At 59.9% G+C, this 57,331-nt stretch carries 54 protein-coding genes and 1 riboswitch (2 of these 55 only partly in view); of the genes, 22 read left to right on the top strand and 32 right to left on the bottom strand.

Annotated elements, in window-relative coordinates; translation table 11 throughout:
• From thrH to KJS28_RS05080, 5 genes are all read left to right on the top strand, one after another.
• Positions 1-596 carry the 3' portion of a bifunctional phosphoserine phosphatase/homoserine phosphotransferase ThrH gene (thrH, locus tag KJS28_RS05100; protein ID WP_213541998.1) on the top strand. The gene continues 4 nt to the left of window position 1, outside the view, so 596 of the gene's 600 nt are visible here — the last part of the coding sequence; its start codon lies off the left edge, out of view; the stop codon is at positions 594-596.
• Positions 597-653: 57 nt separating this feature from the next.
• A complete protein-coding gene (locus tag KJS28_RS05095) occupies positions 654-908 on the top strand; it encodes a hypothetical protein (protein WP_213541997.1) in 255 nt (84 codons plus the stop codon).
• A 49-nt stretch (positions 909-957) separates the two neighbouring features.
• Positions 958-1,521 (top strand): hypothetical protein, encoded by a 564-nt coding sequence (locus KJS28_RS05090; RefSeq protein ID WP_213541996.1) that lies wholly within the window; start codon positions 958-960, stop codon positions 1,519-1,521.
• A 104-nt stretch (positions 1,522-1,625) separates the two neighbouring features.
• On the top strand, positions 1,626-2,786 hold the full coding sequence (locus KJS28_RS05085) for a DEAD/DEAH box helicase (protein ID WP_213541995.1): 1,161 nt from the start codon (positions 1,626-1,628) through the stop codon (positions 2,784-2,786).
• A gap of 11 nt (positions 2,787-2,797) precedes the next feature.
• A complete protein-coding gene (locus KJS28_RS05080; RefSeq protein WP_213541994.1) occupies positions 2,798-4,423 on the top strand; it encodes a peptide ABC transporter substrate-binding protein in 1,626 nt (541 codons plus the stop codon).
• Positions 4,424-4,543: 120 nt separating this feature from the next.
• Here the strand turns inward: KJS28_RS05080 and KJS28_RS05075 are convergent, their stop codons facing one another.
• The 7 genes from KJS28_RS05075 to KJS28_RS05045 form a co-directional block, all read right to left on the bottom strand.
• Entirely contained in the window at positions 4,544-7,060 is a 2,517-nt protein-coding gene (locus tag KJS28_RS05075; RefSeq protein WP_213541993.1) for a heavy metal translocating P-type ATPase, read from the bottom strand.
• A 10-nt stretch (positions 7,061-7,070) separates the two neighbouring features.
• Positions 7,071-7,364, bottom strand: a complete 294-nt coding sequence (locus tag KJS28_RS05070) for a metal-sensing transcriptional repressor (protein WP_021858203.1) — start codon at positions 7,362-7,364, stop codon at positions 7,071-7,073.
• A 60-nt stretch (positions 7,365-7,424) separates the two neighbouring features.
• On the bottom strand, positions 7,425-7,781 hold the full coding sequence (gene spoVAE, locus KJS28_RS05065) for a stage V sporulation protein AE (RefSeq protein ID WP_213541992.1): 357 nt from the start codon (positions 7,779-7,781) through the stop codon (positions 7,425-7,427).
• A gap of 3 nt (positions 7,782-7,784) precedes the next feature.
• Positions 7,785-8,810, bottom strand: a complete 1,026-nt coding sequence (spoVAD, locus tag KJS28_RS05060) for a stage V sporulation protein AD (RefSeq protein ID WP_213541991.1) — start codon at positions 8,808-8,810, stop codon at positions 7,785-7,787.
• Positions 8,811-8,991: 181 nt separating this feature from the next.
• Positions 8,992-11,109 carry a heavy metal translocating P-type ATPase gene (locus KJS28_RS05055; RefSeq protein ID WP_213541990.1) on the bottom strand — a complete coding sequence of 706 codons (2,118 nt, stop codon included), beginning with the start codon at positions 11,107-11,109 and terminating at the stop codon, positions 8,992-8,994.
• A 70-nt stretch (positions 11,110-11,179) separates the two neighbouring features.
• A complete protein-coding gene (locus KJS28_RS05050) occupies positions 11,180-11,440 on the bottom strand; it encodes a DUF6110 family protein (RefSeq protein ID WP_213541989.1) in 261 nt (86 codons plus the stop codon).
• Between the two features lie 152 nt (positions 11,441-11,592).
• Positions 11,593-11,952, bottom strand: coding sequence for a YccF domain-containing protein (locus tag KJS28_RS05045; RefSeq protein WP_213541988.1), 360 nt, complete (start codon positions 11,950-11,952; stop codon positions 11,593-11,595).
• Between the two features lie 236 nt (positions 11,953-12,188).
• Between KJS28_RS05045 and KJS28_RS05040 the strand changes: the two genes are divergently transcribed.
• Positions 12,189-12,350 carry a hypothetical protein gene (locus KJS28_RS05040; protein WP_213541987.1) on the top strand — a complete coding sequence of 54 codons (162 nt, stop codon included), beginning with the start codon at positions 12,189-12,191 and terminating at the stop codon, positions 12,348-12,350.
• A gap of 23 nt (positions 12,351-12,373) precedes the next feature.
• Positions 12,374-12,473, top strand: a riboswitch (purine riboswitch).
• 41 nt (positions 12,474-12,514) lie between these two features.
• Positions 12,515-13,789: an amidohydrolase family protein gene (locus KJS28_RS05035; protein WP_213541986.1), complete on the top strand. Its 1,275-nt coding sequence runs from the start codon at positions 12,515-12,517 to the stop codon at positions 13,787-13,789.
• A 50-nt stretch (positions 13,790-13,839) separates the two neighbouring features.
• Here KJS28_RS05035 and KJS28_RS05030 read toward each other — a convergent pair whose 3' ends face one another.
• Both KJS28_RS05030 and KJS28_RS05025 read right to left on the bottom strand, forming a co-directional pair.
• Positions 13,840-14,328, bottom strand: coding sequence for a GNAT family N-acetyltransferase (locus tag KJS28_RS05030; RefSeq protein ID WP_213541985.1), 489 nt, complete (start codon positions 14,326-14,328; stop codon positions 13,840-13,842).
• On the bottom strand, positions 14,321-14,923 hold the full coding sequence (locus KJS28_RS05025; RefSeq protein ID WP_213541984.1) for a DUF1836 domain-containing protein: 603 nt from the start codon (positions 14,921-14,923) through the stop codon (positions 14,321-14,323). The genes KJS28_RS05030 and KJS28_RS05025 overlap by 8 nt, the downstream gene beginning before the upstream one ends.
• 195 nt (positions 14,924-15,118) lie before the next feature.
• Between KJS28_RS05025 and KJS28_RS05020 the strand changes: the two genes are divergently transcribed.
• The 3 genes from KJS28_RS05020 (at position 15,119) to KJS28_RS05010 (ending at position 18,248) form a co-directional block, all read left to right on the top strand.
• A complete protein-coding gene (locus KJS28_RS05020) occupies positions 15,119-15,799 on the top strand; it encodes an SGNH/GDSL hydrolase family protein (protein ID WP_213541983.1) in 681 nt (226 codons plus the stop codon).
• Between the two features lie 16 nt (positions 15,800-15,815).
• Positions 15,816-16,661: a DegV family protein gene (locus KJS28_RS05015; RefSeq protein WP_213541982.1), complete on the top strand. Its 846-nt coding sequence runs from the start codon at positions 15,816-15,818 to the stop codon at positions 16,659-16,661.
• Between the two features lie 111 nt (positions 16,662-16,772).
• The gene (locus KJS28_RS05010) at positions 16,773-18,248 is read left to right on the top strand and encodes a UDP-N-acetylmuramoyl-L-alanyl-D-glutamate--2,6-diaminopimelate ligase (protein WP_213541981.1); all 1,476 of its coding nucleotides are present in this window, start codon (positions 16,773-16,775) and stop codon (positions 18,246-18,248) included.
• Between the two features lie 281 nt (positions 18,249-18,529).
• On the opposite strand, the gene KJS28_RS05005 is transcribed toward KJS28_RS05010, so the two are convergent.
• From KJS28_RS05005 to KJS28_RS04965, 9 genes are all read right to left on the bottom strand, one after another.
• A complete protein-coding gene (locus KJS28_RS05005; protein WP_228298447.1) occupies positions 18,530-19,747 on the bottom strand; it encodes a dipeptidase in 1,218 nt (405 codons plus the stop codon).
• Positions 19,748-19,772: 25 nt separating this feature from the next.
• The gene (locus tag KJS28_RS05000) at positions 19,773-20,990 is read right to left on the bottom strand and encodes a dipeptidase (protein ID WP_228298446.1); all 1,218 of its coding nucleotides are present in this window, start codon (positions 20,988-20,990) and stop codon (positions 19,773-19,775) included.
• A 27-nt stretch (positions 20,991-21,017) separates the two neighbouring features.
• Positions 21,018-22,229 (bottom strand): dipeptidase, encoded by a 1,212-nt coding sequence (locus KJS28_RS04995; protein ID WP_213541980.1) that lies wholly within the window; start codon positions 22,227-22,229, stop codon positions 21,018-21,020.
• Positions 22,230-22,333: 104 nt separating this feature from the next.
• Complete coding sequence (locus KJS28_RS04990) at positions 22,334-23,950, bottom strand: ABC transporter substrate-binding protein (protein WP_213541979.1); 1,617 nt, start codon at positions 23,948-23,950, stop codon at positions 22,334-22,336.
• Positions 23,951-24,016: 66 nt separating this feature from the next.
• Positions 24,017-25,636 (bottom strand): N-acyl-D-amino-acid deacylase family protein, encoded by a 1,620-nt coding sequence (locus KJS28_RS04985; RefSeq protein ID WP_213541978.1) that lies wholly within the window; start codon positions 25,634-25,636, stop codon positions 24,017-24,019.
• A 20-nt stretch (positions 25,637-25,656) separates the two neighbouring features.
• Positions 25,657-26,502: an ABC transporter permease gene (locus tag KJS28_RS04980; RefSeq protein WP_021859362.1), complete on the bottom strand. Its 846-nt coding sequence runs from the start codon at positions 26,500-26,502 to the stop codon at positions 25,657-25,659.
• Between the two features lie 2 nt (positions 26,503-26,504).
• Positions 26,505-27,467 (bottom strand): ABC transporter permease, encoded by a 963-nt coding sequence (locus tag KJS28_RS04975; RefSeq protein ID WP_213541977.1) that lies wholly within the window; start codon positions 27,465-27,467, stop codon positions 26,505-26,507.
• 3 nt (positions 27,468-27,470) lie between these two features.
• Positions 27,471-28,466 (bottom strand): ABC transporter ATP-binding protein, encoded by a 996-nt coding sequence (locus tag KJS28_RS04970; protein ID WP_213541976.1) that lies wholly within the window; start codon positions 28,464-28,466, stop codon positions 27,471-27,473.
• On the bottom strand, positions 28,459-29,448 hold the full coding sequence (locus KJS28_RS04965; protein WP_213541975.1) for an ABC transporter ATP-binding protein: 990 nt from the start codon (positions 29,446-29,448) through the stop codon (positions 28,459-28,461). Before KJS28_RS04965 ends, KJS28_RS04970 begins: the two co-directional genes overlap by 8 nt.
• Before the next feature lie 417 nt (positions 29,449-29,865).
• Between KJS28_RS04965 and KJS28_RS04960 the strand changes: the two genes are divergently transcribed.
• Together KJS28_RS04960 and KJS28_RS04955 are read left to right on the top strand one after the other, a co-directional pair.
• Positions 29,866-30,507, top strand: coding sequence for a helix-turn-helix domain-containing protein (locus tag KJS28_RS04960; protein WP_213541974.1), 642 nt, complete (start codon positions 29,866-29,868; stop codon positions 30,505-30,507).
• A 1,034-nt stretch (positions 30,508-31,541) separates the two neighbouring features.
• The gene (locus KJS28_RS04955) at positions 31,542-31,973 is read left to right on the top strand and encodes a DUF4368 domain-containing protein (protein ID WP_213541973.1); all 432 of its coding nucleotides are present in this window, start codon (positions 31,542-31,544) and stop codon (positions 31,971-31,973) included.
• Positions 31,974-32,063: 90 nt separating this feature from the next.
• Here KJS28_RS04955 and KJS28_RS04950 read toward each other — a convergent pair whose 3' ends face one another.
• The 7 genes from KJS28_RS04950 to KJS28_RS04920 form a co-directional block, all read right to left on the bottom strand.
• Complete coding sequence (locus KJS28_RS04950; protein WP_213541972.1) at positions 32,064-33,791, bottom strand: phospho-sugar mutase; 1,728 nt, start codon at positions 33,789-33,791, stop codon at positions 32,064-32,066.
• A gap of 19 nt (positions 33,792-33,810) precedes the next feature.
• Complete coding sequence (locus KJS28_RS04945; protein WP_213541971.1) at positions 33,811-34,119, bottom strand: hypothetical protein; 309 nt, start codon at positions 34,117-34,119, stop codon at positions 33,811-33,813.
• A gap of 63 nt (positions 34,120-34,182) precedes the next feature.
• On the bottom strand, positions 34,183-34,665 hold the full coding sequence (rlmH, locus tag KJS28_RS04940) for a 23S rRNA (pseudouridine(1915)-N(3))-methyltransferase RlmH (protein WP_213541970.1): 483 nt from the start codon (positions 34,663-34,665) through the stop codon (positions 34,183-34,185).
• Positions 34,653-35,444, bottom strand: a complete 792-nt coding sequence (locus KJS28_RS04935; protein ID WP_228298445.1) for an MBL fold metallo-hydrolase — start codon at positions 35,442-35,444, stop codon at positions 34,653-34,655. Before KJS28_RS04935 ends, rlmH begins: the two co-directional genes overlap by 13 nt.
• A gap of 76 nt (positions 35,445-35,520) precedes the next feature.
• Entirely contained in the window at positions 35,521-36,813 is a 1,293-nt protein-coding gene (locus KJS28_RS04930) for a UDP-N-acetylglucosamine 1-carboxyvinyltransferase (protein WP_213541968.1), read from the bottom strand.
• A 247-nt stretch (positions 36,814-37,060) separates the two neighbouring features.
• The gene (locus tag KJS28_RS04925; RefSeq protein WP_213541967.1) at positions 37,061-37,738 is read right to left on the bottom strand and encodes a DUF1287 domain-containing protein; all 678 of its coding nucleotides are present in this window, start codon (positions 37,736-37,738) and stop codon (positions 37,061-37,063) included.
• 54 nt (positions 37,739-37,792) lie between these two features.
• Positions 37,793-38,482: a Crp/Fnr family transcriptional regulator gene (locus KJS28_RS04920; protein ID WP_213541966.1), complete on the bottom strand. Its 690-nt coding sequence runs from the start codon at positions 38,480-38,482 to the stop codon at positions 37,793-37,795.
• An 83-nt stretch (positions 38,483-38,565) separates the two neighbouring features.
• On the opposite strand from KJS28_RS04920, the gene KJS28_RS04915 reads away from it, so the two are divergent.
• Positions 38,566-39,090, top strand: coding sequence for an ECF transporter S component (locus tag KJS28_RS04915; RefSeq protein ID WP_213541965.1), 525 nt, complete (start codon positions 38,566-38,568; stop codon positions 39,088-39,090).
• A 112-nt stretch (positions 39,091-39,202) separates the two neighbouring features.
• Here the strand turns inward: KJS28_RS04915 and KJS28_RS04910 are convergent, their stop codons facing one another.
• Positions 39,203-40,648 carry a TrkH family potassium uptake protein gene (locus KJS28_RS04910; RefSeq protein ID WP_213541964.1) on the bottom strand — a complete coding sequence of 482 codons (1,446 nt, stop codon included), beginning with the start codon at positions 40,646-40,648 and terminating at the stop codon, positions 39,203-39,205.
• Between the two features lie 425 nt (positions 40,649-41,073).
• Here KJS28_RS04910 and KJS28_RS04905 point away from each other — a divergent pair, with 425 nt between their 5' ends.
• Together KJS28_RS04905 and KJS28_RS04900 are read left to right on the top strand one after the other, a co-directional pair.
• The gene (locus KJS28_RS04905; RefSeq protein ID WP_213541963.1) at positions 41,074-42,909 is read left to right on the top strand and encodes an NAD(P)-binding protein; all 1,836 of its coding nucleotides are present in this window, start codon (positions 41,074-41,076) and stop codon (positions 42,907-42,909) included.
• Entirely contained in the window at positions 42,903-44,639 is a 1,737-nt protein-coding gene (locus tag KJS28_RS04900; protein ID WP_213541962.1) for a [FeFe] hydrogenase, group A, read from the top strand. Before KJS28_RS04905 ends, KJS28_RS04900 begins: the two co-directional genes overlap by 7 nt.
• Positions 44,640-44,707: 68 nt before the next feature.
• On the opposite strand, the gene yfcE is transcribed toward KJS28_RS04900, so the two are convergent.
• The 3 genes from yfcE to KJS28_RS04885 form a co-directional block, all read right to left on the bottom strand.
• Positions 44,708-45,250, bottom strand: a complete 543-nt coding sequence (yfcE, locus tag KJS28_RS04895) for a phosphodiesterase (protein WP_213541961.1) — start codon at positions 45,248-45,250, stop codon at positions 44,708-44,710.
• A 76-nt stretch (positions 45,251-45,326) separates the two neighbouring features.
• Positions 45,327-46,637, bottom strand: a complete 1,311-nt coding sequence (gene brnQ / locus KJS28_RS04890; RefSeq protein ID WP_213541960.1) for a branched-chain amino acid transport system II carrier protein — start codon at positions 46,635-46,637, stop codon at positions 45,327-45,329.
• 362 nt (positions 46,638-46,999) lie between these two features.
• Positions 47,000-47,473 (bottom strand): MerR family transcriptional regulator, encoded by a 474-nt coding sequence (locus tag KJS28_RS04885; protein WP_213541959.1) that lies wholly within the window; start codon positions 47,471-47,473, stop codon positions 47,000-47,002.
• A 177-nt stretch (positions 47,474-47,650) separates the two neighbouring features.
• Between KJS28_RS04885 and KJS28_RS04880 the strand changes: the two genes are divergently transcribed.
• The 5 genes from KJS28_RS04880 (at position 47,651) to KJS28_RS04860 (ending at position 51,506) form a co-directional block, all read left to right on the top strand.
• Positions 47,651-47,986, top strand: a complete 336-nt coding sequence (locus KJS28_RS04880) for a carboxymuconolactone decarboxylase family protein (RefSeq protein ID WP_213541958.1) — start codon at positions 47,651-47,653, stop codon at positions 47,984-47,986.
• Complete coding sequence (locus tag KJS28_RS04875) at positions 47,983-48,852, top strand: aldo/keto reductase (protein ID WP_213541957.1); 870 nt, start codon at positions 47,983-47,985, stop codon at positions 48,850-48,852. Before KJS28_RS04880 ends, KJS28_RS04875 begins: the two co-directional genes overlap by 4 nt.
• Positions 48,853-48,865: 13 nt before the next feature.
• On the top strand, positions 48,866-49,516 hold the full coding sequence (locus KJS28_RS04870) for a flavodoxin (protein WP_228298444.1): 651 nt from the start codon (positions 48,866-48,868) through the stop codon (positions 49,514-49,516).
• 118 nt (positions 49,517-49,634) lie between these two features.
• Positions 49,635-50,120 carry a flavodoxin gene (locus KJS28_RS04865; protein WP_213541955.1) on the top strand — a complete coding sequence of 162 codons (486 nt, stop codon included), beginning with the start codon at positions 49,635-49,637 and terminating at the stop codon, positions 50,118-50,120.
• A gap of 117 nt (positions 50,121-50,237) precedes the next feature.
• Entirely contained in the window at positions 50,238-51,506 is a 1,269-nt protein-coding gene (locus KJS28_RS04860) for a GNAT family N-acetyltransferase (RefSeq protein WP_213541954.1), read from the top strand.
• A gap of 102 nt (positions 51,507-51,608) precedes the next feature.
• Here the strand turns inward: KJS28_RS04860 and KJS28_RS04855 are convergent, their stop codons facing one another.
• The 3 genes from KJS28_RS04855 to gltX are packed head-to-tail and all read right to left on the bottom strand — an operon-like array spanning position 51,609 to position 55,861.
• Positions 51,609-53,714 carry a glutamine synthetase III family protein gene (locus tag KJS28_RS04855; RefSeq protein ID WP_213541953.1) on the bottom strand — a complete coding sequence of 702 codons (2,106 nt, stop codon included), beginning with the start codon at positions 53,712-53,714 and terminating at the stop codon, positions 51,609-51,611.
• A 39-nt stretch (positions 53,715-53,753) separates the two neighbouring features.
• Positions 53,754-54,374 carry a stage II sporulation protein M gene (locus KJS28_RS04850; protein WP_213541952.1) on the bottom strand — a complete coding sequence of 207 codons (621 nt, stop codon included), beginning with the start codon at positions 54,372-54,374 and terminating at the stop codon, positions 53,754-53,756.
• Positions 54,374-55,861, bottom strand: a complete 1,488-nt coding sequence (gltX, locus tag KJS28_RS04845; protein WP_213541951.1) for a glutamate--tRNA ligase — start codon at positions 55,859-55,861, stop codon at positions 54,374-54,376. The genes KJS28_RS04850 and gltX overlap by 1 nt, the downstream gene beginning before the upstream one ends.
• A gap of 241 nt (positions 55,862-56,102) precedes the next feature.
• Between gltX and KJS28_RS04840 the strand changes: the two genes are divergently transcribed.
• Entirely contained in the window at positions 56,103-56,603 is a 501-nt protein-coding gene (locus KJS28_RS04840) for a pyridoxamine 5'-phosphate oxidase family protein (protein ID WP_213541950.1), read from the top strand.
• Between the two features lie 257 nt (positions 56,604-56,860).
• Positions 56,861-57,331, top strand: partial view of a phosphatase PAP2 family protein gene (locus KJS28_RS04835; RefSeq protein WP_213541949.1) — the 5' portion only. Its footprint extends 453 nt past the window's final position; only the first 471 of its 924 coding nucleotides appear in the window; the start codon lies at positions 56,861-56,863; its stop codon lies beyond the right edge, outside the window.

Raw genomic sequence — 57,331 nt, 5'->3', positions numbered from 1 at the left:
ACATCGTTTGTTTGGATATGGAGGGGGTGCTGGTGCCGGAGATCTGGATCGCCTTCGCAGAGGAGAGCGGTATCCCGGAGCTGCGGCGCACCACCCGTGACGAGCCGGACTATGACAAGCTGATGCGCTGGCGCATTGACATTCTGCGCCAGCATGGACTGGGGCTGACGGACATTCAGAACACCATCCGCCGCATTGACCCGCTGCCGGGAGCCAGAGAGTTTCTGGACCGGCTGCGGACTAAAGCGCAGGTGGTGATCCTCAGCGACACCTTCGAGCAGTTCGGCCTGCCGCTGATGGAGAAGCTCAACTGGCCCACCCTGCTGTGCAACACGCTGGAGGTAGGGGAGGACGGCATGATCTCCGGCTTCCGGATGCGGTGCAGTCACTCCAAGCTCACCACCGTCCGGGCCTTCCAGTCCATGGGCTACGATACCATCGCCTCCGGCGACAGCTACAACGATCTGGAGATGATCCGGGCCAGCAAGGCGGGCTTCCTGTTCCGCACCACGGAGCAGATCAGGGCGGACTATCCCCAGTATCCGGCCTTCGAGGAGTATGACGACCTGCTGGCGGCCATTGAACAGGCGCTGTAAAGGGGAAACGCATGACAGAGAGAGCCTCCGCAGGAGGGCGGTTCCGCCGGTGCAGATGTGGTATGGGGCATCGGCGGAGACGCCGGTGTCGTGGGTATCTCCCGTGCGGAGGTTTGTCACCCAGAGGGTTCCGTTCTGCCGGTAGGTGGCATAGGCGGCACCGGCATAGAATTGCAGGCCGTCCTCCTGCCGCTGGGGGATGTAGGCGGCGGCACGGGACACGGTCGGCCGGGCCAGTGGCGAAACGAAAAATATGCACTTTGCACAAAAATGAGGGACGAATCTATTGACTTTGCCGTGGAGGTATGGTAAAAGTAAGGAGAAAGACAGTGGTTGGATGGGCGATAAAGGAGGCTCTATCATGAAAGCGGGAAGGAACATAGCGGTGCTTGCGGTATCCTTGCTGGCAGGGCTTGTGCTGGTGCTGCTCTGGATAGGTCGGGGCGGCAGAGAACCGGAGAAGACGGAGGTATCCGTGACGGAAAAGCAGGCCATGACCTTCGCAGAGGGTGAAATCCGCCGCATCGCCGGGGAGGGCGGGCCGGACTGCACATGGGACGATACCACGGCGATCCTCCAAGGCAGGCCCCTTTACGGCCCCGACGACCGGTGCAACGGATATGTGTGCAGGCTGACCACCGGCGGCATGGAGACAGGGTATCTTCAAGTGGATGCGCTGGGCGGGGAGCTTTGCACCGGCGCTTACTCCTTCGACGGTATCCCGGCCTATGAGGGACTGGCCGAGGAGGGCGGAGGGACGGTCTCGGAGGAGCGGCTGTACTTTTTCGGCGGCATCTCCTACGGCGTAAGGCTGGAGGACGGGAGCTTCCGGCTGATGGGCTCTCCGGAAAGGGTGAGCGCCGAGACGGCGGCGGAGCAGTACCGGCACACGGTGGAGCAGGTGCAGCGCCAACGAGCGGAGTAAGAGATGATGAGCGGCGTATTCTCCGGCGGGAGGGTGCGCCGCTCTATTGACAGCGGTGGTATAATCTATTATGGCTGAAAATATACGAAAACGAGGACAACACTATGGACATTACACAGGGCGCACCCTTCGAGAGCTTTGGGCTGTCGGAGGCGACCATGCGTGCCATACACAACAAAGGATATGAAGTGAGCACCCCCGTACAGGCCGGGTGCATCCCCCCCATGCTGGCGGGGAAGGACGTGATCGCCAAGGCCCCTACCGGCACCGGTAAGACCATGGCCTTCGGCATCCCCATCATCGAGCGCATCGACCCGGAGAGCGAGGCGGTGCAGGCGGTGATCCTGGCCCCCACCCGTGAGCTGGCCATGCAGATCACCGAGGAGATGCGGGAGGTGGCGGTGTGCCACGAGGGGGTGCGGCTGGTGTGCCTGTACGGCGGCCAGCCTATCGGTAAGCAGATCAACGCCCTGAAGCGGCGGCCCCAGATCGTGGTGGCCACGCCGGGGCGGCTCTCCGACCACATGAAGCGGCGGACGGTGGTGCTGAACGAGGTGTCCACCGTGGTGCTGGATGAGGCGGACCGGATGCTGGATATGGGCTTTATCCACGATGTGCGGCGGATATTGGACAAGATCCCCAACCGGAAGAATCTGGGGATGTTCTCCGCCACCATCTCCCGTGAGGTGATGGATATCTCGTGGATCTATCAGCGGGATCCGGAGGAGATCACGGTGCAGGCCACGCAGGAGAATAAGCCCGATATCTTGCAGTACCGCCTCGATGTGGACTCCGACGCCAAGGTGGACGCCATTGCCGCCATCATCAAGAAGCAGGGGCTGGAGCGGGTCATCTGCTTCTGCAACACCAAGGGCTCCACGGAGCGGCTGACGAAGTTTTTGCAGATGCGTGGGCTGGACGCCCAGTGCATCCACGGAGATATCCCCCAGAAGAAGCGGGAGGAGGTCATGGCCCAGTTCCGGGAGGGCAAGCTCCATGTGTTCGTGGCCACGGACGTGGCCAGCCGGGGCATCGACGTGGACGATGTGGACGCCGTCTTCAACTTCGACGTGCCGGAGGAGAATGAGTACTACGTACACCGCATCGGCCGGACGGGGCGGGCCAAGCGCCACGGTGTGGCCTACACGCTGCTGTCGGATTTCCCCAGCCGGATGCGGCTGGACGATATCGCCCGCAACACCCGCAGCCAGATCGTCTCCGCCAAGCTGGAGGAGGACGGCACGGTGGTTCCGCTGGAGAAGTAAGAGGTGGGGCTATGAATATTTGGAAACGGGGCGTTTGCCTGCTGCTGACGCTGGTGATGGCGGCGGCGCTGGCGGGCTGCGGCACCCGGCGGGAGCCGCAGACGCTGCGGGTATGCCTGCCGGAGCTGCCGGGGACGCTGGACCCGGCTATGGTCACCACAGACTCCGAGCGCATCGTGGTGAGCCATCTGTATGAGAATCTCATGAAGCTGTCCTCTGACGGGCAGGGCGGCAGCCGGGTGGAGGCCGGGGCTGCCCGGAAATATACCTGCACCGACAACAACGACGGAACCCAGACCTATACCTTTACCCTGCGGGACATGAAGTGGTCCGACGGGCAGAAAGTGACGGCGGCGGATTTTGTCTACGCCTGGCAGCGGCTGGCGGACCCGGCCACGGCCTCCCCTAATGCGGCGCTGCTGGAGATGGTGGCGGGGTATCGGCAGGTTCGCAGCAGCGGCGATGTCAGCAAGCTGCAGGTGTCGGCCCCGGAAGAGAACACCTTTGTGGTGACCCTCAGCAATCGGTGCGCCTACTTTTTAAGCGCCGTGTGTACGGCAGCGGCCACCATGCCGGTACGCAGCGATCAGCCGAAGAACTGGCAGGCGGATCCCACGGCCCTGTGTACCAACGGGGCCTACCGCATCAGCGAATGGAAGAACGGTCTGCTGACCGCCACGGTACCGGAGAGCTACTACGACCGACGACGGCTGCAAATGAGCACGCTGGTGTTCCGGTTCGAGACGGATGCGGCGATGAGGACGGAACTGCTGAAAAAGAACGAGGTGGATTTCGTACTGGGACTGTCCCAAGAGGAGCTGGCGGATGAGCCGGAGACATGGACACCGGACAGCTATCCTCAGGTGATGACGCTGCTGGTGAACCAGATGGCACAGAGCCTGGCCAGCGAGGAGCTGCGGCAGGCCATGTCGCTGGTCATCGACCGGAACGCCTTGGCGGCGCTGACAGAGAGCCGTCTGGTGACTCTGGCGACCGGACTGATTCCCGGAGGGATACGGAACACCATGGGCGGAGACTTCCGCACGGAGAGCGGCGACCTCATTAACAACGACCCAGAGGCGCTGACGGCTGCCCGTGAGAAGGCGGCGGAGCTGATGCAGCAGGCCGGTCTGACGGACCCCAGCAGTCTGGCGGGATTGGGGCAGGTGACGCTGCTGTACGAGGAGAACGACATCAACGCCAAGCTCGCCCAGCTGCTGCGGGATACGTGGCGGGATCAGCTGGGCCTTGTGGTGACGCTGAAGGGCGTTACCGGCGAGGAGGTACAGCGGGATGTGGCCAGCGGCGAGTTTACCATCGCCATGGTGACGCTGAAAAGCGACCGCAACGACGCCATGGGCCTGCTGCGGCAGTGGGCCAGCGGCAGCAAGGAGGGGGAGTTCTTCTACTCCCACGCCTACGATATGCTGATGGGTGTGGCAGCGGACTGCGGCGAGGTAGAGGTACGGGACGCCTATTTGGAGGATGCCGAGCGTCTGCTGCTGGAGACGGGGTATGTATGCCCCTTGTATTTTACCGGCCAGAGCAGCCGGCTCAGCAGCGCCTACACGGGACTGCTGACGGATGGTATCGGCGGGTACTACTTCTCCTATGTGGTTCAGCAGAACAACGGATAACAGAATTAAAAAGAGCATCCTGTGAAGGAAATAGCCCTCACAGGATGCTCTTTTTCTTGGGAAAATGCCATGGGATGGGGCGTCCTCCCGGGAGGAAAGCCCCGTGGTGGGAGGCGGCAATTACCGGATGCCGGTAACGTGGTAGCCGGCGTCCTCCACGGCCTGACGCAGGGTGTCATCGGACACGTCGGGGGTGCAGGTGACGGCGGCGGACTTGGAGTCCAGATCCACGGTGGCCTCTACGCCGGGCAGGTCATTGAGGGCCTTTTCCACACGGCCGGTGCAGTGGGTGCACATCATGCCGTCAATATGGATGGTCTTGTTCACGGTATTCTCCTCCTTTCCTTGAGACTGGAACACGGCGCTCTCCGGCAGGGGAGCGGTGGGTGCAGGCTGATCGGGAAAGGCCGGGGGCTTCCAGCCCCGCAGACGCAGGGCATTGGACACCACGCACACGGAGCTGAGGCTCATGGCGGCGGCGGCCAGCATGGGATTCAGGGTCAGGTGCAGGGCCGGATACAGGACACCGGCGGCCACAGGGATGCCGATGGAGTTATAGAAGAAGGCCCAGAACAGGTTCTGCTTAATGTTCCGCAGCACGGCACGGGAGAGGTCCATGGCGGCGGGGATGTCCAGCAGACTGCTCTTCATCAGCACCACATCCGCCGACTCGATGGCGATGTCCGTACCGGCGCCGATGGCAAGGCCCACATCGGCCTGCGCCAGCGCCGGGGCATCGTTGACGCCGTCGCCCACCATGGCCACCCGCTGACCTTGCTGCTGGAGCTGGGCCACGCACTTGGCCTTATCCTGCGGCAGCACCTGTGCGATGACCTGATCTACGCCGATCTGACGGGCGATGGCGTTGGCGGTGCGCTGGTTGTCGCCGGTGAGCAGCACCACTCGGCGGCCCATGCGCCGCAGGGCTGCAATGGCCTTGGCACTGTCGGGCTTCACCACGTCCGCCACGGCTATACAGCCCAGCAGATGGCCGCTCTCGGCGAAGAACAGGGGCGTTTTGCCGTCCTCGGCCAGCCGGTGAGCGTCGGCCTCCATGGCCGCCAGCGAGACACCGTTCTGCGCCAGATAACCGGCATTGCCGGCCAGCACCGCTTCGCCGGAGAGGGTGGCCTGGATCCCGCCGCCGGGGACGGAGCGGAAGCCGGACACGGGGCAGAGGGGGATGTGGCGGGCTTGAGACTCCTCCACGATGGCGTGGGCCAGCGGGTGCTCCGAGGGCTTCTCCGCCGAGGCGGCCACGCAGAGCAGCTCCTCCTCCGTGACGCCGGGGGCGCAGAGGGTATCCGTGACACGGGGCTGGCCCATGGTGACGGTGCCGGTTTTATCCAGCACCACCGTCTGCACCTTGTGCAGCAGCTCCAGACTTTCTGCGGACTTGATGAGGATGCCCTGCTGGGCGGCCTGTCCCGTACCTACCATGATGGCCACGGGGGTAGCAAGACCCAGAGCGCAGGGGCAGGAGATCACCAGCACGGCGATGGCGATGGAGAGGCAGAAGCGGACATCCATGCCCCCCACGAAGGCCCACAGCAGGGCCGCCGTCAGGGAGATGGCCATGACCGCCGGCGCGAAGATGCCGCTGATGCGGTCTGCCAGCCGGGAGATGGGGGCCTTGGAGGAGGCGGCCTCCTCCATGAGCCGGATGATCTGGGAGAGGGTGGTGTCTCCGCCCACACGGGTGGCACGCAGCTCCAGATAACCGGAGCTGGTGACAGTGGCAGAGGTGACGGCGTCGCCGGGGACCTTCTCCACCGGCAGGCTCTCACCGGTGATGGCGGACTCGTCTACGGCGGCGTGGCCGTCGGTGATGACGCCGTCCACGGGGATACGGCCGCCCTGACGGACGATGACGGTGTCACCGGCCACGATCTCCTCCGTGGGGATGGTGAGCTCCTGTCCCTGACGGCGCACCATGGCGCTCTCCGGGGCCAGAGCCAGCAGGGCGGAGATGGCGCCGGTGGTCTTGCCACGGGAGCGCTCCTCCAGATACTTGCCCACCGTCACCAGCGTCAGGATCATGCCGGCGGACTCGAAGTACAGGTCCGGCATACCGGATACCTGTCCGGCGGCCAGCAGGCCCATTTCAATGAGGCTGTATACAAGGCCAGCCGCAGCGCCGACGGCCACCAGCGAGTCCATATTGGGGCTGAGCTTCACCAGACGGGAGAAGCCTACGGTAAAGTAATTGCGGTTGAGAATGAGAATGGGGATCACCAGCGCCAGCTGCAGGCAGGCCAGCAGCAGAGGGTGCATATGCAGCACCTGCGGCAGGGGCAGGCCCATCATGTGGCCCATGCTCAGGTAGAACAGCGGCACCAGAAATACCACCGACCAGATGAGGTGCTTCTTCCGGCGGCGGAGGGCGGCGTCCTGATCCCGGCGCAGCTGGCCCTGATCCGTCTGAGAGGCGGGAGAGGCTCCGTAGCCCGCCGCCTTTACGGCGGCGATGATGTCACTTTCGGTGACCGCCTTCTCGTCGTAGGTGACGGTCATGCTGCCCAGCATCAGGTTCACCGGGGCGCTCTGCACGCCGCTGAGCCTGGAGACCGCCTTTTCCACATGAGCCGAGCAGGCGGCGCAGGTCATGCCGGTCACGGCGAATTGCTCTGTCATCATCGGCACCCCCTTACTTCATGAGCTTTTGCAGGGTGGTGACCAGCTCGTCAATGACGGCGTCATCCCCCTGACGGATGCCATCGGCCACGCAGGTACGGATGTGGGTGGCCAGCAGCTCCTTGCTGAAGCTGTTGAGGGCGGCGCTGACGGCGGAGACCTGGATCAGGATATCCGGGCAGTAGGCGTCCTTTTGCAGCATCTCCCGCAGGCCACGGACCTGTCCCTCGATGCGGTTGAGGCGATGGGTGAGTTTCTTTTGCTCCTCGTCGGAGCGGTGCTTTGTCTTATGGCAGCAGCAGTCCATGCAAATACCTCCCTGGGGTATAATTTCATGGTGGCATTATATACCCCCTGTGGGTATTTGTCAACGTTTTTCCTTGGGCTTGAAGAAAATGGCTGCCAGCACGGAAAAGACCACCGCTGCGGCGATGCCGCCGGAGGTGGCGGTAAGGCCACCGGTGAGGATGCCCAGCGGCCCCTTTTCCGCCACGGCCTTGGCCACGCCCTTGGCGAGACTGTATCCGAAGCCGGTGAGGGGGACAGTGGCGCCGGCGCCGCCCCAGTCCACCAGATACTGGTAGACGCCCACCGCCTGCAAAAGTACCCCGGCCACCACATAGCCGGTGAGGATGCGGGCAGGGGTCAGTTGGGTGCGGTCGATGAGAAACTGGCCGATGGCACAGAGGACGCCGCCGCAGAGAAATGCGTTCAGGTAATCCAAGGCTTACACTCCTTCCTTTGCGGCGGAAAGCGCCACCGCATGACAGATGCCGGGGATGGACTCCCCCTGAAAGGAGGAGGTGGGGCTCAGCAGCGCCCCGGTGGGGGCGAAGAGCAGGCGCTTCCAGCGTCCCTCCCGCAGGCCACGGAGCAGGTAGCCGTTGAACACGGCGGCGGAGCAGCCGCAGCCGGAGCCTCCGGCGTGCATATCCTGCTTCTCCAGATGGTACAGCAGCAGCCCGCAGTCGGTGTAGTTTTTCGTCATGTCCACGCCGTCCTGCCGGAAGAGGTCAGTGACGATCTGGTGGCCCAGCAACCCCAGATCGCCGGTGACGATGAGGTCATAATCCTCCGGGCCGGTGGCGGTAGCAGTGAAGTGCGCCCGCAGGGTGTCGTAGGCGGCGGGGGCCATGGCGGCCCCCATGTTGTTGGCATCGGTGATGCCCCAGTCCACGATGCGGCCGCAGGTGACGTGGGTGATATAGGGGCCGTCCCCCTGAGCACCCAGAATACAGCAGCCGGAGGCGGTGGCCGTCCACTGGGCGGTGGGGGTGCGCTGGCTGCCGTAGGGAACCGGCATCCGGTACTGGCGCTCGGCGGTGCAGTAGTGGGAGGAGGTCATGGCAGCGGCCAGCCGGGCGAAGCCCCCGTCAATGAGCAGCGCCGCCAGGGACAGGCTCTCTCCCATGGTGGAGCAGGCGCCGTACAGCCCGTAGAAGGGGATATGGAAGCTCCGCAGGCCGAAGGAGGTGCCGATGCACTGGTTCAGCAGGTCCCCAGCCAGCACGTAGTCCAGTTCACCGGCGGTGAGGCCACCCTTTTCCAGCGCCCGGCGCAGGACCCGCTCCTGCATGGCGGATTCTCCCTGTTCCCATGTCTTTTTCCCAAAGAAGGCATCGGGGGATAGCTCGTCGAAATAGTCGGAGAGGGGGCCTTGCCCCTCCATGCGGCCGCCGATGTTGGCGAAGGACACCACGCTGGGAGGATGGGAGAGCTGCACCGTCTGGCGGCCCGCTCGTTTGGTCTGCATAGACTTCACCTCGTGTTTCGTATTTGAGGTAGTTTGCCCCGGTGAGGGAAAAATAAACAAGGAAGGAAACCCTGCGGCTTTGCCGCAGGGCTTCCTTCCTTTTCAGATGTTCCATCGGAACAGCAGCAGATATGTCGCTGCAAAATCACCGGCCGCCAGATTACGATTACCGGCTGCGGGGTCACTCGCCGGATCTCTCCGGGACGGTTGCCGCCGCTTCAGGCTCCGGCAGCAGATCCGTCATGCTCTTGAGGCTGATGCCCAGCGTGGAGGCATTGTGCAGCAGCGCAGAGGTGGTGGGGGGCAGGATGCCCGCCACGCCCAGAAGAATCAGGCCCAGATTGAAGCCCACAATGAAGCGGTAGTTCCGATGGATGCGATCCATAAGGCTCTGACTGATGCGCCGCAGCGTCACCAGCTGGAACAGATCCTCGGAGGTGATGGTGATATCGGAGATCTCCCGTGCGATGGCGGCGCCGGTGGAGATGGCGATACCGGCATCGGCCTCCGACAGGGCAGGGGAGTCGTTGACGCCGTCACCGATCATGATGACCGTGTGTCCGGCGGAACGCTCCCGGCGGATGAAGTCTGCCTTATCCTCCGGCAGGACCTCGGCGTGGAACTCGTCCACCCCTACCTCCTCCGCCACACAGGCGGCGGTACGGCGGTTGTCGCCGGTCATCATGACCACCTTGCGGATGCCGCAGTCGTGGAGCGCACGGATGGCGTCCTTGGCCTCGGCCCGCAGGGGATCGTGGATACAGATCACCGCCGCTAGCTGCCCGGCCAGACACAAATAGAGGTGGGAGTACTGGGTGGGCAGGGCATCGAACCTCTCCTGCTCCCCGGCGGGGATGGTGCAGCCCTCGTCCTCGAAAACGAAGTGGGCGCTGCCGATGAGGGTCTTTTCGCCGTTTACCATGCTGGAGATGCCGTGGGCCACGATGTACTGCACCTGAGAGTGGTACTCCTCGTGGGACAGGCCCCGGCGCTTGGCCTCCTCCACCACGGCGGTGGCCATGGAGTGGGGATAGTGCTCCTCCAGACACGCCGCCAGACGCAGCATCTCTTGAGCGTCGTGACCCCCGAAGGGGACCACGTCCTGCACCGTGGGGACGGCGTAGGTGAGGGTACCGGTCTTGTCGAACACCACGGTATCCGCCTGGGCCACGGCCTCCAGGAAGCGGCCACCCTTGACGGAGATGTGATAGCTGCTGCACTCCCGCATGGCGGAGAGCACGGCGATGGGCATGGAGAGCTTCAGAGCGCAGGAGAAGTCCACCATCAGCACCGCCAGCATTTTGGTGACGTTCCGGGTCAGCAGGTACGTCAGCACCGTACCGCCCAGCGTATACGGTACCAGCCGGTCCGCCAGACGGGCGGCCTTGTCCTCGGTGGTGGATTTCAGCTTCTCGGACTCCTCGATCATCCGGACGATGCGGTCGTAGCGGCCGCTGCCCTGCACCTTCTGAACCTCCACCACGCATTGGCCCTCCTCGGCCACTGTTCCGGCGTATACCGGACTGCCGGGGCGCTTGACCACGGGCATGGACTCCCCGGTGATGGAGGCCTGATTCACCATGGCCTCGCCGCTGACCACCTGACCGTCCAGCGGGATAAGGCTGCCGGTGCGGACCAGCATCCGGTCGCCCAGCTGCACGTCACCGATGGGAACCAGTACCTCCGTATCGCCCCTTTGCAGCCATACCTTGTCCACATTCAGGGACATGGCCCCGGCCAGATCGGCCACAGACTTCTTGTGGGTCCACTCCTCCAGAATTTCGCCCAGCCGCAGCATGAACATGACGGAGCCGGCGGTGGAGAAGTCGCCCCGAACCATAGAGACGGTGACGGCGGTGGCGTCCAGCACCGCCACGGAGAGCTCGCCGTGCCACAGGGCCGTCAGCCCCTCCCGGATGTACTTCACGGAGCGGTACAGGGCCATGGCCGTGGTGATGGGGGCGGGGAGGAACAGCTTGGAGAAGATACGGCGCATCACCGTCATGGCCAGCTTGTCCTCGAACTCCCGGTTCAGAGCACGGGAGGTGTGCTCCGGCACCAGTTCCATGGCCTCGGCCTTGGCGAAGGAGAAGGAAGCCAGTGCGCCGATCACGGCGCTGCGCTGGCCGGTGTAGCGCACCACGGCATCCTGTGTGCGGTCATAGACCGTGACCTCCGTGACACCGTCTACGCTGCGAAGATAGTATTCCAGCAGATCCGCCTCATGCAACGACATCCGGGCGCAGTGCAGATGTACCCGCAGGCGGTTGGGGGACTCGTGGAGAATGTTGCATTTCATAGATCAGTTTGAACCTCCAAACGAAAGAAGAACCGCAGAATGCGGCTCTTCCTATAACGCAGTGCTGAACTTAAGCCTCTTGTGCGGAAGTGTCCTCAATGGTCTCGGCCTCGGCCTCAGCGGCCCGGTGGTCATTGATGGCCTTGGCGTCGGCGTAGATGTCGTCGGCGCCCTCGCGGACAGAGGTGACGGTGTGCATGATGCAGTCCTTGGCACGCAGAGCGGCGGCGGTGGTGTGGGCATAGACCTTCTTAGCGTCCTCGCTGGTGAGGATCTTCAGGCCGGCCGTGCCGAACAGCAGACCGGCGGCGAACAAACCAATGTGTTTCATGATAAATTTCCTCCTGTTGATTGCGATTGCTGCGCTGAAACAGGCGCAACTCCTAAGATCGAAGTGCTCCGATCCGTGGCAGAATCATAGCACAACGAGTGGTACAATGCAAGTGTTTTTCATAAAAAAGTGGGGATCATGGGAACAAAAAGCTACACAACCGACGCCCCAAAGGGCATCAGGGCCAGACGGGCCATTTTGAAGCACTGGAGGCCCACAGGGACCCCGACAATGGTGACGCACCACAGGCATCCCAGAATGACATAGCCCAAGGCCATCTCCATTCCGGAGAGCAGCAGCCAGAGAATATTCACCAGCAGTGAGAAGCCCCCGCCGCCGTAGACTACCTCCTTGCCGAAGGGGAAAAAGGCCAGAGAGGCGAATTTGAAGCACTGAAGGCCCACAGGGATGCCCACAATGGTGATGCACCACAGGCAGCCCGCCAGCACCCAACTCAGTCCGCCGATGAGTCCGCCGAAGAGAAACCAGAGGATGTTGCCGATCGTTTTCATAGAAATACCTCGCTTGTAGCTGTCTCCGAGGGAGACTGGTTCTATCTTAAACGGAAATTGTGAAGTTTTCAACCACGGCGGGAAATATTTTCCCGGTGAGAGTCAGGCACCGGCGGAAATATAAACAAATCTACCCTTGCAAAGAGGAGAAATATATGGTAAAATCACCATAGAGTGCAGGCCCGTTGCTGCCCGGTGTGAAAAACCGGAGGAGAAAGGGTAGGCGCTCCCCGGCCTTGGAGCAGCTGATGGAGAACGATGTGGACAGCTATGAGATCGTGGAAGTGGGCGATATACAGGTAGACGACCTGCTCCTGTCAGCCGAAGAGCATCAGGCTATGCTGGCACAGAGAGAGGCACCGTATAACTGGGAGAGTGAGAGCGGTCAGGTGTCCTGAACGGCTGAACAGAAAAACGGGCTGCGGCCCGTGATAGGAAAGCTCATATAGCCTTGCGGAAATGGTGCAAGGCGTTTCTACGGAGCCGCCGAAGGCTCTACTATGGGTGCTCTGCCGGAAAAGCGGCGGGGTGCCTATTTTTTGCGGAAAGGAAGGAAACGGATATGGTGCAGGTTTTGAAGGGAAACATCGTGCAGGCCCCGGCGCTGGGGGAGCTGCAGATCACGGAGCAGGGCTATCTGGTGATGGAGGACGGCGTCATCCGGGGCGTCTATGACCGGCTGCCACTGGAATATGCTACGGCGCCGCTGGTGGATTACGGTCAGGCACTGGTGATGCAGTCCTTTGCGGATATGCACCTCCACGCCCCCCAATACCCCATGCTGGGCATGGGCATGGATCTGCCGCTGCTGGAGTGGCTGGACACCTACACCTTCCCCACGGAGGCACGGTTTGCCGACACGGACTACGCCCGCCGCATCTATCGCCGTCTGGCCACGGACCTCATCACCAACGGCACCACCCGTGTGTGTATGTTCTCCTCCCTCCACACCGACGCCACGTGGATCCTCATGGAGGAGCTGGAGCGGGCCGGCGTCACCGGCTATGTGGGCAAGGTGAACATGGATCGCAATGGCCTGCCCGGCGTGCTGCAGGAGACCACGGAGGAATCCATCCGGGAGACGCTGCGGTGGCTGGAGGGATGTCATTTCGACCATGTCAAGCCCATTCTGACCCCCCGCTTTACCCCCAGCTGCACCGATGAGCTGATGGCGGCGCTGGGCCGTCTGGCGCAGGAGAAGGGGCTGTATGTTCAGTCTCACCTGTCGGAGAATCTGGGGGAGATCCAGTGGGTAAAGGAGCTGCACCCGGACTGTCAGCAGTACTGGGAGACCTATGATAAGTACGGCCTGTGGAAGGAGCGCACCATCATGGCCCACTGTGTCCACTCCGACCGGCGGGAGTGCGACGCCATGCGCCGGGCTGGGGTGGTGGTGGCTCATTGCGCCGGTTCCAACATCAATCTGTGCAGCGGCGTGTCGCCGGTGCGGGAGATGCTCCAGCAGGGCATCTGGGTGACGCTGGGGTCCGACATCGCCGGCGGCGCCTGTCTGCCCATGTATAAGGTGGCTACCATGAGCATCCGGGCCTCCAAGATCAAGCGCATCGAGACGGACTGGTCCGAGGACTTCCTGACGGTGCCGGAGGCCTACTATCTGGCTACCAGCTCAGGTCACCGTTATTTCGGGGACAGAGATGGCTTCGCCCCAGGCAACCGGCTCCACGCCATCGTGGTGGACGACAGCGATTTCACGGAGGCCAGCCATCCCTTGACGGTGCGGGAGCGGTTCGAGCGGGCCATATATATGCTCCACCGCCACAACATCACCGCTGTCTGGTCCGACGGTCGCTGCGTGGTGGGGCAGATGCTGCAATAAAGGAAAAATGAAGAAAAAGCCCTCCGGCCTTGGCCGGAGGGCTTGCTGCTTCAAATACTGCGCTCCATAGGGAGATAGGCGGAAAAATCATTGGGGTGGACCTCACCGGTGAGGACGAAGCCGTTCTTGGTCCAGAAGGCCAGGCTCTGGGGATTGCCCTCATCCACCGCCAGCCGCAGCCGGTGATATCCGGCAGCGGCCAGCCGGGCTATGCAGTCCCGGAGGATGCGGCTGCCCAGTCCACAGCCCTGACGGTCATGAGCCGTCATGAACAGGCCGATGAAGGCGGTGTCGGCGGCGGGATAGTTCAGGATCAGATCCATCACGGCAATCAGGCAGTCTCCGTCGTAAAAGCCCACGAACCACTTATCTTCCATAGCTTTTCCCGGCGGCAGGGCGGTCATATCGGTCCGGATGCTCTCCGGCGTGGGCTGCGGCGGGTGATACCGGTAGAACAGGGGATTGCCCTGCATCAGCGCACAGACCTGCGCTGCATCCGCCTCCGTCAGGCGGCGGGCGGGACAGACGGCGTTACTCATGGGGCTGCTCGGCGGCCAGAACGGCCTCCGTATCGGCGTCGCACAGGCGGATCAACTTCTCCGCCAGAATTTTGGAGAACCCGGCGATGAGTCCGCACTCGATGACCAGCCGCCCCACGGCCCCCTCCTCGTCCCTGGAGGGGGTGCGGATGTCGGTGGCGGCGCTTTGGACCTGCTGGTTGAAGAACAGGGCCAGCTGCCGGAATTTTTCGGAGTAGGCCTCGTATACCGACCGCACGCAGTCCTCGCTGCTGTCGGCGGGCAAAATTTTCTGCACGTCGCTGATGCTGATGCTCTGCTTCATGGTGAGGATCATAATGAGGTAGGCGATGTGTACCCGGTAGTACTTCCGCTTCACCGGAGCAGGCATGATCTTCAGGCGCACATAGTTGTTGATGGCGGAGGAGGTGACAAAGCTCTCCTTGCCGCCGGGGATGGACGGGATGAAGCCGAGATACTGCACCAGCAGCACCACCACCTGATCCATGTAGAGCCCCAGATCAGGGATGGAATCCCAGTCCGGCAGATGGTAATTGGTGATGAACCGATCCCAGCGCTCCAGCTTGTGAATAATGAGTTTCTTATCGTATGACATGGCGTACCTCCTGTGCAGGCGCCGTCGGCGCACCGGCAGCGTGGAAGTCGGCTGTTTTTCTTAACAGTCTTTAAACAACTACTATATAATATCAGAAAAACTTGTTTTTTGCAAGGGTAAATAGCAGTTGACCTGTTGACTTTCGAAATCTAATATGCTATATTAGGAAAAACAGAAGATAGGGGGCTTGCTATTATGCCCAAGCAGGTGTATATTTATGGTGACTCCTTGCTGAAGGCCACCATGCCGGATGAGGGGTATCACTATCATTTCCATTACGACGAGGTACTGCAGCGCTATCCGGAACGCCGGACGCAGGTGGTGAACCGATCCAAAATGGGAGCCACCATCTCCAAGGGCGAGTCGCTGGTGCAGCACGATCTGAACCGGGGGCTGGAGGCCGACTATGCACTGGTGGCCTACGGCGGCAACGACAGTGACTACGACTGGGCAGCCATCGACGCAGACCCGGCGGGGAACCATCATCCCCGGACGGAGCTGCCTGCCTTTCGGGAGAAGCTCCGCCACACGGTGACCATGCTGCGGGAGAAGGGCATCCAGCCGGTGCTCATGAGCCTACCGCCCATTGACGCCACCCGGTATCTGGCCTTCATCTGCCGGGACGGACTGCGGAAGGAGCGGATCATGGACTGGCTGGGGGACGTGCAGATGATCTACCGGCATCAGGAGATGTACTCCGATGCGGTGACCCAGCTGGCCTATGCCGAGGGCCTGCCCCTGATCCCGGTGCGGGAGGAGTTCCTCAACGACCACAGGCTGATGCGGCTCATCGCCGCAGACGGTATCCATTTGACCATGCCCGGCTATGAGCGGCTGTTCGACACACTGGCGGACTGGCTGCGGATACGGGTATAAGAAGGAGTAGAAAGCTATGCTGAGAATTTTCACCGATACGGCGGCCAACGTCCCGCCCCACTTGCTGGAACAGTATCACATCACCGCCATGCCCCTGACGTATCTGCTGGACGGCCAGCCCACGGAGCTGGTGGGCCACGACTACTACGAGGCCATGCGGAAGGGCGCCGAGGTCAAGACCTCGCTGGTGAGCCCGGCTCTGATTCGGGACACCATGGAGAGTGCGCTCAAGGATGGGGATGACGTACTGTACATCGCCATCTCCGGCGGCATCAGCGGCACCTGCTGGAGCGCTGAGCTTATGGCGGAGGAGCTGCGGGGCGAGTATCCTGACCGCATGATCCGGGTACTGAATACCTGCGGCGCTTCGTTGGGAGAAGGCCTCGTGGTGCTGGAGGCAGCCAAAATGCTGGAGAAGGGCTGCACGGCAGATGAAATCATCCGGCAGGCCGAGGAAAATTGCGGGCGGATGCGCCAGTTCTTCATGGTGGACGACCTGAAGTATCTGCGCCGGGGCGGCCGCATCAGCGCTGCGGCGCAGGTAGCGGGCTCTCTGCTGAAGATCAAGCCCATCCTTCAGTCCGATCCGGAGGGCCACATCATCCAGCACAGCAAGGTTCGTGGTCAGCTGAAGGCCATGGAGACGCTGGCGGAGCTGTACAAGGAGTACGCTGTGGACGGCACCCGGACGGTGGGCATCGCCCATGCCGACTGCCCGGACGGGGCGCTGCGGCTGCAGGCTAAGCTGCGGGATGCCGGTCAGACCGGCGAGATCCTGTCGGTGTGCTATGAGCCGGTCACCGGTGGCCATGTGGGCCCCGGCACGGTGGCGCTGTTCTTCTTCGGCGAGGTCTGGCGCTAAGGCCGGATTTTCTGCGCCGGAGAGGTTGCATCCGGCACAATTATTGGTATAATATAGGCGGCGGGATGTCTTGTCCTGCCGCCTATCTTGTATAAAAGGGGGGACCTTCCCATGAAGATAAAGGACCTGCTGGAGCGCTCCGGCGTGCAGTTACTATCCGGCGGTTGCGGAGAAGAGGAGATCACGGCGCTGACCTACGACTCCCGGAAGGCGCAGACCGGGAGCCTGTTTTTCTGTCTGCGGGGCGCCCGTTCCAACGGAGAGGACTTTGCGCCGGCGGCCTATGCACAGGGCTGCCGCTGTTTCGTCAGCGAGGGGACGCTGGACGTGCCGGAGGATGCGGACGTGGTGCGGGTATCGGATGCCCGTCAGGCGCTGGCGCAGATCTCGGCGGCGTTTTTTGGCTTTCCCCAGCGGGATGTGACCATCATCGGCGTCACCGGCACCAAGGGCAAGACCACCGTGGCGGAGACGGCCTGCTCCGTCATGAACCGCATGGGCTTGTCCTGCGGCGTCATCGGCTCCAACGGGGCCGCCTACGCCGGGAAGCACGTGGGAACCAGCAATACCACACCGGAGAGCTACGAGCTGATGCGGCTGTTTCGGGCCATGCGGGACGAGGGCGTCCGGTATGTGGTGATGGAGGTGTCCTCTCAGGCGCTGGCCCGCCACCGGGTGGACGGCATCACCTTCGATACGGCGGTGTTCACAAACCTCTCCCCGGACCACATCGGCACCGAGGAGCACCCGGACTATGCCCACTACCGGGACAGCAAGAAGCGGCTGTTCGCCCAGTGCCGCCACGGCATCTTCAACGCCGACGACCCGGAGGCGGAGTACATGATGGCGGGCAGTCCCTGCGAAAAGAGCACCTATGCCATTCACCGTCCGGCGGATCTCCGGGCGGAGAGAGTGAACATCCTGAAGGCCGGGGACCTGTTCGGTATGGAGTTCACGGCGGCCGGCACTACCTACCACATTCGGATGCCGGGGGAGTACAACGTCTACAACGCTCTGGCGGTGGTGGCACTGGTGGGGCGTTATACGGACCGCACCTGCGAGTTGGCGGAGGCCCTCAGCTATGTGACGGTGCCGGGCCGGTTCGAGGTGCTGCCGGACGTGATGCCGGGATGTACCGTAGTGCTGGATTTTGCCCATAACTCCATCAGCATGAACGCCCTGCTGCAAACGGCCCGCAGCTACGATCCGGCTCGCATCATCGCCGTGTTCGGCACCGGCGGCCGCACCAGAGTGCGCCGCCACCAGCTGGGGGAGGCAGTGGCCAAGGGGGCCGATTTGGCCATTATTACCACCGACGACCCGGATCGGGACGACCCGGCGGAGGTCATTGCGGACATTGCCACCTGCTTCGGCCCCGGCAGCTGCCCCCATGTGGGTATTGTGGACCGCCGGGAGGCGGTGCGCTATGCGCTGGAGCAGATGCGTCCCGGCGATATGCTGCTGCTGTGCGGCAAGGGCCGGGAGGGCTACCAGCTGGTGCAGGGGAAGAAGATCCCCTACGACGAAGAGGAGACGGTCCGCTCCTGCGCCCGTGAGCTGCTGGAGTCCCGCCCACAGGCCCTGTGACCGGGATGAGGAAGGCTTCCTACAAGATAAAAAGAGACGGTGCGGCATAAGTTATCCACGCACAAGGACAACATGAATTGCGTTCAGAGCATATAAATCGGCGGCAATATACCTCATTAGGTATATTGCCGCCGATTTGATCAATAAAGGACTTGCAGCTTTCAGGTTAGCATTTTATCAATTTCGATTCCTTATGGTAGACACACGAATAGCGGTCAACGTGGGAAATGATCGACTCGGATATTTCTAAAAACAGTCTGCTGCCTGCATCCGTTTTCGCATCAGGCCCAGACTTCCTGCAGCACCCGGATGGCGTTACCGCCGATGACCTTGGCAATATCCTCATCGCTGTAGTTGTGCTTTACCAGCCAGCGGATAATGTTCCAGCTGGATTCGGTGGGGTTCTCCAGATACTTCACATAGGGGACCTCTTCATACTCCGCACCGGTCTTGGAGGTGGCGGCGATGGACAGTGCCTGTGCAAAGGCATGATGCACGCCCACGTGATCACCGTACAGGCAATCCACGCCAAAGCCCACATGGTCGATGCCCACCATGTTTTTCACATATTCAAAGTGCTCCATAAAGCTGTCCAGATCGTGGGTCATCTTGGTTTTGGACATAGTGGTGTGGGGAGCGGCCTCAATGCCGACCACGCCGCCCTTGACAGCAACGGCCTGAATCATCTCATCGCTGGCCATCCGCTTGGTGTTCCACACGCCTTTTGCACCTACATGGCTCATAATGATCGGCTTCTTGGAATAGGTGATTGCATCATAAGCAGTCTGAGGGCCGCAGTGGGATACGTCAATGAGCATACCCACCTTGTTCATTCGCTCTACGCACTGCTTGCCGAACATGGTCAGGCCGCCGTCATGGACCTCCTTGCAGCCGTTGCCCAGCGCATTGCTTTCGGAATAGGTCACACCCAGCTGGCGGACGCCCAAGCCGTAGAGAATATCAATGCGGTCTACCTCGTTTTCAATAGGAGCGGCTCCCTCCACCACAAATACCATAGCGATCTTTCCAGCCTTCTTGGCGGCAAAAATGTCATCCACGGTCTTACAATGGATAATAAAATCCTGATGAGCCAGATCGCACAGCCGCATACCCAGATCGTGAATGATGTCGATCCACTTCCAGCCGCCGGGACTGGAGATGATATTCACACCGTCCAGCTGGTTATCGAATACGCAGTCGATATTTGAATAGGCCAGTGCTTCATAAGCGGTCATCTCCCGGCCGTTGCGCATCACATTGTCGATATTCTGCTTGCTGGTAACGTCCTTCGGGAACAGAGTCGGATGATCATGGACGCTGACATAGGGATATTTTGCCAGCAGCTCCGCAACACGAGCCTCCTGCTCCGGTTCCAGCTCTACTACATGGCGGCCGGCCCAGTCCCAGTCGGCCCACTCAAATTTGGGGAAATCCTTTCCCTCCTCCAGATACTCATATGCTTTGTAGCCTTTATAGGCAGGCTTCATTTTGTACTCCATTGCATGGTTTCCTTTCTGTTTTTAATTAGGACCAGACTTCTCGCAGCACCCGGATGGCATTGCCGCCCAGCACCTTGATAATTTCCTCGTCCGTATAACCGTGTTTGATGAGCCATCTGGGAATATTCCAGCTTGCCTCAGTCGGATTTTCCAGATACTTCACAAAGGGAACCTCCTGATAAGGCACCGTGGTTTTGGAAGTATCCCCGGTAGACAGGGCTGCGGCAAAAGCGTGATGCAGACCCACGTGGTCGCCGTACATACAGTCCACGCCGAATCCCACATGGTCGATGCCCACCAGATTCTTTACATATTCGAAGTGCTCCATGTAACTGTCAATATCGTGGGTCATACGGGTCTTTGACATGGTGGTGTGTGGGGCAGCCTCGATACCGACCACACCGCCTTTGGCAGCAATGGCTTGAATCAATTCGTCGCTTGCAAGGCGCTTTGTGTTCCAAACACCCTTCGCTCCGGTATGGCTCATAATAATGGGCTTGGTGGAATGGACCACCGCATCATAAGCGGTCTGAGAGCCGCAGTGGGACACATCAATAAGCATACCCACCTTGTTCATCCGCTCCACGCATTGCTTGCCGAACATGGTCAGCCCGCCGTCGTGGTCCTCCTTGCAGCCGCTCCCCAATGCATTGCTCTCGGAATAAGTCACGCCCAGTTGGCGGACGCCCAATCCATACAGGATGTCAATGCGGTCCACCTCGTTTTCAATGGGAGCAGCTCCCTCGATCACAAACACCATGGCGATCTTGCCCTCTTTTTTTGCGGCAAAGATATCGTCCACGGTTTTACAATGGACAATAAAATCCTGATGGGCCAGGTCACACAGCCGCATCCCCAGATCATGAATGATGTCGATCCACTTCCAACCGTTAGGACTGGAAATAATGTTGGTGCCGTCCATCATATTATCGAAGATACAGTCGATGTTGGAATAGGCCAGCGCCTCATATCCGCAGCGGTCCCGGCCAGTCCGCATGGCGTCAAACAGCGGTTCACAGGTGGACATATCCCGTGTGGTAAAGTCCGGATGATCGTGGAGGCTGACGTAGGGCGTTCTTTCCAGCAGTTCCCTGCACCGGGCCTCTTCTTCCGGATTCAAGGGCAGGACGTTTCGACCGGCCCAGTCCCAGTCCGCCCAGTCAATGACCTTAAAATCCCTTCCCGGCTCAAGATACTGATACGCCTCATAGGGGCGATACCCTTTCTTCAGTTGAAATTCCATACAATTTGCTCCTGTTCAGCAGAACGGTCAGGCCCAGACTTCCCGCAGCACCCGGATGGCGTTGCCGCCGATGACCTTGCCGATGTCCTCTTCGCTGTAATTGTGCTTTACCAGCCAGCGGATGATGTTCCAGCTGGCTTCTGTGGGATTCTCCAGGCCCCAGACGAAGGGCACTTCCTCGTAAGAGGTATTCGCAGTTTCCGCTGTAGACAGGGCAGCGGCAAAGGCGTGGTGTACGCCCACATGGTCGCCGTACAGGCAGTCCACGCCAAAACCAACGTGGTCGATGCCGATCAGGTTCTTCACATACTCGAAGTGCTCCATCACGCTGTCCAGATCATGGGTCATCTTGGTTTTGGACATGGTTGTGTGGGGGGCAGATTCAATACCGACCACGCCGCCCTTGGAACCGATGGCTTTAATGAGATCATCGCCGGCCATACGCTTAATGTCCCATACGCCCTTGGCGCCCACGTGGCTCATGATAATGGGTTTCTTGGAATACATGACCGCGTCATAGGCTGTTTGCTGGCCACAGTGGGACACATCAATAAGCATACCCACCTTGTTCATCCGCTCCACGCACTGCTTGCCGAACATGGTCAAGCCACCGTCGTGATCCTCCTTCATGCCATTACCCAAAGCGTTGCTCTCAGAATAGGTCACGCCCAACTGACGGACGCCCAGACCGTAGAGAATATCGATGCGATCCACTTCATTTTCAATGGGAGCTGCGCCCTCAATGCAAGGCACCCAGGCGATCTTGCCAGCCTTCTTGGCAGCAAAAATGTCATCAACCGTCTTGCACTGGATCAGAAAATCCTGATGAGCAAGGTCGCACAGCCGCATTCCCAGATCATGAATAATGTCGATCCACTTCCAGCCGCCGGGACTGGAGATGATATTCACACCGTCCATCATATTGTCGAAGATGCAGTCAATATTGGAATAGGACAGTGCCTCATAACCGCAGACAGCACGGCCCTGCCGCATGGAATCATAAATGTGGTCAATGCTGGACATATCCTTTGGGTAAAATGTAGGGTGATCGTGAAGGCTGATGTAAGGATGCTTCTTCAGGATCTCCTGCACCATGGCTTCCTGATCCGGCTCCAGCTCTACAACATGGCGTCCGGCCCAGTCCCACTGTGCCCATTCGATCTTTGGATAGTCCTTGCCCTCTTCCAGATATTCATAAGCCTTATAACCCTTATAAGCAGGTTTTTGTACAAAGTTCATCAGTTCAAACACCTTTCTTCATAATCTTTTTTGAAAAGAGGGGGGCTCCCGCAGGAGCCCCCCTCTCTCCATGCAACCATTACATACGAAGCAGCAGGGGTGCTTTATTTCGCATGGACGTTGACAAAGTTGGCGCAGGCCAGGAACGCGCTATTGCCGGGGGACAGGTGCCAGCCGGTGAAGTTGGTGGTGTCAGCGGCATAGGTGTTGTTGGGCACGAACAGGTGGCAGCAGGGCAGGTTCTCCACAAACCACGTCTGCCATTGGTTCAGCAGCTCCAAACGCTTGTTGTAGTCGGTTTCGCTCTGCATGGCATTCAGCAGATCCTCCTGCTCCTGACTGTTGAACTCCATGAAGTTCAGAGTCTGGCCGATGCCGAAGACCGTCAGCAGGGTGGTATCCACATCGTCGATGGTTCCCCAGCTGCTGTAGCTGATGTCATACTTGTGGCCCTGGGTCACGTTGGCGGAGAAAGTTGCGGCGTCCACAGGCTGCAGCTTCAATTCCACGCCGGCCTTGGCAAAGTCAGAGGACAGAATGGACATGATGCCGTCCACATTGGCCATCGTGCCCTTGTAGGTAATGGTGAAGCTCAGAGGCTTGCCATCGGCGCTTTCACGGATGCCGTCGCCGTTGGTATCCACATAACCGGCGTTCTCCAAAATGGAGGCGGCAGCAGCGGTATCAAACTCAGGCTGACGGATGTTGGAAGCGGTAAAGTCACTGTAAACGGGGCTGATAGGCGTGTACATCGGCGTTGCAGCGCCGGACATGGCCACGTTTACCAGAGCCTCACGGTCGCAGCTGGCGGCCAGGGCCTTACGAACATTCACATCCTGCAGCAGTTCGTTGGTCTGAGAGAAGGTGATGAGCGTATAGCCAAGGGAGCCAACAGATTCGATCTGATAGTTGGAGTTGCTCTGCAGCTGAGAAATGGAAGATGCGCTGAGGAAGTTGGCACAGACATCGACCTCGCCGTTCTGCAAGGCCAGCACCATAGCATTCTCGTCGGTGTACACGCGGAATACCACTTCATCAATGCAGGCTCCGGCACCGTCATTGGCCTGAGTGAAATAGGGGTTGCGCTTCAGAGTGACATACTCGCCGTCCACCCACTCGGAAATATAGTAGGGACCGTAACCAGCGCCGGAGTAAGAATAGGTAGTGGGCTCTTCCACAGAGGACCACTCGCTCTCACGCATCACGGGTATCCAGTTGCCGGCGCCCTTCCAGAAGTTCACGTTTCCGGAAGTCAGAGCAAATTCCACGGTGCGCTCATCCGGGCAGGAGGACTTTTCAAAATCCACCAGACCATAGTAGCTGTCGAAGAAGCCGATGTGATGCTCCACACCGTACTTGGCGGTGAACAGCAGATCCGCAGAAGTGACGGGGGTACCATCATTCCAGTAGAGTTCCTTCAGCTTGATGGTCCAGACGGTGCAGTCCTCGTTGGACTCGGAGGACTCAGTCAAATAGTCATACTTGTTGCCGTCATCATCAATGGCAACGAGGTTGGGGCAGACCAGATTCATGATGGTTGCAGAATTCAGGTCATTCTGACACCAGATATTCATGCTCACGGGAGCGCTGTTCAGGCCCACCTGTATGGTGCCGCCGGTCTTGGAACCTTCGCCAGTGTCATCATCCGCCGTCTTTCCGCCGCAGGCTGCCAGGGAAAGCACCAGGCAGAGAGACAGCACGAGTGCAAGAAATTTTTTCATATTGTTACCTCCAGTAATATTTCATCACAGCTTCACTGCAACGTTTGAAATTGATTGGGCTGACACTCAGCCCTGAGCATTTTTCCGAAGGACACGACCTGCGTAGGTTCTCAGCAGGTCACCGTCTTTCAGTTCGACCTTGCCGTTGCATAGCACCAGATCGCAGCCGGTGGCATTCATCTGCGGTGTTTTGTACTGCATCTGATCCATCTCCGGATACCGGTAGTTGGGCAGATCGATCACGGCGATATCGGCGTAATTGCCTTCCACCAGACGGCCCCGCTTATAGATGCCGAAGTGATCGGCCACCATGCTGGTATTTCTGCGGACAACCTCTTCATAGGGAACGCCCTTGCCCACATACATCTGGGCGAAGATGGCGAACCCGCCCCGGCGTCGGATCTCGTACCAATCGTAAGGATCTGCGGGATCTCCCATGATGGTGTCGCTGCCTACGGAAACATAGGGATTCTTCACGATGGATTCACAGTGGTCGATGAAGTTGCTGGGCACATTGGCGGCGGGTGCGTTGAGCCAGAACACATAGTTCTTCTCATCCCCCAGCAGATCCAGCATGCAGTCATCCTCATCGATGCCCCGCTCCTGCGCAATATCCCGGACAGACCGGTTTTCCAGATGCGGATCATCGGAGTTGACGATGTAAACCTTGTCCTTAGGACCGGCAAAGGTATAGTTGTCCTTCTTGATCATTGCCCGGCCCTCAGGCGTATGCAGCGCCCTCTTAACACCCTCAATGCCCTGACTGAACAGCTCGTCACTGAGGGCCATGGTGAACAGCAGCATCCGCTCCTTGCCGGTGCAGTGTCCCACACTGCTGGGAATCACATCGATCCGGGCGCGAACGCCGTCTTCTTCGATGGCTTTCAGAGCAATGTCGTATGCCTCGGGCACAGCGGAAGCCAGATGGGAGATCTGGATCTTGGCACCGGTGCGGCGGCCCACCTCGCAGAATTCCGCAGTAGACTCGGGAATACCGATCTGGTGGCGGAGATGGGCTGCGGAAACTGCGTCATATCGTTTGATCTGACTGACTACATTGCACAGTTCCTCCATAGAGGCATACCGGCTGGGGACATAGTCCAGACCGAAGGAAATACCCCAAGCGCCCTGATCCATGTTGTGGCGGATGATATTTTCGATTTGTGCCTGCTCCAGCTCGTCCGGTGCCCGGTTATAGGCACCATGCATCACATACTGGCGGATACTGCCGTGGCCCAACAGGGTGACAAAGTTGCAGTTGGTTCCCACCTGTTCCACGGCCTGAGCATACCCCTCAAAATCATGCCAGTCGGGCCAGTCCCGCAGATAGCGCTGATACTGCTTCAGTCCCACAAGGCCGTTTCCCAGATAATAGTCCAATACTTCCTTTTTATGTCCGGGTGTAATGCTGTGGCTGCAATTGCCGTTCACCAGCGTGGTCACGCCCTGACGGATATAGGACTCATAGCGCCCATCGTCAAAGCAATACCATTCCTCATGAACGTGGGGGTCGATAAGGCCGGGAATCACGTATTTGCCGGCGGCATCGTATACCTCGGCAGCAGGCTCCTGAATATCAGGGGCAATACGGGCTACCTTGTCACCCTTTACCGCAACATCCGCTTTAACAGCAGGCTTTCCGGAGCCATCCACTACCAAGCCGTTTTTAATCAGATAATCATACATACGTTTCTACTCCTTTCTAATCACTCTCTGGATTTAGGGCTGAGACTGTCATTGATGGCCGTTCCCAGCAAATTGAAGCAAACCACATACACGACGATGCACAAGCTGGGCAGCAGCCACCACCACCAGGGATTGGGGGAGCTGATCACGGCGTTCTGCCCCCACGCCCGCTTGAGCATGGTCCCCCAGCTCCAAGTGGTCGGATCACCCAAGCCAAGAAAGCTCAGGCTGGCTTCCGTCAACACGGCGGAGGCCATCACCAGTGTCATATTGACGAACACCGGGCCGGTAGCATTGATGAGTATGTGTTTGAAGAGGATACGAGGCTTGGAGAGTCCCAGACAGGTGCAGGCCTCAATATACTGCATCTCCCGGATCTTCATGGTGCTGTTCTTCGTTACACGGGCCAACTGCGGCCAGGAGAATATACCTAAGATGATCGCCACGTTGGTAATAGAGGTTCCCATTACCGCCGCAATAATAATCATCAGCGGTAGCATGGGCAGCGTCATAAAAATGTCAATGAAGCCGTCGATCACTTCCCGGAGCCAGCCGGTGTTATAGCCGCACAGCAGGCCCACCGGTATGCCGATCACGCCGGCAATGAGCATAGCCATAACGGAAACGTACAGCGAGGTGCGAGCACCCCAGACCAGTTCTGCAAAAATATCCAGACCAATGTTGTCGGTCCCCAGCCAGTGCAGAGCGCTGGGAGCCTGAAGAATATCCTGCGTGTAGCCATCTGGTTTGGCGATCAGCATCGGCCCCACCAGACCGATCAGCAGAATCAGCAAGACGCCGATCATACCGATCATACCGTTGCGATTACGTACAAAATAATAGAGGAAGCCTTTTCGTTCTTTCATAATCAACCTCCTAGCTTGATTCGGGGATCCAGCCAAGCGACCACAAGGTCAGTGAGAAAACTCATGATTACCACGGCTACCGCCATCACAAGAAACGCACCCTGAAGCACCGGGTAATCCAGTGCATTCACAGCGTCATAGACCATCCGACCGATGCCCGGCCAAGAGAATACCGTTTCCGTTACCGTGGCGCCGCCTACCATGAATCCGATCTGCATACCGATGACCGTCACAGTGGGGATCAGTGCGTTTTTCAGCGCATGGACACGAAGTACACGCCCCTTGTTATTTCCCTTGGCGTAAGCGGTGCGAATATAGTCCTCATGCAGCACATCGATCATGCTGTTGCGGGTATACAGCACCGCATTGGCAAGGTTGGTGATGGACAGGGCGATGGCGGGAAGGATCAGATGCTTGGCAACGTCGCCGTAATAAGACCAGCCGGTGCCCTTGGGCGGCGTATATGCGCCGCCGGTAGGCAGCAGCTTCAGCTTAAAGGAAAAAAGGTACAACAGTAGGAACGCCATAAATGGAATGAATACAGATATTCCCATCGTCACCAGCACGCTGATGACCCGGTCCGAAAGTTTTCCTTTGTGGGCTGCTGCGTACAAGCCCACGCTGATGCCAATCAGAATGACGATCAGCATGACTGCCGCCAAAAGCAGCAGCGTCCAAGGCAGCTTTTCCGCAATATACTGGGAAACCGGAATTCGCTTGGCAAAGCTGCTTCCCAGGTTGCCATGAAGCAATTCCTTCATATAGAGGCCGTACTGGGTCAGCTTCGACTGGTCCAGGCCGAACTCCTCGATCAGCGCCTGCTGCGCCTCCTCGGACATCTGGGGACTGACCATCAGATCTACGGGATTGGAGGGCATAGCACGGACAATAAAGAATACCAGCGTCACGGAGAGCAGGATCGTCAGAATACCCCGCCCGAGACGTTTCAGAAGATAACGAACCATGGATCAACCCTCCTTTGCAAAGTGACAGCGCACGCAGTGATCAGTCCCCACCGTTTTCATATCCGGCTCCTGCTCGAAACAAATGGGCTTTGCCATGAAGCAGCGTTGGCAGAATCGGCAGCCTGCCGGAGGATCTACTGCGCTGGGAATATCTCCCTCCAGCAGGATCCGCTCCTTGTGGAGCGCAATGCTGGGTTCCGGTACAGCGGAAAGCAGAGCCCGGGTATATGGGTGGATATCGTCCCCCGTCAGTTCACTGTACGGGGCGATCTCCATGACCTTGCCCAAGTACATCACCATGACCCGGTCGCTGATATAGCGAACCACAGCCAAATCATGGCCAATGAACACATAAGTCAGATGAAACTGCTCCTTCAGACTTTGAAACAGGTTCAAAATCTGTGCCTGTACGGAAACATCCAGTGCGGAAACGGACTCATCGCAAAAAATCAGCTTTGGATTCACCGCCAAGGCCCGGACGATGCCGATACGCTGCCGCTGACCGCCTGAGAACTCATGGGGATATCGGTCGAACACCGCAGGCTGCAGCCCCACGACTTCCAACAGGTGCTGGATCTTTTCCTTTGCCTCAGCATAACTGGATGCCTGACCGTGAAGCAGCATTGGCTCGGCGATCGCATTGCCGATCTTGATTTTTGGGTTCAGGCTGGCGTAGGGATCCTGAAAGATCATCTGTATTTCGCTGCGCAGGCGACGCTTTTCGCCGGCAGATACTTTGAAGTCCGTAATGTCCTCTCCTTGATAAAACACCTGCCCAGAGGTGGAGGGCGTCAGCGCAAGGATCGTTCGGGCCAACGTGGACTTACCGGAACCGGATTCTCCCACGATTCCCAGCACCTCGCCGGGATAGACTTCGAAACTGACATCCTCTGCGGCGTGCACGTATCTCTGTTTTTCAATCAGCTTTCGCTTTTTCACAGGGAACATCTTAGTCAGATGTTCTGCTTTCAAAATGGGGGTTTCCTTTTTTTCACTCATGGTACGGTTCCTCCCCTTCAAAGTTCATCCAGCATTGAACGATATGGTCTTCTCCCACCCGCTTTACCGGTGGAATTTTGGTGCGGCACTCCTCCGTGCAGTGTTGGCAGCGATCCGCAAACCGACACCCCTCCTTAAAATCATACACAGTAGGCACAGTGCCGGGTATGGTGTAGAGCGGCTTCTTTTCACTGCGCATAGTAGGTACGGAGGCCATCAGTCCCTGGGTGTAGGGATGCAGCGGGTTGTCGAAAATCGCTTTCAGTGTGCCACGCTCAATGGCACGGCCCGCATACATCACCACCACCTCCTCGCAGATCTCTGCCACGATCCCCAGATTGTGCGTAATCAGCATCAGACTGCCGGAGGATCCCTTCAGGCGGCGCATGATATCCAGGATCTGCGCCTGGATCGTTACATCCAATGCGGTGGTCGGTTCGTCGGCAATCAGTATGGCGGGATGGTTGATAATGGCCATGGCAATCATTACCCGCTGGCGCATACCGCCGGAAAATTCATGCGGATATTGATTGATCCGGGTCTCTGGATTGGCAATGCCCACATCATTCAGCGCCTCACAGACCTGTTTCCGAATCTCATCTTCCTTCATTTCCGGATGGTGCAGCTTCAGACATTCGCCAATCTGCTTGCCGATTGTCATGACTGGATTCAGCGCTGTCATTGGCTCCTGAAAGATCATTGCGATCTGCTTTCCCCGGATCTTTTCCATCTCCGGCTCAGACTTTTTCAGCAGATCCTCTCCATTGAGCAGGATCTCTCCTCCCTGTACAGAGGCCGCAGCCGGCAGAAGCCGCATCAGAGAAAGGCTGGTCATGCTTTTGCCGCAGCCGGATTCACCTACGATTCCCAAAGCCTTTCCTTCGTCCAACTGCATATTCAGATGGTCGATCAGGTTGTAGACCTTTCCGTCATCGTCCTTAAAACCCATGCTGTAATCCTTGAATTGTACCTGTGTTGACATTGTTGATACCCACCTTTCCTCTGTTCATTTCCACTTCTAAACGGAATCAATGCATTTCAGCCTCGCGCTTGAGCTTTCAAACGCTTTAACACTTTACCGCTTTGCAACACTAAACTTAAAATTAATTTTTGCTATCATAGTTCTCTGACGGCTAAAAATAAATGACATATGTCACGTTCTTTTCGCCGAACTTTTTTGCGGTTTCCCCGGAATTTTTGATGCGGGCGTGCAAACAAAAGGACTTCCCAAAATTTGTCTTTTCTTCAAGGACAAATGCCCACTTTTTGTTTCTCCAAAGATAATGTTTTGTCATCCCTTTACTTTTTTATAAACCTATGTTATCTTTACTATTACTAAGAAATATGGCTGCACAAGAAGAAAACGATTACTTTTGCACCTTCTAAAGGAATGTTTGCTATGATCCAGTTGAACGATCCTGCGCTGAAATGCGCACTGATAGAAAAACACCATTTTCAAGAGTATTTCTCGCTTGATCTGGAGAAATGCTCTGTCCTGCTGCGTTGTGAGGCAGGAGAAACCCTGTGCCACAGCGGTGAGATCTATCCGGAGATCCAGCTGTTGGCGGATGGGGCACTCATAGCCTCCAGCGTTTCTAAAAGCGGAAAACTGCACTGCGAGCTGCAGTATCAGAGTCCTAACATTTTAGGACTTACTTCCGCTCTTTGGAATAAGCCCGCCATTAACACCATTGAAGCGCTGACCCCCTGCCTGTGTCTGAGTCTTTCCGTGGATCTATACGGGGAGGCGCTTCACCAAGATACAAAGTTTCTCAACTACGCCTGCTCGTATCTGGCAGAGCATATCAGGAAAAATTTCATTCACTATGAACAGCTGCCAACCAGATTAGCTCAGTTTATTCTGCGGGAGCAAAAAGATGGTTACTTCGGCTACAACACCAGACTTTGCGCTGACGTACTGGAAACCAGTCAACGGCATCTGCTGCGGACACTTCGTTCCTTCTGCGACAAGGGTATTTTGGAGCACGTTGGTCGCAGCCGCTACAGGATTTTGGATGTGAGCAAGTTAGAAGCTCAGTAATTGATTGTCTGCCTTGATCCCATCAGCTTTTTGTAAAGTCAACAAATTGCTCTCCGGCTTATTGCAGTTTCAAAACAATCTTTCCTACAGGCTTATTACAATTTCTGATGAATTATCTGTCGCTATAAAATGAAAAACTCCCATACCGGGTTTGCTTTCGCTGGCGCAAGCATAGCGTTTGTATGACAAATGCGCTTGCTGGGGAAATCCCCAGTCAACCATGCCGCCTGCGGGCGGAAACTTCTCGGCAACGTTGCCAGAAGGTGAGGGCGCAGAATCGGGTTCGCCCATATTGCCAAACCCGATCACAGCGGACTGCACGAAAGCGCTGCAGACAATCTTGTCACAAGCGGCAGCCGCCGAAAAACGGGTTTGACAATGCTGCAAAACCCGTTCTCAAAAAAACGATGCCTCGCATTCTAAAGTATTTCTTCACGTGCAAAGCATAAAATATCGGGTTCGCTGAATTCACCGAACCCGATATTACTTTTTGGCAAAGTCGTCTAAAAGTAAGGTTTGGCAATCTTGCCAAACCTTATCATCACACGACCATTTCCCGCGCCACACAGATCAGGGACACCACCCAGGACAATGCTGCAAGTCCCGCCAGTACGAAGAAAATACCATCCGCCGGCGTGGTGTGAGCCAGATACCATGGACGAGACACGGTAACTGCCAGTGCCCCATACAGGCAGCGGTACAGACAGCCGCAGCGCCTGCATCAGACGGACGAGCCCGCCAGGCAGCGTCACTCCCAGCATCAAAAAAGCATGCATCATGTTCCATGCTTCCTTCCGTAATTTGTTGCATGTTACCATCAGCGGACAGACTTTGCAAGGGTCTGTCCGCTGATTTTTTGTGCGAATTATCTATGATGAGGGGGGGCTGTCAGACACCCTCAATTTCGGCGGCAGGGGGTCAATGAAACACCCTATACCATCAATTTTTTGTAGAAATTTTTAATTTCTGGTTACTCACCACGCTGTTTTTTCGGGAGGGATAGTGAGGGGGCTACGCAGAAGTCGAGAACCGCTTTGGGTAACATTGCCGAAAGCGGTTGGGCGATAACTACCCATGTTGGCCCCGTGCAGCCTTCTTTCACACCTGCTGGCATCCTTTGCCCGCCGGAGTGGGAGAACACCCGTGTGGGGCGGGAAACGCCACCGGTATTCCACAGAAAGAGAGAGATCCAGCGCCTGCGGGAAACCGTGAACGGGACGGACAGCTTCCTTGATAAAGCAAAGCGGTACACGGATATCACGGCGCTGGCACCAGAGTTGCTGTGGCCGTTCATTGAGAGGATCGTGGTCCACAAGAAAGAGGTAACGTGGTCTAAACACGCGCCCCAGACCGTGGAGATTTACTACAACGGCATTGGCTATGTCGGCAGTGGTCAGCAGGATGTGGAAGAAGCACTGGAAGCACCAGAACCCCAGGACACAGAGAAACCCCGGCAGGCATCGTAAACACGATGACCTGCCGGGGTATCCTGGGGATCACTTGTTCCCCCTGTGAGGGGGGGGACATAGCCGCACCGCCTCTTTTTATCGTTCCTGTTACTTTGTCAGCGTGGCGACCCACTGGCTGTACTTGGCCAGATTCTCGTCCCGCCCCGTCTCATCCTTGCCGATGGTGAGAATGTAGACCTTGATCTTAGGCTCCGTGCCGGAGGGCCGCACCAGAATGGTAGTGCCGTCCGCCAGCTCATACCGCAGCACATTGCTGCCGGAGAGTTCCATAGCGGTCTTTTCGCCGGTGCGGCAGTCGATGACGCTGCCGTCGGTGTAGTCCTTGCGGCGCAGCACCTCTACCCCGGCGATGTGGGTGGGGGGAGCGGCCCGCAGGGACTTCATCAGTGCCGCCATCTTCTCCAGCCCGTCCAGACCCGGCATCACCAGATTATGGGTCTTTTCGCCGTAGAAGCCGTACTTCCGGTACAGGGCCTCCAGCGCATCGAACAGGGTCATGCCCTGCACGGCATACCACGCCGCCATCTCCGTCAGGATCAGGGAGGCGGTAACGGCGTCCTTATCCCGGACATAGTCGCCCAGCATATAACCGTAACTCTCCTCGTAGCTCATGATCACATGGCCCAACCCTTGGGATTCCAGCTGGTTCTTCTTCTCCGCCATGAACTTGAAGCCGGTGAAGGTATCGCAGCAGGTAACGCCGTTGGCCTCGGCCACCTTCCGGGCCATCTCCGTGGTGACGATGGTCTTGAGGAAGTAGGGATGCTCCGGCAGCTTGCCTGCCCGGCGCATGGCCCCGATGAGGTAATCCAGCATCAGAACGCCCGTCTGGTTGCCGGTGACGGGGATGAAGGAGCCGTCCCGGCTGCGAACCATGATGCCCACCCGGTCGCTGTCCGGGTCGGTGCCCAGAATGAAGTCGGCGCCCACCTTGTCCGCCAGCTGGATGGCCAGATAGAAGCCCTCCGGGTTCTCCGGATTGGGGGAGACCACCGTGGGGAAGTTGCCGTCCAGCACCATCTGCTCCGGAACGCAGTGCAGATGCTTCACGCCCAGACCCCGCAGCGCCTCCGGTACCAGCTTCCAGCCGCAGCCGTGGAAGGGGGTATAGACCATATGGAAGGTATCGGCCACCTTGGCCATGGACTCCCGGTCGTTGACCATGGCCATGACGTGGGACATGAACCGTTCGTCCGTCTCGGCACCCATGATCTCGATGAGGCCCTGGGCCTTGGCATCGTCAAACTCCATCCGGCGGATGCCGGTGAAAATGTCGATCTGCTCCAGCTCACGGGCAATGGCGGCAGCGTGCTGGGGCGGCAGCTGGGCGCCGTCAGACCAGTAGACCTTATAGCCGTTATACTCCTTGGGATTGTGGCTGGCGGTGACATTGATGCCCGCCTGACAGTCGTATTCCCGCACGGCGAAGCTCAGCTCCGGCGTGGGCCGCAGCGACTCGAAGATACGCACATGGATGCCGTTGGCGGCGCAGACCTCTGCGGCGGCTCTGGCAAACTCCATAGAGTGGTTGCGGCAGTCCATGCACAGGGCCACGCCCCGGCCCTTGGCCTCCTCGCCCTCAGCGCAGATGACGTTGGCAAAGCCCTGAGTGGCCCAGCGGATGACGTGGATGTTCATCTGGTGCAGGCCCACCTTCATGGTGCCACGCAGACCGGCGGTACCGAATTCCAGCGGCCCATAGAACCGCTCCCGGATCTCCTTCTCATCGTCCCGGATGCTCTCCAGCTCGGCGTGCTCCTGCTCGCTCAGGGCAGGGGATGCCAGCCACTTTTCATATTCCTGCATATAAGACATGATGGATGCTCCTTTCGGTTTACTCGTCTGCCTCGTTGGGCATGGGCATGGAGGCCAGCAGATTCTGGGCGTCCTCCGCCATGGAGGCCGGGACGTACAATCCCACGCCGAAGCCGGAGAAGCCGTTGATGACCTTTCCGGCGCCGCCCTCCTTGTCGTAGTATTTGAAACATGGGATCCCGTAAGCCGTCAGCAGGGAGATGGTCACGTCTGCGTCGGCAGGGGAATCGAAGGTGTGGGCAAGCAGGACTGCCTGCTCCCGCTCACCGTTTTCGTCAGTGGGCCAAGCGGGGATATTGGGGGAGATACCCCAGTAACTCAGTTCCATGGATAGGCCTCCTTTATATATGTCCTTGTATTATATCACGAATTTTCTTAAAAGGGAAGTGTTTCATTTGTGATATTTTGTTCCGGCGGAGATTTGATACGCCCGATAGATCTGCTCCAGCAGCATGATCCGGGCCAGATGGTGGGGGAAGGTCATGGGGGACATGGACAGCCGCCAGTCCGCCTGCCGTTTCAGGCTCTCGTCCAGCCCCACGCTGCCGCCGATGAGGAAGGTCAGCTGCGTCTTACCGGCCACGGCCAGTTCCTCCATCCGACGGCTCAGCTCCACGCTGGAGCAGGGCTTTCCCTCGATGCACAGGGCGATGACTGCCCCACCCTTGGGGAGCCTTTCCCGGATGGCTGCCGCCTCCGCCGCCAGCGCCCGCTGTACCTCCGCCGGGGAGGGAGACTCCGGCAGACGGCTCTCCGGCAGCTCCACCAGCTCCAGCTTGCAGAAGCGCTGGAACCGCTTGACGTACTCCGCCGCCGCCTCCAGATAGAATTTCTCCTTCAGCTTGCCTACGCACAGAACCGTCACTCGCTGCATACCGGTACCTCCATCCCGTAGGGGGGACTGACCTCGCTGCGGGGAGCCACCTCCAGCAGTACCTCCGCCTCCACCGTATTCAGGCGTCGCTGCACCGTGTCCCATGCCCGCTGGGGGGTGTTGTTCTCCCGGCTCAGGTGGGCCAGAACGATGCACCGTGTGCCGCACCGGGCCATCCGGGCGGCGAACTCCGCCGCTGCATCGTTGGACAGATGCCCCTCGTCTCCCAGGATGCGGGCCTTCAGGGAATAGGGATACGGCCCGCTGCGGAGCCACTCCACGTCGTGGTTGCTCTCCAGCACCAGCGTATCTACCCCCGCCAGAGCGGCTTCCGCCTCCGGGGTCACATAGCCCGTATCCGTGAGAAAACCCACGGCGGCGCTGCCGTCCACCCGATAGTCCACGCTCTGGGCGGCGTCATGGGAGGTGCGGAATACCGTCACCCGGCAGTCTCCCACGGAAAACACCGTCCCCGGCTCCACCGGACGCAGCAGGGACTCGATGCCGGCGATGCGGTAGGCCAGCTGCCGGGCGGTGCCGGGACTTGTGTAAATGGGGATGCGGTGGTGCTTTACCATGGTTTGCAGGCCGCTGACGTGATCCGAATGCTCATGGGTGATGAGTACGCCGTCCACGTCCGCCATGGTCAGCCCCAGCTGCAAAAGCCCCGCCTTGATGCGGCGTGTGGAAATTCCGGCGTCCAGCAGCAGATGCACGCCCCCGTCCGACAGCAGCAGGCAGTTCCCTTCGGAGCCGCTGGCCAGTGTATGTATGGTCATCAATGTGTCTTTCCTCGCAATAAACCGACTACCGCCGCAGACTGCCAACAGCCTGCGGCGGAAAGATTATGTCCTATCAGCAGATGTGAGCCTCGGTCTCCTCCGGCTCCGGAATCTCCTCCACCCGGATATCGGCGCCCAACTGGCGGAGCTTGCCCACCAGATCCTCGTAGCCACGCTCGATATACTGTACCTGCGTCAGCTCCGTTTCGCCCTGAGCGGCCAGACCGGCGATGACCAGAGCCGCACCGGCCCGTAGATCACAGGCCTGCACCGGCGCACCGGTGAGTTGTGTGACGCCCTCCACCACGGCCACCCGGCCGTCCACCTGGATCTGAGCGCCCATACGCCGCAGTTCCTCCACATACTTGAAGCGGTTGTTCCATACGCCCTCCGTCACCAGACTGGTGCCTTGGGCCAGACACAGCGCCACCGTGATCTGGGGCTGCATATCCGTGGGGAAGCCGGGGTAGGGGAGGGTCTTGACGTTGGCCCGCTGCAGCGGCCCGCTGCGGCGGATGAGCATGGTGTCGTCCTGCTCCTCCACCGTGACGCCCATTTCCATGAGCTTGGCGGAGATGCAGTCCATGTGCTTGGGAATGATGTTGCGGATCAGCAGCTGTCCGCCTGTGGCGGCCACAGCGGCCATATAGGTCCCCGCCTCGATCTGGTCGGGGATGATGCAGTAGGTGCCGCCGCTGAGGCGCTCCACGCCCTTGATGCGGATGGAGTCCGTACCGGCACCCTTGATGTCGGCGCCCATGGAGTTGAGGAAGTTGGCCAGATCCACGATGTGTGGCTCCTTGGCGGCGTTTTCGATGGTGGTGGTGCCGTCGGCCAGCACGGCGGCCATCATGATGTTCATGGTAGCACCCACGGACACCACGTCCATGTAGACGTTGGCGCCGGTGAGCCGGCCGCCTCTGGCTGCGGCATGGACGAAGTTGCCCTCCGTCACCTCGGCGCCCATGGCCCGGAAGCCCTTGACGTGCTGGTCAATGGGCCGCACGCCGAAGTTGCAGCCGCCGGGCATGGCCACGGTGGCCTCGCCGAAGCGGCCCAGCAGCGCCCCCAGCAGATAGTAGGACGCCCGGATGCGCCGTGCCATATCATAGGAGGGATGGGTGCTGCGGACGGTGCGGCAGTCGATCTCCACGGCGTGCTGATTCAGCACCCGCACCCGTGCGCCCAGCTCATCCAGAATGGAGAAAAACAGGGTCACGTCGCTGATTTGGGGGATGTTCTCGATGCGGCATACGCCGTCCACCAGCAGGGCGGCAGGGATGATGGCAACGGCGGCGTTCTTGGCACCGCTGATCGTGACCTCACCAAACAGGGGACGGCCACCGTGAATGATATACTTGTTCAAAACAGGCATCCTCTCTTTTTACATATAGCCGGGACAAGGGTAGCTTGCCCGGAGACGGTAAGCTTCATACGGCCGCGGCCGGAAGCGTTTTAACATAAGGATACCCTCGGCTTTTCACGAGGGATACATAACATAGTATACCACAATTTTTTCTAAAAGCAATGACAAAGACATTACAGAGCGAAAAAATCTGACGGAAAATTTCGCTCCGCAATGTCTTTTTTGTCACCGTTTTGTTTTTTTCCCGTCAGCCCAGCCAGCGGAAATGTCCTGTCACCGTCATGCGGGGGATGTCGTTGCGCTCCACCGCCTCGTCGATGGGGTTTCCGTGGTGGATCAGGAAGGGGATACCCTGCCGGTTCCGCCGATCCGAGCACAGCCCGATATGGGCCCGGTCACCGAACACCACGATGTCCCCCGGCTGCCACTGCTGCCCATCCGACAGGCCGCAGGTCAGCACCTGCGCATGGCGGCGGAAGAAGGTATCCAAGGTGTTGACCCGGCGGAAGTCGATATTGGAGTCGGGGGTGGTGATGTGGGGATACGCCTCCGGACAGGCGGCGATGTCCGCATCCACCAGCGCCTTCAGGTCATAGCCTGCCGCCTGAAGGGCCTGCCAGATGACGTCGGTGCAGACCCCCAGTCCGTCATCGGGATAGCCTCCGGCGTAGTATTTGCTCTGATAGTGGGGATCCGTGGCGATGTAGGCCCGTGCGCCCAGCACCACATCCGTCCAGTCGTCCACGCCGTCGCCGTCGGCGTCGTTGGGGCTTTGCAGGTCCGTCAGTCCCAGCTGCTGGGCGGTGTAGGACCGCTGCGGTCCGAAGCGCCACAGGGTATATCCCGCTGCCGCCAGTACCGGGATCATCAGCAGCCACAGCCACCGAAAGCGCCGCCGTCTGCGGCCGGAGTATCGCTTTTCCATCCGTCATCCCTCCTTGTTGAGGAGAAGTATACCAGACGTCTGGCGAAAAATCCATTACATTTCCGTCACCGACAGCTGCTCCGGGGAAAAGTGCAGCCGGAAGGAATTGCGGTAGAACTCGATGAGCCCCTCCTGCTGGAGCCTGCTCAGCTCACGGGACAGGGCGCTGCGGTTCACCGCCAGATACGCCGCCATCTCCTCTCGGGACAGGGAGAGCCGGAAGCAGTCGGATCCCTGACGGCTGCGGCAGTCTTGCAAATACAGCAGCACCCGCCGCCGCAGGCTTGGCTCGGAGAGATAGGTGACCCGGTGCCGCATCTGCCAGAACTTCTGGGCCGATTCCCGCAGCAGATTCATTCGCAGCCGGGCATGGCCCTCACAGTGGCGCTCACAGCCCTCCATGATCCGCTCCAGCGGCAAAAACAGCACCTCCGCCCCCTCCGGGGAGAGCACCGATACCGGGCTTGCCTCGCCTGCTGCCATGAGCATTTCCCCGAACACGCCCCCGGCGGTGTGGCGGGCCACCAGCTGCATGGCCCCGTCCTCCCGGTACTGTACGGCGTCCACGGCCCCCTGTAGGACGATGCCCGCCTGCAGGACCGTGTCCCCGGCGTGCCAGAGGAACTCCCCCCGGCCATAGCGGCGCACGGAGCCGCCAAGGCACGTCAGCAGATGCCGCAGCTCCTCCGCCTCGATGCCGGAGAAGAGAATGGTTTGTTGTAACAGAGGGATGTCCGGCTGCATAGACGGCTCCTTTCGTTGCACGGGCAACGTAAGCCCAGCGATAGTGTGGTAAAATAGGGAAAAACTTCTGGAGGTATAAACCCATGAACAAGAAAACACTCTGGATCACGGAGACCGCCGTGATGATCGCCCTGCTGGTGGCGCTGCAGTGGGCCACCAAACCCTTGGGACAGTTCGTCACCGGCTCCTGCGTGAATCTGGTGCTGGGGGTATCGGTGCTGGTGGGTGGCCTGTGGTGCGGCCTGACGGTGGCGCTGGTGAGTCCCTTCTTCGCTTTTCTGCTGGGCATCGGCCCGGCGTTTCTGCCCATTGTCCCCATGGTGGCCGTCGGCAACATGGTGCTGGTGGTTATCCTGCACCTTCTGGCAAGCCGTGACAAGATCGCCGCACGTAGCTATCTGGCCGTGGCTGTAGGAGCCGTGACCAAGTTTCTGGCCCTGTGGCTGCTGATCGTGAAGCTGGTGCTGCCTACACTGGGACTAGCGGAAAAGCAGGTGGCGGCAATCTCTGCCAGCTTCTCTTGGCCCCAGCTGGTGACTGCCGCCATCGGCGGCGTGCTGGCCGTGACCATCGCCCCCCTGATCCGCAAGGCTCTGCGCTCCAAGTAAGAACGTATCAACCGTCTTTTAACGGAAAACAGCCTGCCGGTAACACCGGCAGGCTGTTTTTTGCTTGCCAAGATCGACGCTTGAAAGATCCTTAGATTTTCGGGCAGCGCTATTACCGCTCCCGCCACATCCGTGGGGAGAGCATCACCAGAATGGGCATCAGCTCCAGCCGCCCCAGCAGCATCAGCAGCGACATGACCACCTTGCTGAACCCGGAGAAGGGGCTGAAATTCCCCGCCGGGCCCAGACGGCCCAGCCCCGGTCCCACGTTGCCGAGACACGTCAGCACGGCGGTAAAGGACTCCGTAAAGCCCAGGTTGTCCCAAGCCAGAAGGGTGGCCCCACCCAGCAGCAGGATCATATACGCCACCATGTAGGCCGCCGCCGAGGAGACCACCCGGTCCTCCACCAGCTGTCCGTCCACGGTGATGACGGAGATATGCTTGGGGTGCAGGATCTTTTTGATCTCCCGGTGCAGCAGCTTTCCCAGCAGCAGGATGCGGGAGACCTTGATGCCGCCGGAGGTAGACCCGGCGCAGGCGCCGGTGAACATGAGGATCACCAGCAGCATCTGACCAAAGACCGGCCACTGGGCAAAGTCCGCCGTGGCGAAGCCGGTGGTGGTCACGGTGGACACGGCGTTGAAGACGGAATCCTTCAGCGCCCGACCCAGCGGAACGCTCTGCTGCACCATGAGACTGGCGGCGATAAGGCCGATGGATCCCAGCGTCAGCAGGGTATACAGCCGCAGCTCCTCGCTGTGCAGCGCCGCCCGGATGTGTCCCCGCAGGGAGATGAAGATCAAAGAGAAGTTGATGCCCGACAGGAACATGAAGATGGCCACGATCCATGTGATGGCCGGGGAGCCGAAGGCGGCAATGCTGGCGTTGCGGGTGGAGAAGCCACCGGTGGAGATGGTGGAAAAGGAGTGGAGCACAGCCTCGTAAAAGTCCATGCCTGCCAGACACAGGGCCACGATCTCTGCCGCCGTCAGACCAATGTAGATGCCATAGAGCACCTTGGCGGTGTCACTGACATGGGGCAGCAGTTTGCTCTTGATGGGACCGGGGCTTTCGGCCCGCATCAGGTGTACGGCCCCCGCCCCCGTCCGGGGCATCAGGGCCAGAAACAGCACCAGCACACCCATGCCGCCCATCCACTGGGTCAGCGCCCGCCAGAAGAGGATACCCCTTGGCATGGCCTCCACATCCGTCAGGATGGTGGCTCCGGTGGTGGTGAGGCCAGAGGCCGTCTCGAACAGGGCATCAGCATAGTGGGGGACAGCCCCGCTGAGGACGTAAGGCACCGCCCCGAACAGGCACAGCACGATCCACGCCATGGCCACCACCGCATAGCCGTCCCGGCCCTGCAGACGGTTCTTCCGGGCCGGGATGCGGGTGAGGATCAGCCCGCACAGGCTGCACAGCCCCAGCGTCCACAAAAACGGCTCCCAGCAGGCCTCACCATAGCCTGCGGACACCAGCAGCGGCAGCAGCAGGCACCCGGCTTCCACCCAGAGGGTATAGCCCATGATGTTCAGTATCAAACGAAAGTTCATGTCACTTGTCCTTTGCACATTCCGTAAATATTATAATAGGAAATAGCCGTATCGCAAATGGCCATAAGTATTCAAATTATATTCCCCCGGACTGTCCCTGTCAAGTCCGGCCCGATGCCCCCGCCGGAGAGGGGAGGGGACTGCGTGGGACGAAAATTTTTGCACAAAAAACATCGCCGCAGGAGGGCAGGACGCCCGGCCCCCATGAGGTGAAAAGCCATGTTCCATGGAAAAATCTCACAATTCTTGCGGAATTGTATACACTTTCGTGACTTTTTCAGAAAACTAATGATAATTTTTCACTGCAACAAAAGATTTTATCCCATTGACTTTGGCTGTGAATTATGTCATTCTTAACATAATTCAATCATATGCGCCGGAGAATGGGGCGCTATTCTCCGTGCCGACGAAAGGAGTGTCCTGCTTTGAGCAGACTGGATATCAAGACACCCAGCCGGGCCCAGACCGTGGTGGAAGGGCTTTACCGGGATATGGAGCGGCGCATTGCCGCCAGCCCTCCGGGCCTGTGTCCGGTGGATATGTCCCTGTCGTTTCTGCAGCTGTGCCATGCACAGACCTGCGGCAAATGTGTCCCCTGCCGGATCGGGCTGGGGCAGCTGACGCTGCTGATCAATCAGGTGCTGGACGGCGAGGCTACCATGGAGACCATTGCCATCATCGAAAAGACCGCCCGCAGTATCGTCAACACCGCCGACTGTGCCATCGGCCGTGACGCCGCCCGTCTGGTGGTGGAGGGGCTGGAGGGCTTCCGGGATGACTACGAGGAGCACGTGAAGCACAACCGCTGTCTGGCGGGCCTGCAAAATCCCGTTCCCTGTGTGGCACTGTGTCCCGCCGGCGTGGATATCCCCGGCTACATGGCGCTGGTAGGGGAGGGTCGCTGCGCTGATGCAGTGCGCCTGATCCGCAAGGACAATCCCTTCCCCACGGCCTGCGCCTATATCTGCGAGCATCCCTGCGAGGCCCGCTGCCGCCGGAATATGGTGGACGATGCCATCAATATCCGTGGCCTGAAGCGCTATGCCGTGGACCACGCCGGGGTGGTACCCCAGCCGGAGTGCGCTCCCGCCACCGGCAAGAAGGTGGCCATCATCGGCGGAGGCCCCAGCGGTCTCAGCTGCGCCTACTACTTGGCCCTTATGGGTCACGGGGTCACGGTGTACGAGGAGCGGGAGCAGCTGGGCGGTATGCTGCGCTACGGCATCCCCAGCTACCGCTTCCCCCGTGAGAAGCTGGACGCCGAGATCGAATCCATTCTGTCTCTTGGCATTGAGGTACATACCGGCGTCACCGTGGGCCGGGATATCTGGCTGGAGAAGCTGGAGCAGGAGTATGACTGCATCTACATCGCCATCGGCGCTCATCAGGATAAAAAGACCGGCATCCCCGGCGAGAACAGTAAGAACGTCATCTCCGCCGTGGAGATGCTGCGTGCCATCGGCGACAACGAGATGCCGGATTTCACCGGCAAGCAGGTGGTGGTCATCGGCGGCGGCAACGTGGCCATGGACGTCACCCGCAGCTCCATCCGACTGGGGGCCGACAAGGTCACCTGCGTCTATCGCCGCCGTCAGGCGGACATGACGGCGCTGCCGGACGAGATCACCGGTGCGCTGGCGGAGGGAGCCGAGCTGATGACGCTGGCCGCTCCCGTCCGCATCGAGGCCGATGAGGACGGCGCCGCCAAGGCCCTGTGGGTCCAGCCCCAGATCATCGGGGAGGTGGACAAGGCAGGGCGTCCCCGTCCCGGCAAGGCGGCGCTGGAGGAGGTCCGCATCCCGGCGGATGTCATCGTGGTGGCCATTGGACAGGGCGTCGAGATCCAGGGCTTCGATCAGGCCGGCGTCCCCATCCAGCGGGGTGCCTTTGTGGCGGGCCTGTCGGGGCAGGTGCGGGATATGGACAGCGTGTTCGCCGGCGGCGACTGCGTTACCGGCCCTGCCACTGCCATCCGGGCCATTGCCGCCGGCAAGGTGGCAGCCGCCAACATCGACGAGCATCTGGGCTTCCGCCACGAGATTACCGTGGACGTGGAGATTCCCAGCCCCAAGCTGAACAACTCGCCCCCCCACGGGCGCATCGATACCACCGAGCGGGAGGCCTGTGAGCGCAAGCGCGACTTCGAGGATATCGAGTGCGGCTTGACCCAAGAGGGGGCCTGCGCCGAGGCAGGCCGCTGCCTGCGGTGCGACCACTTCGGCTACGGAATTTTCAGAGGAGGTCGAAACGAAAAATGGTAACATTGACCATCGACAATCGGACCGTTACCGTGCCGGAGGGTACCACCATTCTGGAGGCCGCCCGCACCGCACGCATCGAGATCCCCACCATGTGCTATCTCAAGGAGATCAACGAAATCGGTGCCTGCCGCCTGTGCATCGTGGAGGTGGAGGGGCAGGAGCGCCTGATCCCCTCCTGCAACAACGTGGTGGCCGAGGGCATGGTGATCCATACCCACTCTCCCCGTGTGCGGGAGGCCCGCCGGGTGAATCTCCGGCTGCTACTGAGCCAGCATGAGATCCGCTGCACCAAGTGTACCCGCAGCGGCAACTGCCGTCTTCAGCAGCTGGCCAACGACTATAACCTGCTGGGGGAGCACTACATCAAGGACCTGCGGAATATCCCCACGGATTTCAGCAACCCCGTGGTGCGGATCGAGAACCGCTGCGTCCGCTGTATGCGCTGTGTCCAGATCTGCGATAAGGTCCAGGGGATGCACGTCTGGGATCTGATGGGTACCGGTTCCCACACCACCATCGGCGTGGGGAAGTACCGCACCCTGGGGGAGTCCGACTGCACCTTCTGCGGCCAGTGCGTGGTCCACTGTCCCGTGGGTGGCCTGCAGGAGCACGATGACACCGGCAAGGTGTTCGATGCTCTGGCCGACCCCAATAAGATCACCGTGGTGCAGATGGCCCCCGCCGTCCGGGTGGCCTGGGCAGAGTACTACCATCTGACGCCGGAGTTCGCCTCGGCGGAGCGCATGGTCACCGCCCTGAAGCAGATGGGCTTTGACTACGTGTTTGATACCAACTTTACTGCCGACCTCACCATTATGGAGGAGGGCAGTGAGTTCGTGGACCGCTTTACCCATCGGGAGCGGTACACGTGGCCCATGTTCACCTCCTGCTGTCCCGGCTGGGTGCGGTTCCTGAAGGGCCAGTTCCCGGATTATACCGACAATCTCTCCACTGCCAAGAGTCCCCAGCAGATGTTCGGCGCTCTGGCCAAGAGCTACTTTGCCGAGAAGATCGGTGTGGACCCCAAGCGCATTTTCGTGGTGTCCATCATGCCCTGCACCGCCAAAAAGAGCGAGGCGGCCCTGCCTACCATGCGGACCGTCAGCGACGATCCCGATGTGGATGTGGTGCTGACCACCCGTGAGATCGTGCGGATGTTCCGGGGCGAGCAGATCAACCCCGCCACCATGGAGGAGACTCCCTTCGACAGTCCGCTGGGTACCGGTACCGGTGCGGCGGTGATCTTCGGTGCCTCCGGCGGTGTGATGGACGCCGCCCTCCGCAGCGCCTATTATCTGGTCACCGGCTCCAATCCCGACCCTGATGCCTTCAGCGCCATCCGTGGCGTGAAGGGTTGGAAGGAGGCCACCTTCACCATTCCGAAGGAGGGCGACCTCTCCGTGGCGGTGGTCAGCGGCCTCTCCAACGCCCGCCAACTGATGACCGATCTGGAGGAGGGAAGGGTCCACTACGATTTCGTGGAGGTCATGGCCTGTCCCGGCGGCTGTGCCGGCGGCGGCGGGCAACCCATCCACGACGGCACGGAGATGGCCGAGGCCCGTGGAAATGTCCTGTGGAACATCGATAAGAAGTCCCCGGTGCGGTTCTCCCACGAGAACCCGGAAATTCAGACCCTGTACCGGGAGTACCTGCGTGCGCCTCTCAGCGGCCGTTCGCACCATCTGCTCCATACGGATCACGAGGGCTGGAAAATGCCCAACCAGAAGTAAGACATAAAAAGAGGACTCTGAGCCATCGGCTCAGAGTCCTCTTTTTTATGCAGCGTCAAGCAGCACCGTCATCCACGGGGCTGGAAGGGCTGACCCGTCACCACGTCCAGCCATGTGAACTGTCCGCCCTCCAGCACCATACAGCTGTGGGGGCTGTTCTCCTTGGGCAGGGCTGCGGAGCCGGGATTCAGATAGGTGTAACGGCCGCAGTCCCGGCGCACCGGCACATGGAAGTGTCCGCACAACAGGATATCTCCCTGCCGCAGGGGCGGTGGCGTGTCCGGCCCGTGGATGTGGCCATGGGTGGCGTGGATGGTGAGGCCGTCCAGCACCAGCAGGGCGGAGTCGGAGAGAATGGGGAAGTGGAGAACCATCTGGTCCACCTCGGCGTCGCAGTTGCCCCGCACGCACAGCAGCTCGTCCGCCATGTCGTTGAGCATCTTGGCCACGGCGGGCGGTTCATAGCCCTCCGGCAGCGGGTTTCGTGGGCCGTGGTACAGCAGGTCTCCCAGCAGCACCAGCCGCTGGCAGCCGGTATCCCGATAGAGCTTTAGCAGCCGCCGGGTGTAGGCGGCGGAGCCGTGGAGGTCGGAGGCGATCATCAGTTTCATGAGAAAAACTCCTTTCGGTGGAGAATATGTCTCATTCTACCAGCCTTGGAGGAGAAGGGCAAGCTTTTTCTGCCCCTTACGCCCGTTCCCGCCGCACAAGACCCAGCAGCAGGCTCACTGCCAGCATCACCGCCGCCACATTGACCCAGCAGAAGCCCATATCGTACAGGGGCAGCTTCCGGCAAAGCTCCGTCACAGCGCCCAGCGACAGCTGTGCGGCATCCAACGCATAGATGACGCTGACGGTTCCGGTGCCCGCCACCACCAGAGAGTAGACCCAACGATTCTTGACCCACAGGCTGTGGGTCAGCCCCAGCAGGATCAGCACAATGGCCACGGGGTAGATGGCGTTGAGAATGGGGATGGAGATGCTGAGGATGGCGTTCAGTCCCAGATTGCACACCAAAAAGGAGAAGCCCGTCATCACCAGCACCCACTGGCGGTAGGAGAGCTTTCCGAAAAGGGTGGAGAAATACTGGGAGATGGAGTTGATAAGCCCCACGCAGGTGGTGAGACAGGCCAGCGTGAAGATGGCCGCCAGCAGCACGGCTCCCGGTGCGCCGAACAGCTGGTAGACGATGCACCGCAGGGTCCATGCGCCGTTTTCCTGAATGGCATAGACTCCGGAGCTGCACATCCCCATGTAGGACAGCATGGCATACACCAGCGCCAGAATGGTTCCGGCGAAGATACCTGCCAGAACGGTGTGGCGCATCCGATCGCGCTTTTCCGTCATGCCGAAGGAACCCAGCGTGGTAGCAATGACCAATCCGAAGTTCAGGGCGGCGATGGTGTCCATGGTCTGGTAGCCCTCGGAAAAGCCCTTCAGGAAGGGGGCGGCGTCATAGGCCGTCTGGGACGGGGCCACGTTCACCTCTCCCCGGAACAGAAAGCAAACGAACAGGAACACCAGCAGCACCAGCAGACTGGGGGTCAGGAAGTGGCCGATGCGGTTCACCAGCTTTCCCGGCGTCATGCACAGCCATAGGGCCACCAGAAAGAACGCCAGCGAGTACACCAGCATCCACACGGTGGTATTGGCGCCCTCCGGCAGATAGGGGGCCACCGCCATCTCGAAGGGGACAGAGGCAGCACGGGGGATACCCAGACCGGGCCCGATGGAGAGATAGATCAGCAGGGTAAAGACGATGGCGAAGCGCTTGCCCACCTGTTGCCCCAACCGGTCCAGCCCGTCGAAGCGGGCTACCACTACCACACCCAGCACCGGCAGCACCACCGCCGTGGCCAGAAAGCCCAGCATGGCCGGCAGGGTGTGGCTTCCGGCGTTCTGCCCCAGAAAGGGCGGGAAGATCAGATTCCCCGCTCCGAAGAACAGGGAAAACAGCATAAAGCTCACCAGCAGCATTTTGTTCCTACTCAGTTTCATGTCGATACTCCTTGTTTTTTTCAAAATTTCCGCAAAAAAAGACCCGTCCCAAATTCCTTTGAGACGAGTCTTGCTATACAATACCCGCGGTACCACTCAAATTGCACGACGAAAAACGTCCTGCCACTTCAGGCTCCATCAAGCCCTATGCACTCACGTAGCCTACACGGAGTCTCCTACTGACAGATGCGTTGGGGGACTCGGCTCGGAAGGGATAAGAGTTCTGGCGCTGTCCGCCGGGCTTCCACCGTCCCCGGCTCTCTATGCGACGTGCTGCCAGCTCCGTCTTCGTCATCGCTTTTGATGTTCACTTGTCACGGACATCATACCATCCCGTAAAGAGCTTGTCAAGAGGGAAAATCTCACGCCGACGCATCGTCCTTCACCGGCTCCTCGCCGTGAAGCTCCCGCCGGATGGCCCGGAAGCGCTGGGGGACCTCCTCCTCCGCCATGCGGATGGGGACGTCCGTGGTGCCGGCGGCCTGCGCCGTCTCGTAAAACCAGCACTTGTATTCCACCGTCTCCAGCGTGTGCTGCATCTCCCGGATCTGATCCAGCAGAACCTGCCGCTGGTGGTGGAACATCTGCAGCCGGGTGTCGATGGTGTCGTCTCCCTGCATGGCCAGCTGGATGTATTGCCGGATGTCACGGATGGACATCCCGGCCTTTTTCATGCACCCGATGACCTGCAGCCACTCGAAGTCCGACTCCCGGAACAGACGGATTCCGCCGGAGGAGCGCTCCACAAAGGGCAGCAGCCCCTCCTTGTCATAGTAGCGCAGCGTGGATGCCGGGATATCCAGCAGCTTCGCCATTTCACCCACGGTATAGACCATTTTCCAATTCCTCCGAAAAAATTTTGCAAAACCCCTTGACTTAAAGTGTACTTTCAGTTTTAGAGTATAGATAAGCTTTAAGAGCATCATACAGCGTAGGAGCGTTACTGTCAAGACTCCGTTTCTCGGAGCCGGTCAGCGACGAAGCATACAGCAAACTGTAAGGAGGAGAGCCATATGGCAGTCAAACAGACGGCGGGGCGGGACGCCCTGGGGGAGTTCGCCCCGAAATTCGCAGAGATCAATGACGATGTCCTGTTCGGTCAGGTATGGAGTCGAGAGGACAGGCTATCCCTGCGGGATCGCTCGCTGGTGACGGTGGTGGCCCTGATGGCGCAGGGCTTGACGGATGAATCCTTCCGCTACCACCTGCTCAGCGCTAAGAAAAACGGTATCACCCGTGAGGAGGTCGCAGAGATCGTCACCCATGCGGCCTTTTATTGCGGCTGGCCCAAGGCGTGGGCGGTGTTCCGCATGGCCAAGGGGATCTGGACGGAGGAGGATGCGAAATGATTTTGCAGGAGACCTATACGCTGGCAAACGGTATAGCCATCCCCAAGCTGGGGCTTGGCACATGGTTCATTGACAACAACAAGGCGGCGCAGGCCGTCCGCACGGCGGTGGAGCTGGGTTACCGGCTCATCGATACGGCTCAGGCCTACGGCAACGAGCAGGGCGTGGGCAAGGGCATCCGCACCTGCGGCCTGAAGCGGGAGGAGCTGTTCGTGGCCAGTAAGGTGGCGGCGGAGCACAAGACCTATGAGGACGCCGCCCGCTCCATTGACGAGACGCTGGAGAAAATGGGCCTGACGTATCTGGACCAGATGCTCATCCACTCTCCCCAGCCGTGGAGGGAGTTCCGGGCCGAAAAGCGGTATTTTCAGGAGAACAGGGCCGTCTGGCGTGCGCTGGAGGATGCTCAGGCAGCGGGAAAGGTGCGGGTCATCGGTGTCTCCAATTTTCTGCGGGACGATCTGGAGAACCTGCTGACCGGCTGCCGGGTGCGTCCGGCAGTGAACCAGCTGCTGCTGCACATCGCCGGTACGGACCTGCCCTTGCTGGACTACTGCACCCGGCAGGACATCCGAGTGGAGGCCTATTCCCCCATCGCCCACGGCGAGGCCCTGAAAAATCCGGCCATCACCGCCATGGCGGAGCAATACGGCGTTTCCGTGCCGCAGCTGTGCATCCGCTATGTCCTGCAGCTGGGAGCGGTGGCCCTGCCCAAGACGGCGGACCCCGGCCATATGCGCTCCAACGCCGCCGTGGACTTTGCCATCTCCCCGGAGGACATGGAGACGCTGCGGAGCATGGAGCACCTGACGGATTACGGCGATTACAATGGATTTCCGGTGTTCAGCGGTAAGCCGTTGGCGTGAAAGGAGAAGAATGATGCGTAAACTGAAAAAATGGAGCTGCCTGCTGCTGGCTCTGCTGATGCTGCCGGCGCTGGCCGCCTGCGGAAAGAAGCAGCAGCCCGACAGCGATGCCTCGCAGAACGAGGTGCAGGACGCCGATACCCCACAGGATAGCACCCCCACCGAGGAGCAGACCAAGGTGCTGGTGGTGTATTTCTCCGCCACCGGCAGCACCAAGGCTGTGGCGGGATACATCGCCGAGACACTGGGAGCCGATACCTTTGAGCTGACACCGCAGGAGCCCTATCTGGCGGCGGATCTGGACTACAACAACAGCGAGAGCCGGGCCTGTCGGGAGCATGAGAATGTCTCTCTGCAAGATGTGGCTCTCACCTCCGCCACCGTGGAGCACTGGGAACAATACAGCACGGTGTTTGTGGGCTATCCCATCTGGTGGGGCGGCAGCGCATGGCCTGTCAACGGATTTGTGAAGGCAAATAACTTCACAGGGAAGACGGTGATCCCCTTCTGTACCTCCGCCTCCTCCGCCCTCGGCCAGAGCGGGGAGACGCTGGCTCAGCTGGCCGGCACCGGCGACTGGCAGGAGGGCCAGCGCTTCGGCAGCAGCGCCGCCCGGAGCGACGTGGCGGACTGGCTGACGGGGCTGGGCTTCACTGTCCGATAAGCACCCATTTCCGGGAAAAGTGCCTTGCATCCGCCGCCCTCGGCTGATACAATGGGGGGAGAGTGGGATGTCCCGCCGCCCGGAGCGATCCCGGAGAAATGTTGAAAGGAGCATACACATGAGCAAAATTCTGGTTGCCTATTTTTCTGCCAGCGGCGAAACGGCCCGTCTGGCCAAGACACTGGCGGATGTCACCGGCGGCGATCTCTTCGAAATTCGTCCCCAGACGGCCTACACTGCAGCCGATCTGGACTGGAACAACGCCAAAAGCCGCAGCAGCGTGGAGATGAACGACCCCAAGAGCCGCCCGGCCATGGCGGAGACCCCTCGGTTGGCGGGGTATGACACGGTGTTCGTGGGCTTTCCCATCTGGTGGTATCAGGCGCCCCGCATCATCCAGACCTTTCTGGAGAGCGCCGATTTCTCTGGAAAGACCGTGATTCCCTTCGCTACCTCCGGCGGCAGCGGTATGGGCAAGACCGTGGAGCTCCTGCGATCCTCCTGCGCCCCCCGATACCCGCTGGAACGAGGGCAAGCGCCTGTCCAGCCATGCCTCCGCACAGGAGGTCTCTGCGTGGACGAAGAGCCTGTCCCTGTAAAGTAGTTTCCCTTGAAAGCCTATCCGCCTGAGCAGATGGGCTTTTTTCTTACCCATCGTTGACGGAACCGGCAAAACACGGTACAATAGCTTCATCTGATCATGTGAAAGGAGCCCGCCGCCATGGAACACACCAACCGCACCATCCGCCCCTTGACCCAGCAGGATCTGGAGGCCTATCTGGACATCTACCTCAACGCCTACCCGGCCTATAAAACGCTGGACGAAGCGTGCCGGGAGCACTACCGGGAGAAGCACCGTCTGGAGCTGCGGGAGGACCGTCAGGTGCAGACGGTGGGCCTGTTTGAAGGGGACGTACTCATTGCCACCATGAAGCTGATCCTCTTTTCCATGAACTGCTTCGGCCGGATGCAGACGGCCTGCGGCCTGATGGCGCTGGAGGTGCACCCCCTCCATAAAAAGCAGGGGGCGGCGCTGGAGATGATCCGCTACTTCGAGGACTACGCCCGTCGCCACGGCGCTCTGCTGACGCTGCTGCTGCCCTTCCAGATCTCCTTTTACCGCCGCATGGGCTATGGCTTTGCGGGGAAGCTCTACGAGTACCATCTGCCCACCGCCGTGCTGCCCAAGCCCGACGGAGAGGCCCGCCGCCATCTGCGCCTGCTGCAGCCGGAGGACTTTGACCGGGTGCTGGCCTGTCACAGCCGCTTCGCCGCCCAAAACCACGGCATGGTGGAGAAGTTCGAGGAGGAGGTTCGGGCAGCCCGCACGGATGTTCAGGTGCGCCGCATCGGCTACTGCGCCGACGACGGGACGCTGCAGGGCTATGTGGCCTATCGCTTTGAGAGCGCCAGCGACACCAACTACACCCGCAACCGCCTGTCGGTGGAGGAACTGGTGTACGACGACGGCGCTGTCCTCCGGGCGCTGCTGGGAGCGCTGAAGCTGCAGGAGGATCTGGCCCAGACGGTGCTCCTCCGCACCGGAGAGGAGGACTTCCACCACCTGCTGGAGGATCCGCAGGACGTCTCCGGCAACTACATCGACTACGGCTTCCTGCAAACCAACGTCTCCGCCATAGGCACCATGTTCAAGATTCTGGACCCGGCGGCCTTCGTGACCGCCACCGCCTATCGCACCCTCCCGCAGGGGACGCTGACAGCGGCCTTCTGCTACCGTGATGAGCTGGCCCACCGGGACTGCCGCACGGTGCTGCGCTTCGACGGCGGCCGCTGGTCCGCCCTCCCGGAGGAAGCACCCGCCGAGGTAACGGTGACGTGCCGGCAGGGGGATCTGGCATCCCTGCTGATGGCCTCCTGCGGATTGGAGAGCATGGTGCGGCTGGGAGCCGTCGCCGTCACCGGCCCTTGGCAGCAGCTGGCGCAGCTTCTTCACTACGGCCAGAAGCCGTGGCTGAACTCCGACTATTGATCCCTCCGTTTAGTTTACTCAGCCGTCTGGCTCACCCCGCCGGTTGACGAAAAAGAGAGTGTGTTCCATCCGGAACACACTCTCTTTTCGTATCGGGTATCATTACACGGAGAACAGGATGTCTGCATAGGTGGGATAGGGCCAGTAGTCGGCCCCCACCAGCGGCTCCATGCGGTCGATGATGCTCCGCATCTCCTCCAGCCGGGAGGCCACCTGATCCCGGTAGTACCGGGCGGCGTCGATGCCGGCATCGGCGGCGGGAGCGGCCTCCAGCGCCCGGCTCATAGCCTGGCAGGCGTCCAGCAGGTCGCCGCTGAGGGCGTCCAGCTGCGCCACCAGATAGTTCTCCACCCGGCAGGGAGTGGCCATCTCCGCCTGCCGCTTCCTCACAACGCCCTTGGCCAGATCGCCGGTGTAGCGGGTGACGGCGGGCAGGATGCCCCGCAGGGTCATATCCCGCAGGGTAGCGGCCTCAATGGCCGTGACCTTGCAGTAATTCTCCAGATGGATCTCATACCGGGCGTGCATCTCCTCCGGCGTCAGGATGCCGAAGCGGGAAAACAGCGCCACATTCTTCTCGTCGATGTAGGCGGGCATACAGTCCACGGTGTCCCGCAGATTGCTCAGCCCCCGGCGCTTGGCCTCCTGTACCCAGTCGTCGTCGTAGCCGTTACCGTCGAAGATAATGCGCTGGTGATCCCGGAAGGTATCCCGCAGCAGCTCCTGCAGGGCCTGATGGAAGCTCTCCGCCCGCTCCAGCCGGTCGGCAAACTGCTTCAGTTCGTCGGCCATGATGGTGTTGAGCACCACATTGGGGCTGGCGATGGACTGGGAGGAGCCCAACATCCGGAACTCGAACTTGTTGCCGGTAAAGGCCAGCGGGGAGGTGCGGTTGCGGTCGGTGGTATCCTGCGGCAGCTCCGGCAGGGTGTCCACGCCGATCTCCAGCTTCTTCTTGGTGATGTCCACATAGGCCGTGCCGTCGATGATGGAGCGGAGGATGGCCGTCAGCTCGTCGCCAAGGAAGATAGACACAATGGCGGGAGGCGCCTCGTTGCCGCCCAGCCGGTGATCGTTGCCGGGATAGGACACGCAGCAGCGCAGCATCTCCTGATACTCGTCCACGCCCTTGATAAAGGCCGCCAGAAACAGCAGAAACTGGGCGTTCTGACTGGGGGTACGTCCGGGCTTGAGGAGGTTCTCACCGGTATCCGTGGCCAGCGACCAGTTGTCGTGCTTGCCGCTGCCGTTGACCCCGGCAAAGGGCTTTTCGTGAAGCAGGCACACCAGATCGTGGCGGTCGGCCACCTTCTTCAGAAACTCCATGGTCAACTGATTGTGGTCGCAGGCGCTGTTGGCGTCGGAGTACACCGGGGCGATCTCGTGCTGGGCGGGCGCCACCTCGTTGTGCTCCGTCTTGGCCAGCACGCCCACCTGCCACAGCTCCTGATCCAGCTCGTGCATAAAGGCCGCCACACGGGGCTTGATGGCGCCGTAGTAGTGGTCGTCCAGCTCCTGCCCCTTGGGAGGCTTGGCACCGAACAGCGTGCGGCCGCAGAGCATCAGATCCTCCCGGCGGCGATACATGGATTTGTCAATGAGGAAGTATTCCTGTTCCGGCCCCACCTGAGCGGTAACGTGCTGCACCGTGGTGTTGCCGAACAGCCGCAGGATGCGGACGGCCTGCGTATCCAGCTGCTTCATGGAGCGCAGCAGAGGCGTCTTTTTATCCAGCGTCTCGCCGCCGTAGGAGCAGAAGATGGTGGGGATATACAGGGTCTGATCCTTGATGAAGGCATAGGACGTGGGATCCCACGCCGTATAACCACGGGCCTCGAAGGTGGCCCGCAGACCGCCGGAGGGGAAGCTGGAGGCGTCCGCCTCACCCTGCGACAGTTCCTTGCCGGACAGCTCCATCAAAATGGTGCCGGGGACGTTGGGGGCGATGAAGCTGTCGTGCTTCTCGGCGGTAAAGCCCGTCATGGGCTGGAACCAGTGGGTGTAGTGGGTAGCGCCCTTTTCGATGGCCCAGTCCTTCATGGCGGCGGCGATCTCGTCGGCGATGGAGCGATCCAGAGAAGTTCCTTGGATCAGGCACTGCTGCCATGCGTCATAGACCCGTTCCGGCAGACGCTGTCGCATCTGAGCCTGGCTGAATACCATGCTGCCAAAAAGCTCCGGGATGCTTCGTACATTCTTCTCGTTCATGTGATGCTCCTTTCGCCGCACGCTGCGGCACTAAAGTTTTTACAGAAACAGCTTCAAAAGCTGCGGTGTCACATAGGCCTCTATCACCGCCGCTGCCATCAGCAGTGGGATGATGTGCATGACGAACAGGCGCAGCAGATCCTTCATCAGGGGACCCATAACGCCCTTTTCGTTGTGCCGGACGTAGTCTGTGACCTTGCGGCAGAGATAGATGCCGCTGCTGAGGGCCAGGATCAGGGCCGGCAACTCGAAAATGCCGTGGGGGACGATGCCCGCAAAATACGCCAGCAGGGAGATGCCGTTGTTGACGTACACCCCGGCAAACAGCCCCAGCAGCAGGGAGTTGATGCCGATGGACAGGGCCGGGAGATAGATAAAGGGGATAAAGCCGTAGGCGATGCTGAACACCGTCGCCCGGACGTTGTTGCCGAACAGCGCCAGCACATCCACCCGGCCGGTGGTGTCCATGATGCCCAGCTCCGCCATCTGCTGGGCGAACTGCAGGAACAGCTGGTCTGCCAGATCCGGCAGCAGCAGGCTGCCGGCAAAGCCCAGCGGGATCAGTGCGCCGAAGGCGATGGCGGTGATGCGGAGGGAGTAGCGGTACTCCGTGCGGTAAAATCCGTGCAGCCGGGTGCGCTGCTGTTCCAGCCAGTCCATCATGCCCCCAGCATGGCGAGACCGGCGTTCAGGCGGCGCAGCGTCTCATCTTTGCCCAGAATGCGGCAGATCTCCACGGCTCCGCCGGGGGTCACCAGCTTACCGGCGGCGGCGATGCGGACAGGCCACATGAGGGTGGCGTTCTTCACCTCCAGCCGCTGCGCCAGATCAACCAGTGCGTCGTGAATGGCCTCGTCCGTCCACTCCGTCAGGCCCTCCAGCACGGGGATGACCGCCTCCAGCATGGCACGGGAGACGTCGGGGTTGGTCTTGGATTTCTTATTGGTATAGTAGTCCACGGGATACTCCGGCAGGGCATCGAAGAAGTCCACCTTCTCCGGGATGTCCGTGAGCTTCTCGCACCGGGCCTGCAAAAGAGCGGCGATGGCGGCGGTGTCGAATCGGGGGTCTGTCACCGTCTGGCGGATGTAGGGCTCGGCGGCCTTGGCGAAGGCCTCCGGGGCCATGCCCCGCAGATAGACGGCGTTGAAGTGATCCAGCTTCTGCCGGTCGAAAATGGCGGGAGACTTGGAGATGCCCGTCATGTCAAAGGCCTTCACCAACTCCGGCAGGGTGAACAGCTCCTGTTCCGCCAACTCCCCCTTGGGGCTCCAGCCCAGCAGGGCCACATAGTTGAGGATGGCCTCGGTGAGATAGCCCTCCGCCTTCAGATCCTCATAGGAGGGATCGCCGTGGCGCTTGGACATCTTGTTCTGAGCGTCCCGCATGACGGGGGAGCAGTGAACATAGGTGGGGACCTCCCAGCCGAAGGCCTCATACAGCAGGTTATACTTTGGGGCGGAGGCCAGATACTCGCTGCCCCGCACCACATGGGTGATGCCCATCAGGTGGTCGTCGATGACGTTGGCGAAGTTATAGGTGGGCAGACCGTCCCGCTTCAGCAGCACCTGATCGTCCAGCGTGCTGTTGTCCACGGTGATGTCCCCGAAAATGGCGTCGTGGAAGGTGGTGGTTCCGGCGGGGATACGCTGGCGGATGACGTAGGGCAGACCTGCCTCCAGCTTTTCCTGCACCTGCTGGGCCGTCAACTCCCGGCAGGGATCGGCGGCCCGGTCAAATTCCCCGGAATCCTCCTCAGACTCCGTCTTTTCGCAGAAGCAGTAGTAGGCGCCGCCCTTTTCCACCAGCAGCCGGGCGTACTTTCCGTAGGTGTCCCGGCGCTGGGACTGGATATAGGGGGCCACGGGGCCGCCTACGTCCGGGCCCTCGTCATGGGTCAGGCCGCACTCGGCCATGGTGCGGTAGATGACATCCACAGCGCCCTCCACCTGACGGCTCTGGTCGGTGTCCTCGATCCGCAGGATAAACGTGCCGTCGTGGCTGCGGGCGATGAGCCAGGTGTACAGCGCCGTCCGCAGATTGCCCACGTGCATATAGCCGGTGGGGGAGGGGGCGAACCGGGTGCGGACCTTTCCGTGGGGGATCTTGGCCTCCATTTCCTCGAAATAGCTGTGATCCAGTGTCATGGGCTTGTCCTCCTAATATCGATTCATCACGTTGCAAAAATTTTCACCCATATATTATATTTCACCTCCGGGAAAAGTCAAGAATGTTTGTTGCATTTCTATGGGAATCATGGTACCATCCATAGGATAGACCATATCACTTGAATATGTCTGATATTTTCCCCGCATATCCGCTTGGCTGCTGGTCAAGAGAGCGGGGTAAAACAGGGTGGCCCGGCCGCCTGATAAGGAGGAAAAAGCAATGCTGCGAAAGGATCGGGAGCGGGATGCCGCCTTTGCCTGGGAGGTATTCCAGAAGGCTCCCTATGCCACCCTGTCTCTGACGGATGAGGTGGGGAAGCCCTACGCCATCCCCATCTCCCCGGTGGTGGATGAGGCGTACCATGTAGTGTATTTCCACTGCGCCGGTCACGGCGAGAAGTGGGAGCTGCTGGCGAAAAACCCGCCGGTATGCCTGTCGGCAGTCTCCTATGCGGCGGCCATCCCCAACGAGTTCTCCATGGCCTATGCCTCGGCGGTGCTTCATGGCCGTGCGGAGGTGGTCACCGATGAAGCGGAGCAGGTGAAGGCCATGCTGCTGCTGTGTACCGCCTATGACCCCAAGGGCATGGGCCGGTTCAGCGAGTATATGGAAAAATATATGTCGGCCACCCGTGTGGTGAGGATCGTACCGGAGACGGTGACGGGAAAGAGCTACGCCGCCCCGGAGAAGGAGTCCCACGGCTGCGGCGGCCACCACTAAAAGAGGGCGGTTGGAAAGCAGACGATCGGGGAACAGCTGTCGGAGAAAGAAATGACGGAAAAGTCAGACAGCTGAGGAAGGGCAGCTGCTGCCCTTCTCGGTAGCCTTGTCGGAAGAAAGAATCGGAGGAGGATTGTTTGGAAGAAGAAAATGCAGTTTTCTGATCGAGACAAATAATCTGGACAAAATTCCAACTGATATCGGACAGATATAGGACGAAATTTCTGTCAGAGATCAGGACAAAAGGAGACGGAAAAGTGGACATTTTATATGCGCTGGAAAAAATTCGAACGCCCTTTTGGAACGGCGTCATGAGTGCCGTGACCCAACTGGGCGGCGAGGTGATCTTCATTGTGGCGGCGGTGGTGGTGTTCTGGTGCGTCAGCAAATGGGAGGGGTACTATCTGATGACCATCGCTTTCTGCGGCACGGTGCTGAACCAGTTTCTGAAGCTGATCTGCCGGGTGCCGAGGCCGTGGGTGCGGGACCCCAACTTTACCATTGTGGAGAGCGCACGGGCGGAGGCCACGGGGTACTCCTTCCCCAGCGGCCATACCCAGAACGCCATAGGGCTCTTCGGCGGCATGGCCCTGTGGGGCGGCCGCCGGTGGGTGCGGCTGGGGCTGACGGCACTGGCGCTGATCATCGCCTTTTCCCGGATGTATCTGGGGGTACATACCCCGGCGGACGTGGGGGTGTCGTTGGTACTGGCGGCGGCGCTGGTGCTG

The organism is Vescimonas coprocola (assembly GCF_018408575.1).
GTDB classification, from domain to species: domain Bacteria; phylum Bacillota; class Clostridia; order Oscillospirales; family Oscillospiraceae; genus Vescimonas; species Vescimonas coprocola.
This window is presented reverse-complemented; position numbering and strand designations above follow the sequence as displayed.

Bases quoted from the DNA above. Each gene is read 5' to 3' on its own strand.
- KJS28_RS05090 (WP_213541996.1), top strand. From the start codon at position 958: ATGAAAGCGGGAAGGAACATAGCGGTGCTTGCGGTATCCTTGCTGGCA.
- KJS28_RS05085 (WP_213541995.1), top strand. From the start codon at position 1,626: ATGGACATTACACAGGGCGCACCCTTCGAGAGCTTTGGGCTGTCGGAG.
- KJS28_RS05080 (WP_213541994.1), top strand. From the start codon at position 2,798: ATGAATATTTGGAAACGGGGCGTTTGCCTGCTGCTGACGCTGGTGATG.
- KJS28_RS05075 (WP_213541993.1), bottom strand. From the start codon at position 7,060: ATGATGACAGAGCAATTCGCCGTGACCGGCATGACCTGCGCCGCCTGC.
- KJS28_RS05070 (WP_021858203.1), bottom strand. From the start codon at position 7,364: ATGGACTGCTGCTGCCATAAGACAAAGCACCGCTCCGACGAGGAGCAA.
- spoVAD (WP_213541991.1), bottom strand. From the start codon at position 8,810: ATGCAGACCAAACGAGCGGGCCGCCAGACGGTGCAGCTCTCCCATCCT.
- KJS28_RS05055 (WP_213541990.1), bottom strand. From the start codon at position 11,109: ATGAAATGCAACATTCTCCACGAGTCCCCCAACCGCCTGCGGGTACAT.
- KJS28_RS05050 (WP_213541989.1), bottom strand. From the start codon at position 11,440: ATGAAACACATTGGTTTGTTCGCCGCCGGTCTGCTGTTCGGCACGGCC.
- KJS28_RS05045 (WP_213541988.1), bottom strand. From the start codon at position 11,952: ATGAAAACGATCGGCAACATCCTCTGGTTTCTCTTCGGCGGACTCATC.
- KJS28_RS05035 (WP_213541986.1), top strand. From the start codon at position 12,515: ATGGTGCAGGTTTTGAAGGGAAACATCGTGCAGGCCCCGGCGCTGGGG.
- KJS28_RS05030 (WP_213541985.1), bottom strand. From the start codon at position 14,328: ATGAGTAACGCCGTCTGTCCCGCCCGCCGCCTGACGGAGGCGGATGCA.
- KJS28_RS05025 (WP_213541984.1), bottom strand. From the start codon at position 14,923: ATGTCATACGATAAGAAACTCATTATTCACAAGCTGGAGCGCTGGGAT.
- KJS28_RS05020 (WP_213541983.1), top strand. From the start codon at position 15,119: ATGCCCAAGCAGGTGTATATTTATGGTGACTCCTTGCTGAAGGCCACC.
- KJS28_RS05015 (WP_213541982.1), top strand. From the start codon at position 15,816: ATGCTGAGAATTTTCACCGATACGGCGGCCAACGTCCCGCCCCACTTG.
- KJS28_RS05010 (WP_213541981.1), top strand. From the start codon at position 16,773: ATGAAGATAAAGGACCTGCTGGAGCGCTCCGGCGTGCAGTTACTATCC.
- KJS28_RS05005 (WP_228298447.1), bottom strand. From the start codon at position 19,747: ATGGAGTACAAAATGAAGCCTGCCTATAAAGGCTACAAAGCATATGAG.
- KJS28_RS05000 (WP_228298446.1), bottom strand. From the start codon at position 20,990: ATGGAATTTCAACTGAAGAAAGGGTATCGCCCCTATGAGGCGTATCAG.
- KJS28_RS04995 (WP_213541980.1), bottom strand. From the start codon at position 22,229: ATGAACTTTGTACAAAAACCTGCTTATAAGGGTTATAAGGCTTATGAA.
- KJS28_RS04990 (WP_213541979.1), bottom strand. From the start codon at position 23,950: ATGAAAAAATTTCTTGCACTCGTGCTGTCTCTCTGCCTGGTGCTTTCC.
- KJS28_RS04985 (WP_213541978.1), bottom strand. From the start codon at position 25,636: ATGTATGATTATCTGATTAAAAACGGCTTGGTAGTGGATGGCTCCGGA.
- KJS28_RS04980 (WP_021859362.1), bottom strand. From the start codon at position 26,502: ATGAAAGAACGAAAAGGCTTCCTCTATTATTTTGTACGTAATCGCAAC.
- KJS28_RS04975 (WP_213541977.1), bottom strand. From the start codon at position 27,467: ATGGTTCGTTATCTTCTGAAACGTCTCGGGCGGGGTATTCTGACGATC.
- KJS28_RS04970 (WP_213541976.1), bottom strand. From the start codon at position 28,466: ATGAGTGAAAAAAAGGAAACCCCCATTTTGAAAGCAGAACATCTGACT.
- KJS28_RS04965 (WP_213541975.1), bottom strand. From the start codon at position 29,448: ATGTCAACACAGGTACAATTCAAGGATTACAGCATGGGTTTTAAGGAC.
- KJS28_RS04960 (WP_213541974.1), top strand. From the start codon at position 29,866: ATGATCCAGTTGAACGATCCTGCGCTGAAATGCGCACTGATAGAAAAA.
- KJS28_RS04950 (WP_213541972.1), bottom strand. From the start codon at position 33,791: ATGTCTTATATGCAGGAATATGAAAAGTGGCTGGCATCCCCTGCCCTG.
- KJS28_RS04945 (WP_213541971.1), bottom strand. From the start codon at position 34,119: ATGGAACTGAGTTACTGGGGTATCTCCCCCAATATCCCCGCTTGGCCC.
- rlmH (WP_213541970.1), bottom strand. From the start codon at position 34,665: ATGCAGCGAGTGACGGTTCTGTGCGTAGGCAAGCTGAAGGAGAAATTC.
- KJS28_RS04935 (WP_228298445.1), bottom strand. From the start codon at position 35,444: ATGACCATACATACACTGGCCAGCGGCTCCGAAGGGAACTGCCTGCTG.
- KJS28_RS04925 (WP_213541967.1), bottom strand. From the start codon at position 37,738: ATGGAAAAGCGATACTCCGGCCGCAGACGGCGGCGCTTTCGGTGGCTG.
- KJS28_RS04920 (WP_213541966.1), bottom strand. From the start codon at position 38,482: ATGCAGCCGGACATCCCTCTGTTACAACAAACCATTCTCTTCTCCGGC.
- KJS28_RS04915 (WP_213541965.1), top strand. From the start codon at position 38,566: ATGAACAAGAAAACACTCTGGATCACGGAGACCGCCGTGATGATCGCC.
- KJS28_RS04910 (WP_213541964.1), bottom strand. From the start codon at position 40,648: ATGAACTTTCGTTTGATACTGAACATCATGGGCTATACCCTCTGGGTG.
- KJS28_RS04900 (WP_213541962.1), top strand. From the start codon at position 42,903: ATGGTAACATTGACCATCGACAATCGGACCGTTACCGTGCCGGAGGGT.
- yfcE (WP_213541961.1), bottom strand. From the start codon at position 45,250: ATGAAACTGATGATCGCCTCCGACCTCCACGGCTCCGCCGCCTACACC.
- brnQ (WP_213541960.1), bottom strand. From the start codon at position 46,637: ATGAAACTGAGTAGGAACAAAATGCTGCTGGTGAGCTTTATGCTGTTT.
- KJS28_RS04885 (WP_213541959.1), bottom strand. From the start codon at position 47,473: ATGGTCTATACCGTGGGTGAAATGGCGAAGCTGCTGGATATCCCGGCA.
- KJS28_RS04880 (WP_213541958.1), top strand. From the start codon at position 47,651: ATGGCAGTCAAACAGACGGCGGGGCGGGACGCCCTGGGGGAGTTCGCC.
- KJS28_RS04875 (WP_213541957.1), top strand. From the start codon at position 47,983: ATGATTTTGCAGGAGACCTATACGCTGGCAAACGGTATAGCCATCCCC.
- KJS28_RS04870 (WP_228298444.1), top strand. From the start codon at position 48,866: ATGCGTAAACTGAAAAAATGGAGCTGCCTGCTGCTGGCTCTGCTGATG.
- KJS28_RS04865 (WP_213541955.1), top strand. From the start codon at position 49,635: ATGAGCAAAATTCTGGTTGCCTATTTTTCTGCCAGCGGCGAAACGGCC.
- KJS28_RS04860 (WP_213541954.1), top strand. From the start codon at position 50,238: ATGGAACACACCAACCGCACCATCCGCCCCTTGACCCAGCAGGATCTG.
- KJS28_RS04855 (WP_213541953.1), bottom strand. From the start codon at position 53,714: ATGAACGAGAAGAATGTACGAAGCATCCCGGAGCTTTTTGGCAGCATG.
- KJS28_RS04850 (WP_213541952.1), bottom strand. From the start codon at position 54,374: ATGGACTGGCTGGAACAGCAGCGCACCCGGCTGCACGGATTTTACCGC.
- gltX (WP_213541951.1), bottom strand. From the start codon at position 55,861: ATGACACTGGATCACAGCTATTTCGAGGAAATGGAGGCCAAGATCCCC.
- KJS28_RS04840 (WP_213541950.1), top strand. From the start codon at position 56,103: ATGCTGCGAAAGGATCGGGAGCGGGATGCCGCCTTTGCCTGGGAGGTA.